Below are 57,671 nucleotides of genomic sequence, written 5' to 3' on the forward strand. Positions count from 1 at the left end.
AAATGAATTGTCGACCTTGACAGGGTGGAGGTCATTGGTTCGAGCCCAATACGGGTCATTCATAATTCAAAAGCGGAACCCCTTGTTTTACAAGGGGTTCTGCTTTTTTTGTAATTGATAAAGAGCATGAACTTTATTTACTAATGTTCACCTTGTGCACAATTTGTGCTCCTTTAGTATGATAAAGTGTTTTTGTCTGTAAAATAAGCTTTTTCAATTAGTCGATAAAATTCCCGTAAAAGGTTGCGTGGCTCTTTAGGCAATCCAAAACCTGAACAGGTAATTAATTTTTGGTCCTCATAGGCCAATCCCATTCTGCATGTCAATTCATTTTGTTTGTTTTGAAACTCCTGTACTTTTTTGATGACATAAGGTGAAATCGAAAATTGTCTTTTAGATTTTGATGTTTTCAGTTCTTTAAAAATTAACTTACCGGCTATTTTAGCGAGGCTACGTCTTATGAGTAATTTACCTTTATCAAAATCAATGTCATCTATAAGTGGAATGTTGTGTGTCGTGCTAGTTGCAAAGGGTAAAATTTCAAATGATTATTTCTGTATTGTCCAAACAGTCACATATGCTTATATTGCTTATGGATATGGACTTTGTTTTATCTCATAGTAAAAAAAACGTGACAAAGAATTATGTGTAGGTACCAAAATGAACTATGTGCCCGCTTATATTCGATTGCGCTGGCTATCTAAATTAACCTGGTAAGTACAGTACATCTAGAAGTTTAAAGTAATAACTTTATTGAAATTATTGGAAAATTGTTTAGATATTTTTTTTATGCTAAAGTATTGATAATTATTGGGTAGAGGACGGTGAAGTATGCGTTACCAATATGAGCTAATAGATTATCAAGTTGATTTACCAATTAACATTTTCACACATACAGTAGAAAGTTTCCCTTATCATTGGCACGAAGCCACTGAAATCCTTTTCGTGCTCGAAGGTGAATTGGAAATCAGGGTTAATCAAGATAACTACCAACTGAGGATGGGTGATCTTTTCCTTGTAAATGGAAATGAACTTCATTTTATCAACTCTATGACAGCTTTGGGGAAAACACAAGTGTTGGCCCTGCAATTTGACAACCGGTATTTTAAGAAACAGGGAATTGATGTTGAACAAAAAAGGTTCTATTTGAACTCAAGAGAAGTTGAAGAAGGGTCTATGTTTATCTTAGATGAAATAAAGTATATCCTAGCCAATATGATGGATCTGGTTTTGAATAGGAAAAACCTTTACCATCTTAAGATAAAGATCATGTTATTAGATCTTGTGGTTATTCTTCTGGAGCATTTTGAAGTACCGACAAAAACAAAGAAAAAGCGAATGGAAGATGATCAGAGACTTATTGAAATACTTCAATATATGAATAGACATTGTATAGAAGCACATATAGGATTACAGGATATTGCAAAAGAATTTTCATTAAATCCAAATTATCTATCCAGATATTTTAAATCAAATGTGGGGGTATCTCTAAAAAAGTATTTAGATAATATGCGCCTAAACAAATCATTGTTTACCTTACGAACAACAGATGAAACAGTTACTGAAATAGCTCTTAAATTTGGTTTCCCAGACAGTAAAGCCTATTACAGAGTCTTCAAGGACGTATTAGGGATAACGCCAATGCAGTATCGAGAACAATATCGACAAGAGCTCGAAAAAGGTATCATAAATGATTATTTGAGCATCAACAGCAAAGAATCTTTCGTAAATCTATTCAAACATCTTGAACGTAAAAATATTAGTGGGGTCCCAATAGATAAAATGGAACCAAAAACGATTGATGTTACCAAATCCTTGAACAAAATTAATCGTTCCTTCACTAAATTAATGACTTTTGGCTTTGCTCCTCATGCCCTGAGAAAGGATTTTCATGAACAATTGAAACAGATTCAGGGCGAAATCGGGTTCGATTACGTTCGATTTCATGGGGCTTTTTCAGACCAGCTCTTAGTATATAACCTGAAATCGGATGGCTCCTATTATTTTAATTTTAATCACATCGATTCCCTTTTGGATAATTTGCTTAATGTCAGTTTAAAGCCTTTTATTGAAATTAGTTTTATGCCAAAAGATTTAGCAAGTACTGCAGATAAGATATTTTGGTGGGAGGCATATGTATCGCCTCCAAAGGAAATGGATCGATGGCTGAAATTACTTGATACTTTTGTTAGACATTTGATTAATCGATATGGACTTCAAGAAGTTAGAACATGGTATTTTGAGTTCTGGAACGAACCGGAAGTCCAATACTTTTGGAGCGGCACAAGACAGGAGTTTTTTACCTTTTATGCTGAGAGTTATAGATGCATTAAATCAATTGATCCTGAAATAAAAATTGGCGGATTTGGTACTATTGACTTTACCGAGCATCAAAATTGGTTAGATGATTTTGATGCTTTTGTGAAAAATGAAAAGGTTAGCGTGGATTTCTTCTCTTTTCATGTTTATAATCTATCAAGAAACCTTATGCCTGAATCAGATCTTTTAAAAACAGTGGGTGATATTGAGGTAACAGGAGACATTATACAGAAACTAGCTGAATCTGGTGGAATCATGCTGGGGGATGAACATAACTTCACAAAATGTATTGATTATATCATTGATAAGAGCAAAGGATTGACATCACTAAATAAAGAACTATGGATAACGGAGTGGAACGCAAATAGCGAAAGCAGGGATTTGGTACACGACACATGTTATATGGGAGCCTTTATCATTAAAAATGTTATTGAAAATAGCGAAAAAGTAAAAGGGATGGGTTTTTGGACATTTACAGACATATTTGATGAGTTTCAATTGGAGCAGCCGTTATTCCATGGAGGATTTGGATTGATGACCTATAATGGAATCAAGAAGGCTGGGTATCATGCATTTTTTTTCTTAAGCAGGCTCGGTGAAAATCTAGTTTTAAAGGAAGAAGATATGATTGTCACAAAAAGAGGCGAAGATTACCAGATCCTAATATTTAATTACAGTCATCCAAATCAATTATACAGAAAATTTGATTATTCACAATTGTCCCCAACTAGCCGTTATAAGGTATTTGAAAATGAACGTATTAAGTCATTTCAACTAACTTTAGAGGGCCTAAATGGTGAGTATATAATCAAGAAGATGTATGTCAACAGGCAGCAGGGTTCTTCATATGATGCTTGGGTAGATATTGGAGCACCAAATGAAATGGACATTGATACAATCAACTATATTAAAGGAAAGGCAGAACCAGGAGTTAAAATACAGCATGAATGTGTACAAAAAAGTTATAGTCTGGAAACATCTTTACAGCCTCATGAAATACAATTGTTTGAGATAAAGCGCCGTTATTAATCAATGTTGAATAGGTTAGACAATCCTTTACATCTAAAAAATGACTAAAAAATTGACATTTCCTTATTATGGAGATGTCAATTTTTTTTAAAAAATAAAAGTCAATAATCGGAATAGCATTTCTTAAATAATGGAATGTATTCGATTGAGTAGGATTGTATATTGGAGGTAACGAGTAGGAAGTACTCTAAAAAAACAATTAATTTTTATATTTTGATAAATAAAAGATGAGAGGGGATAGAAAAGGAATAGGTATAAACTTAGGATCAAGTTTCACTAGATCTGCCAAGGTATTGTGGTGATGGAAGAGTTCATTGATGTACGAAAAAATGGAAACGTTATCTGGTCTCTCTAAATGGGAATATCATTTGATAATGAAAGTAAAAGCAAATAGTTGGAGGGTAACATCATGGTTGAGTACTTTAAAAAAAGAAAAACTAAGAAACAAGAAATAATTCAACGTGTGAGGGAAGATAAGGCTAAGCGCAAAGAAAGAAAGCAGGAAATTGCCGCCTTGCCAGAAGCAGAACGAAAGGCAGAAATTGAAAGCGATAAACTTTTGCGAAAAGAGCAGAAACAACAACGAAAAGAAGAATTGAAATTGTTAAGCCGTAAAGAAAGAAAAGTAGCGAAAAAAGAAGCTAAAATGTACAAAAAAATAAAAAATAGACCAAGACGTATCGCGGGCTGGTCTGTTGTTGCTGCATTTTTACTAACAGTTGGTGTAACTACAGGATCGACAGTTTCAAGCATGGTTGGGAATATAACGGGTAAACATATTACGATTGATACAACAAGTGCAGAAGGTATCAAAGCCAGAGAAGCTGCCGATATTATTTCAGAAGAGATTGCGAATGAAGGATTAGTATTATTAAAAAATGATAATAACTCTCTTCCATTAGTAGATAAAAAAATCAATGTATTTGGTTCTACTGCATTTACTTTTAAATATGGTGGAGGTGGTTCTGGTGCATCAGACCAAACTCGTGCTGTAAATTTATTTGATGCACTGAAAAATGCAGGCATTGAATATAATCAGGACTTATATGACTACTATGCGGGATTGCCAGAATTAGAAGCAGCGACAGGTAAGTCGGATACTGGTTTTGTTCAAGTAATCAGAGGAATGATAAGTAGTGACGAGGCATCTGGTGAACCAGATGTAACGGATGCTGCATTAGCTCAAGCGAAAGAGTTCTCTGAAAATGCGATGATTATTATTCAAAGTGAAGCTGTAGAAGCATCAGATGTAAGTATTAATCAATTAAAGTTATCAGATGAAATGCATGATTTAGTTGGAAAAGTAGCTGAGAACTTTAGTAATGTTACGATTATCGTAAATGCTGGTAATACTTTAGAGTTAGGATTTGTTGAAGAATATCCTAGTATTCAGTCCGTACTTTGGGTTGGAACACCTGGACCATTTGGAACTAATTCACTTGCTAAAGTATTATCAGGAGAATTAAATCCTTCTGGACGTATTACTGATACGTATGTCTATGATGTTGAATCTTCACCAGCAAGTGAGAATTTCGGAGATTATAAGTATGAGGATTTAGATAAAGCTTATATAAATTATGAAGAAGGAATTTATGTAGGATATAGATTCTATGAGACTTATTATCAAGGAAATGAAGAAGGTTACAATCAAACAGTTCAATTTCCTTTCGGTTCTGGTCTAAGTTATACAACATTTGATTGGAATATCGTTAATCAAGAGTTAAACAGTGATTCTATTGAATTGCAAGTAGAAGTAACGAATACAGGTGAAGTAGCTGGTAAAGACGTAGTTCAGGTTTATTATTCTGCTCCTTATACACCAGGTGGAATTGAAAAGTCTGCCATTAACTTAGCTACATTTGCAAAAACGAAATCACTAGTACCAGGAGAGTCTGAAGTATTAACGATTAAGTATGATAAAAGAGACATGGCTTCTTACGATATGGCAAATGAGAACTATATTTTAGAAAAGGGAACATACCAAATTAAACTTGGTAAGAATGTCCATGAAATTGACAGTACACTAAACTTTGAATTACCTGAAGATATTGTGTACCAAACAGATGCTGATACAGGAACAGAATATAAAAATCGTTTTACTCAATCAGAAAACGAATTAACAGTTCTTTCTCGTAACGATTGGGAAGGAACATACCCATCAGATCAAGATGATTCAAAAGTTGCGACAGATAAAGTTATTGAAAGAGTTCAAGGACATGAATTCAATGACGATGTGGAAATGCCTACAACAGGTGCTGATAATGGACTCAAATTAGAAGACTTAAAAGGGTTAGATTATGATGACCCTAAGTGGGATGAATTCTTAGACCAATTAACTGTTGATCAAATGATAGATTATGTATCAGAAGGTGCTTATCACACAGGAGCAATTGATGAACTAGGTATTCCGAAAACAGTTTTAATGGATGGACCTGCTGGTTTTAGCTTTTTCTTTAAGCAATTTGAAGCCGGTGCATACCCAACGGAAATCGTCATGGCATCCACTTGGAATAAAGATTTAGCATACGAGATGGGTGAAGTGATTGGAAAAGAAGCAAAAGCCTACGGGATTCACGGATGGTACGCTCCAGCTCTTAATATTCATCGTACGCCACAAGGTGGAAGAAACTTTGAGTATATGTCAGAAGACCCTGTATTAAACGGCATGATTGGTGCTGGTATGGCGAAAGGTGCAGGGGACCAAGGTGTTACAGTATTCATGAAACACTTTATAATGAATGAGCAAGAAACAAATGCACGCTCTGGGACTCTAGTATGGTCTAATGAACAAGCGATGCGAGAAATTCACCTACGTCCTTTCGAAATGACTGTAAAAGAGGCTGGTGTAACTGGTGCAATGTCTAGTTTCTCTTACATTGATGGAAAATGGGCAAATCCAGAATTATTAAATGGAATTCTAAGAGATGAGTGGGGCTTTGAAGGCGTAGTATCTTCTGATGCGGTGTTTGGATTTATGGAGCCACAAAAAGCTATTACATCTGGTAATGATTTAATGTTAGATGTACTATCAGTTACAAAAAACAAAAAGCGTCTAGAAGAAGCATATAATGAGCATCCAGAAGCGATTACAGTAGGACTTCGAAATAGCATGCATAACTCACTGTATGCAACACTTAAAACGTACCTTTTTAACTAAACGTATTTTGATAGATTGAGAGAAGGCGGTCTACATTCGCCTTCTTACTATTTTTTAAAAAAGAGTGGCGGTGTAGTATGAAATATAAAGATTTAATTAAACAAATGACTCTAGAAGAGAAAGCTTCCCTCATGTCTGGACAAAACTTTTGGAATACCAAGGCAATTGAACGTCTTGGTATTCCTTCCATAATGCTAACCGATGGACCACACGGACTGCGTAAACAAGGTGGGAAGGCCGACCACCTTGGATTAAACAAAAGTTTACCAGCAACTTGTTACCCAACAGCAGCAACGCTAGCAAATAGTTGGGATAAGTCACTTGTATATAACGTAGGACAAGATATTGGTAAGGAAGCTCGCGGTGAAAAAGTAAGTGTCTTACTTGGACCAGGTTTAAATATTAAACGTAATCCACTATGTGGACGTAATTTTGAATATTTCTCTGAAGACCCATACCTAACTGGTGAACTAGCTAGTGAAATGGTAAAGGGAATTCAGTCTAATGGTATTTCAGCTTGCCCTAAGCATTATGCTGTCAATAGTCAGGAACATATGCGAATGACAATTGATGAAATTGTAGATGAACGTTCGCTTCGAGAAATTTATTTAACAGGATTTGAAAAAGTTGTAAAAGAGAGTAATCCGTATACGATGATGTCTTCTTATAATAAGGTAAATGGTGAATTTGCAAATGAAAATCAACATTTAGCTAATGACATTTTGTATTCTGAGTGGGGATTTGACGGTGTTGTTGTAACTGACTGGGGAGGAAATAATGACCGTGTTGCAGGGTTAAAAGCTCATAATCAGTTAGAAATGCCATCTACCAACGGAATTACAGATAAAGAAATTGTTGATGCAATAAATGCAGGAACATTAGATGAATCAATATTAGATAAAGCAGTAAATCAATTGCTTTCTCTAATATATAAAGTACGTTTAGATGATAAAGAATCAGTACAAATAGATTATGAAGAGCATCACAACAAGGCAGTTGAAGCTGCCCGTCAGTCTATGGTAATGCTTAAGAATGAAAATCGTATTCTTCCACTTGAAGCGGGAACAAAAGTAGCGGTTATTGGTGATTTTGCAAAAAATCCAAGATATCAAGGCGCAGGGAGTTCATTAATTAATCCCTATAAATTAAGTAATCCGTTTGATAGTTTACAAAAGTCTTCTTTAAAAATAGCTGGGTACGCACAAGGATTTAAGCGTATGGGAGGAAAAAGCAGTAAACTATTGCAAGAAGCAAAAAGTCTTGCGAAATCTGCTGAAGTAGTACTTTTATTTATTGGTCTTGATGAAAGCAAAGAAGCAGAAGGTGTAGATAGAGAAGATTTAAAACTAGCTCAAAATCAGTTAGAACTTGTTGAATCTTTAGTTAAGGTAAATGAGAATGTTATCGTTGTATTATCTGGTGGTGGCGCTCTTGAATTACCATTTGCAGATAAGGTACAAGGAATTATACACACGTATCTTTCTGGACAAGGTGGGGGTGAAGCTGTCGTTGATATATTGCTTGGCAAATACAATCCAAGTGGTAAATTAAGTGAAACATTCCCAATTCGTTACACTGATGTTCCATCCTCCGTGTACTACCCTGGACATCAAGCAACAAGTGAACATAAAGAAGGACTATTCATTGGTTATAGATATTTTGAAACTGCAAATGTACCAGTGCGTTATCCATTTGGATATGGGCTATCTTATACTACATTTGAATACAATGATATTGTGATAGATGGCTTAACTGTAAGTTTTAATTTGACAAATACAGGTAAAGTTGCTGGAGTAGAAATTGCTCAATTGTATATTGAAAAGGTAGATTCGAAAATTTTCCGTTCTATTAAAGAATTGAAAGGTTTTGATAAAGTCTACTTGGAACCAGGTGAAACGAAGCAAGTGACACTAGTATTAACAAAACGAGATTTCTCTTACTATAATCCTGAAATTAAGGACTGGGAGATTGAATCGGGTAAATACAAGATTCAAATAGGCAGTTCAATTCAAGAGATTCATTTAGAGGAAACTGTTGAGATGGAGGGTGTTACTCCAACTGTATTCTTAAAAACTGAATATCCACACTACGCAATTGCTAACGTGAAGCAAATCCCTGATTCAGAATTTGAAAAAATATTAGGGAGAACACTCCCACCTAAAAATTGGGATCGATATAAAGATTTAGGAATGAATGACACGATTAATCAAGCGCAGTATAAGAACTGGTTAGGAAAATTGCTTTATCATTCTATTATGTTCTTCCACTTTTTCTTTAAAAAGATTGGAAAACCATTAACGGCAAATAACGTGTACTTTGTTATTAACATGCCATTTAGGCAAATTGACCGCTTTACAGGTGGAAAAGTGAGTAAAAAGAATGTTGAGAGATTTTTACGGTGGATTAACCGATAAGATAAAACGGAAAGACTTTACTACTTCACCAAAAGCTAATGTTTTTGGTGAAAGAAGTCTGCGATCAACATTCAATCCATGTTGACTGCTAGCATCACTAAGAAAAGCTGTACTTGTTGAGGTATTGCTTTTCTGAAAGCTTATTCTTACTGTGAGTTTTATTGCTAACATTTTGCTAACGCAATCCAATGGAAAATGGTAAATTCCCGTTGTCTAATAAGATTTGCTATAATAACAAAAAAGCGAGGAGATTATATTCTCCTCACTTCAAATTCCGACTACGTGCCGATTTTGTGCCGAGTCTGTTTGATAAAATAAAATGAACTTTGAAAAGTGAATTCACTAAACGTTGATATAGTGGTTTCTTTGAAACCACATCAAGAACTTTGATTATTAAAATTAATCTAGAAAAATGAGAAAAATTGTCCATTTAGAAGCAGCTACGCAAATTTATTATTCTTCTCAATAACTTTTTCTGTAAATTTTTTATAGTTTTTCGCGTTATAAGTTAATGACAAGACATGCATAATTTACATTTATGTATGTCTTTTTTCGTAAAAAAACAAAAGGTAAAAGTGAATCATAACATCACAACATGTTCTTAATTGTTATTATTTTATGAGGTTATTTTACTAATAAAAATACTAAATTACCATAATAGAACGGTGACGGGTGCTATCATAAAAGTGTTAACGGACTAATCTTATGTAAATAAGAATGATTAATTATTTGACTATTAAACCTGAAACGGTTAAGACTCTCTAGATTATCCCTGAATAAAAGAGAAATAAATATGGAGGTAATTACATACTCAGACTTATGAACAATTAAATCATAAATGGAGGAAAATGGTTATGACAAAACAACAAATTGGAGTAATAGGATTAGCAGTAATGGGGAAAAACCTTGCGTTAAATATTGAGAGTAGAGGTTTTTCGGTTTCTGTATTTAACCGTTCATATGAGAAGACAGAAGAGTTTTTGCAAAATGAAGCGAAGGGAAAAAACTTCATTGGTTTAAAAACGATTCAAGACTTTGTTGATTCATTACAGAAACCACGAAAAATTTTACTGATGGTAAAGGCTGGGGCAGCAACAGATGCTACCATTGATTCATTAAAACCGTTTCTTGAAGAAGGAGACATTTTAATTGATGGTGGGAACACGTTCTTCCAAGATACAATGAGACGAAATGAAGAATTAGATTCATTAGGTTTTCATTTTATTGGAACGGGTGTATCAGGTGGTGAAGAAGGTGCACTTAAAGGCCCTTCGATTATGCCAGGTGGTCAGAAAGAAGCCTACAAGCTTGTTGAACCAATTTTACATGCGATTTCTGCAAAAGTTGGAAGCGATGCGTGTGTAACGTACATTGGTCCTAATGGTGCGGGCCATTACGTAAAAATGGTTCATAACGGCATTGAATATGGTGATATGCAATTAATTTGTGAATCTTATTATATTTTGAAAAATGTGCTTGGTTTAAGTGCAGAGGAACTTCATAATGTTTTCTCTGAATGGAATCAAGGTGAGTTAAATAGCTATTTAATTGAAATTACAGCGGATATTTTTACAAAAGTAGATGAAGAAACAGGGAAGCCACTTGTCGACCTTATTCTTGATACAGCAGGACAAAAAGGAACGGGGAAATGGACGAGTCAAAATGCATTAGACTTAGGTGTCCCACTTCCGATCATTACAGAATCAGTATTTGCACGTTTCCTTTCTGCGATGAAGGAAGAGCGTGTGAAAGCAAGTAAATTATTAACAGGGCCGATACTAGAGTCATTTAAAGGCGACAAAAAAGAGTTTATTGAAGCTGTACGTAAAGCTCTATATTTAAGTAAAATTGTTTCTTATGCTCAAGGTTTTGCGCAAATGCGAGCGGCGTCTGAGGAATACAATTGGGACCTTAATTATGGAGAGATTGCGATGATATTCCGTGGTGGGTGTATTATTAGAGCTCAATTTCTCCAAAAAATTAAAATGGCCTTTGACCAAGACCCTACATTAACAAATCTTCTATTAGATTCATACTTTAAAGAAATCGTTGAAAACTACCAATCAGCGTTACGCCAAGTGACAACGACAGCTATTGTTAACGGGATTCCGGTGCCAGCTTTTACAAGTGCGATCGCTTATTATGATAGTTATCGAAGTGAAACGCTACCTGCAAATCTATTGCAAGCTCAGCGTGATTATTTTGGTGCTCATACATATCAACGTGTCGATAAAGAAGGCGTTTTTCATACAAACTGGATGGAATAGAGTTGAAGGTTGTTTAAGACCTTGAGACATCCTCTTATTTTAAAGGATAAGGACGTATATCTTTCTTTGATAGCTCGGAGAAGCAATGAACTAAAGAAAAGACGCTAATGCATTTCAGGCCTTAGACAAAACGCCATTGAAAAATTCTAGAAGGCGTTTTACGTGAATTTGTTTATTTGTGTTTGGTGCCAGGTTCAAATACATCACGGTCTCGTTAATTGTGAGACCGTGATGTTAAAAAGGAAATGGATGCCCGTTTTATCTCTAAAAAAGCGGACGGGATGGGGACCGACTCCAGCAGGAGGAAGGGCAGGTGGAAATCCACCGGCGGAGCCAGTTAGCTTCACACCCGCCTGCGGAAAGCGTGCCCCCCCACCGGTAGCGGAGTGTTAATCCTTGAGGCAATAATAAAGAAAAGTTTCAAAATAGAGGGTATGAGGGTGATTAGATGAAAACGTTTTTAAACGATGCTTTTTTATTAACTAATTCGACCGCTGAAGAACTATACCATCAAATCATGAAGGATTTACCGATTTTTGACTATCACTGTCATTTAAGTCCAAAAGAGATTTATGAAAATAAGTCTTTCGAGAATATTACACAGCTTTGGCTTACAGGAGATCATTATAAGTGGCGTGCGATGCGAATTCATGGAGTCAAAGAAGCATTAATAACAGGGAATACAAGTGATTGGGAGAAATTTGAGGCATGGGCCGAAACAGTACCGCACCTTTTTGGAAATCCATTATATCATTGGACACATATGGAACTTAGAACATACTTTGGAATCGATAAGCTTTTATCATCGGATACGGCTCTTAAGATTTGGAAAGAATGTAATGAAAAGTTGCAGATGGAGGATTTTAAGCCGCGTCGGTTTATTGAAAGATCGAATGTCTCATTGGTTGGAACAACGGATGACCCTACGGATACGCTTGAATTCCATAAGTTATTAAGAGATGAATCGTTTGATGTTGAAGTCGCACCAACATTCCGTCCTGACCAGGCACTTTATCTTGAAAGAGATAGCTTCAGAGATTGGCTAAAGAAGTTGGAGGCGGTATCCGGCATCAAGATTGATTCTCTTGATGGATTAGTCACAGCATTAAAACAAAGAGTTCATTATTTTGCTGAAAATGGATGTTATTCATCTGACCATGATATTCAACTAATGAATTATAAACGATTATCAAAAGATGAAGTTGAAACGATTTTTACGAAGCGGCTGAATAATGAAGAGCTTACCCATGAAGAGTTGATAGGCTATCGCTCTTATTTACTTGTCGAGCTAGGAAAGATGTATGCTGAAAAAGAATGGGTTATGCAGCTACTATGGGTGCAATAAGAAACAACAATACGTATATGCGTGAATTAATTGGCGCTGACGGTGGCTTTGATTCAATCGGAGACAATCAATTAGCAGAAGGACTATCACGTTTCTTAGATACATTAGACCAAGCAAGATTGTTACCTAGAACGGTGTTGTATAATTTAAATCCACAGGATAATTATGTACTTGCTACGATGGCTGGAAACTTCTTTGAAGAAGGTATACCATGAAAAGTTCAATTTGGCTCTGGATGGTGGTTTAATGACCAATATGATGGAATGCTTAAACAAATGACAGACCTGGCTAACTTAGGTGTCTTAAGTCATTTTATTGGAATGACGACCGATTCGAGAAGCTTGTTATCTTATGTTCGTCATGAGTATTTCAGAAGAATTGTCTGTAATATTATTGGTGAGTGGGTTGAAGAAGGAAAAGTTCCAAATGATAAGAAGATACTAAAGAACATGGTCGAAAATATCGGATTCAATAATGCACAAAAGTATTTTTCAGAGCGTTAAGTGAAATTATTCTAAAGGAGAAGAAACGATGGGTATTCTTCATGATTTATTAAAAGACATTCCAGTTCCAAAAATGGCAAAAGTAAAGCAGTACTTTGATGATACAAAAATAGACGATTTAGAGCAGGCATTGGATGAAAAGTTTCAAGTAGACTCGATCCGCTCAAAAGTAAAGCCGGGCATGGAGATTGCGATTGCTGTTGGCAGTCGAGGGATGGACCGTCTTGTAGAAGTTACTGCAAAAACGGTCCAGTTTCTAAAGGATATGGGGGCGACACCGTTTATTGTCCCAAGTATGGGAAGTCATGGCGGGGCAACGGCGGAAGGACAACGTGAAGTGTTGGCTCACTTAGGTGTAACAGAAGAAAGCGTAAAAGCGGAAATTCGTTCTTCTATGGAGGTCATCAAACTAGGTGAATTAGAAAACGGATTACCCGTCTATATCGACAAATATGCTTCTCTTGCAGATGGAATCGTGGTGATTAACCGGATTAAGCCACACACTGCGTTTAGAGGGCCGGTTGAAAGCGGTATTATGAAAATGATTAGCATTGGGCTTGGTAAGCAAAAAGGGGCAGAAGCAACCCATCAATTAGGATTTAAATATATGGCGGAGAATGTTCCAGCAATGGCTCGAATGATGATGGAAAAAACACCGATTTTATTCGGAGTAGCGACACTTGAAAATGCCTTTGACCGAGTAGCGAGAGTCGAGGTTCTAGCGGCTGAAGAAATCGAAGAAAAAGAGCCAGACCTTCAATCGTTAGCAAAACAGCTTCTCCCTAAACTGTTTTTTGACCAAATTGATGTTCTAGTAATTGACGAGATTGGTAAAAACATCAGTGGTGATGGCATGGACCCGAATATTACTGGCCGTTACCCTACGCCATATGCCAAAGGTGGACCGGATGTGAATAAGATGGTTGTGCTTGATTTAACTTCGCAAACAGAAGGGAACGCAAACGGAGTCGGAACGGCTGATTTTACAACACAGCGGCTTGTTGACAAGATGGATCGTGAAGTCACCTATGCAAATGGGTTAACGTCAACGGTTTGTGCGCCAACGAAAATCGCCACAACATTAGCAAATGATCAAGACGCCATAAAAGCAGCAATCAAAACATGTAATATCCTAGACTTTACAAAAGTGAAAATGGTTCGGATTAAAAATACGCTAGATATTGCCGAAATTGAAGTGTCAGAAGCATTACTCGACCATGTCAACGCACATCCTGATATGGAACAACTAACGGATGTATATGAACTTGATTTTAATGAAAATGGGAATTTAAAAGCTTAGAGATAAACTAGGAATTAACGAGGAGGATGAACGATGTCGGATTTATTTGACTTGAGTGGGAAAACAGCTGTAGCCATTGGGGGAAACAGCGTTTTAGGTTCATGTATTGCAAAAGGACTGACAGACCACGGGGCTAAGGTTGCCATTGTAGGTCGTAATCTTGAAAAGGCAAATCAAGTCGTTCAGGAAATCGAGGCAAAAGGTGGCGTAGCAAAAGCGTTCCAAGCGGATGTGAGTAATCGTGAGTCATTAGAGAATGTTGTCAAAGAAATTGAAGCATGGTCAGGTGGTTTTGACATTCTATTAAATGCATCCGGAAAAAATAGTGCAACACCATTCTTGGAGATTGAAGAAGAAGAATGGGATGATATTATGGATGTCAATTTAAAAGGAATGATGATTACGTGCCAAATCTTTGCGAAGAGAATGATTGAGCTTGGAAAACCAGGAAGCATTATTAATATCTCTTCTGTTTCTTCAACAACGCCACTTTCGAAAGTGTTTACCTATTCTGTATCAAAAGCGGGTGTCAATAACATGACTCAATTTTTAGCAAGAGAGTTTGCTCCACACGGCATTCGTGTAAATGCGATCATCCCTGGGTTCTTCCCAGCAGAGCAAAATCGAAAAATCTTAAGTGAAGAACGAGTGGCATCAATTATGAATCATACACCGATGAATCGTTTCGGAAATCCAGAAGAATTACAAGGTGCGGCAGTTTGGCTTTCATCTGAAAAAGCGTCTAGCTTTGTAACAGGGACACTCATTCGAGTAGATGGCGGCTTTGGAAGTATGACAATCTAATCATAGTGTATCGATTGATAGAGGAAGGAGAAGACAACAATGAATGATGAAAAACTTCATAGCTTAGTTTCAATTCTCCGAGAAATGAAATCAGTAGTCGTTGCTTTTTCTGGTGGAGTAGATAGTACGTTTTTATTAAAAGTAGCGGTCGACACACTAGGACCGGAACATGTATTAGCGGTCACGGCCGATTCTGAAACATATCCTTCGACAGAGCTAAAAGAGGCGATCGAATTAGCGGAACAAATCGGGGCTAAACATAAGGTGATTGAAACATCAGAATTAGCCATTCCAGGTTATACAGAGAATGATAAGAATCGCTGCTATTTTTGTAAAAACAGTTTGTTCGATCACTTGATTCCGGTCATGGAAAAAGAAGGATTCAAAAATATTGTCTATGGCGTGATTGCTGACGATTTAAATGATTTTCGACCTGGAATGAGAGCGGCAAAAGAGAAGGGAATTCGCGGTCCACTTCAGGAGGCAAACTTATTTAAAGATGAAATAAGAGAACTCTCAAGAGAATTCGATTTGCCAACGTGGAATAAGCCTTCCTTTGCCTGTCTATCTTCTCGAATTGCCTATGGTGAAAAAATCACGATTGAGAAATTAACAAAAGTCGAGCAAGCCGAAGCGTATTTAAAATCACTACATATCCGTCAAGTTCGTGTTCGGACACATGATGAAATGGCTCGAATTGAAGTTGAACCAAATGATATGAGTGTTATACTTAAACATCATGAAGAAATCGTTAATGAATTAACGAAATATGGCTATAAATATATTACGTTAGATTTAATTGGATATAAGAGCGGAAGTATGAATAAGGTTCTTTCTTAATTAAACAGACTTTGGAATTTATCCAAAGTCTTTTCTGTGGAAAGAAACGAGATTGGGGGAAATCTAAGCAATGTCAAAAGAATACGTGATGGGACTTGATCTTGGAACGACAAGTGTCAAAGCCGTTGTCTTTGATTTGAACGGGAACGTCGTTGCAGATTCAGAAGAAATGATTACATCTTACTACCCAGAACAAGGCTGGGTTGAGCAAGATGCAGCAGAAATTGAACGATTAGCCGTAACCGTCGTTCGAGGTGCTGTTGAGAAAGCGGCGATTCCAAAAGAAAAACTGATTACGATAGGGTTTTCTTCTGCTATGCATTCTCTTCTTTGTGTGGATGAAGGGGATAAGCCTCTCTCTCGTGCGATGATTTGGGCTGACGGCCGAAGTAGTGGACAAGCGGACCGATTGAATCAACAAGACGGGGCAAACATTTTTCAAAAAACAGGGGTTCCGCTTCATCCAATGGCCCCGTTATCGAAGTTATTATGGATGAAGGAAGAAGGATATGAGCCTTATCAACAGGCACGGTATTTTATATCGATTAAAGAATACCTCCTCTTAAAGTGGTTTGACCAACGTGTCGTTGACTATTCGATGGCAGCAGCGACAGGTCTTTTTAATGCGACGAGCTTAGATTGGGATGATGAATTACTAGATTTGACGGGTGTTAAAAAGGAGCAGCTATCAGACGTTGTGCCACCTACGAAGGTTTTAACAGGGTTAAAGAAAGACATTGCCGAAGAGATGGGAATTACAAGTGAACTACCATTTGTGATGGGCGCAGCAGATGGTCAATTAGCAAATCTAGGAATTGGAGCGATTTCTCCGGGTGAAGTCGCGATTACAGCAGGAACAAGTGGTGCGATTAGACAATTTACTAAGGGCTTTCATGTATCAGAAAAACGTGAAACGTTCTGTTACGCATTTACAGATGAATACTCCATTATTGGAGGTCCAACAAATAATGGTGGGATCGCATTACAATGGTTGAAGGAACTTCTCAATTACGAAGGCAGTTTCACGGATTTTACAAAAGAAGCTGAGAAAACGACTCCAGGTGCAGAGGGGCTTATTTTCCTGCCGTATATTAACGGGGAACGAGCACCTTTATGGAATCAGCACGCAAAAGGGAATTTCTTCGGGATGACAGTGACTCATAAAAAAGAACATTTCGTCCGTGCTGTTTTAGAAGGGATTACGTTTAATCTTTTTCAAATTGGTAAGAGCTTAGAACGTCTAGCAGGTGCACCTGACAAGATTTATGTCAATGGCGGATTAGCTCAGTCAACATTATGGTTACAAATGCTAGCAGATGTATTCGGGAAGAACGTCTATGTTTCTGAAAGTCATCATAGTGCGGCATGGGGCGCTGCTTGGACAGGGTTGGTCGCTCTTGGAAACGTCTCGTCTTTTGAACAAATTAAAGAACATATCCCGATGAATGCGCCAATTTTACCAAATGAGAACAACCATAAAGTATATGAAGAGATTTATCAAAAATATGAGTTGTTAGCAAAAGATATAGCAAAGCATTTTTAAATAGGACTTAAACTAAGGTGAGTGACGATGTATGCTTGAAAACATTCTAAAGCAAGTGCAAACAGGAACGTTAACGATTGAGGATGCGAAGAAACAACTTGCGACATACGAGAACCTAGGGTTTGCCAAGGTTGACCATCATCGAGAAAAACGACAAGGTTTTCCAGAAGTTGTCTATGGTGAAGGAAAAACAAGAGAGCAGATTCTCGCGATTGTCCAAGCGATCCGTTCAAATGGAAACTCCGTACTCGTGACACGGATTTCAGAAGATAAAGCATCACATATTTTAAAGGAGTTTCCGGAATTCACCTATCATGAAATAGCTCAAATTCTCTTTTGGAGAGAGGAACAGTCAACGGTGCCTAAGGAAGGGTATATCGCGATTGTTTGCGCCGGTACATCCGACTTAAAGGTCGCAGAAGAAGCTGCGATTACGGCAGAAGCATTAGGAAGCAATGTGCGACGGTTTTACGATGTAGGCGTCGCAGGAATTCATCGGTTATTTAATCATATTGAAGAAATCCAACAAGCCACGGTCTCTGTTGTCGTCGCAGGAATGGAAGGCGCTCTTCCAAGTGTAGTAGGGGGTCTGGTGAGCCACCCGATTTTGGCCGTCCCAACAAGTGTCGGATATGGGGCCAATTTCAACGGTTTGTCTGCATTATTAACGATGCTAAACTCTTGCGCATCAGGCATTAGTGTCGTCAATATCGATAATGGCTTTGGTGCAGCCTACAATGCGGTACTCATTCATCAATTAGCTCAAAAAGGAGAATGACAACAATGAAAACCTTATATTTCGATTGCTTTTCTGGAATCAGCGGAGATATGGTCATTGGCGCGCTACTTGATGTTGGCGGAGACCCTGTCCTTCTCGAACAAGAACTAAAAAAGCTTTCGATTGAAGAAGAATATGAGATTAAATGGGGCAACGTCGTTAAAAATGGCATTACGAGTACCAAGTTTGATGTCATATTAAAAGATGATGCTGCTGAGAAACATCATCATGACCACGACCACGGCCATGAGCATCATCATGAACATGACCACCACCATCATGGACATGAGCATCATCACAATCACGAACACGAACATCATACTCATTCCCATCATCACAGAGCGTATAAAGATATTGTTGAGATGATCGAGTCTTCTGAACTATCAAGTAAAGTAAAACAAATGTCATTAAGCATCTTTAAAAAAATCGGGGAGGCAGAAGGTCATATACACGGATTGCCTCTAGACAAGGTTCACTTTCACGAAGTTGGGGCCGTTGATTCAATTATCGATATCGTCGGGGCCTCGATTTTAATCGAGCAGTTAGACATTACCAAAATAAAATCATCAGCAATCCCAGTCGGATCAGGTAGAATTCGCATTGACCACGGAATCTATCCCGTTCCAGCCCCTGCAACCTTAGAAATATTAAAAGGTGTTCCGATTGAGCAAAGCGATGTGAGATTTGAACTGACAACGCCAACAGGTGCAGCGATTGTTGCCGTCTTAGCAGAAGAGTTTTCGACCTTCCCCTCAATGGAAGTAAAGGCAATTGGGTATGGCACAGGAACGAAAACATTTAAAGACCGACCCAATGTCCTTCGAGTTGTAGTCGGAATATAGTTAATTTGGAACTGAGAGGAGCAATAGTATGGTTTCTCATCCTCCAAACGAGGAACATATCGACGACCAGATGCTGAAAGTGGAAGTGAATCTTGATGATATCTCTGGGGAATGGCTCGGTTATGTCATGGATCTGCTCTTTGAATGTGGAGCGAATGATGTTTTTTATACACCGATTTATATGAAAAAAAATAGGCCTGGTGTCTTAGTTCAACTATTATGTAACCGAGATAAACTCGAAGCCATTCGCGACATTTTACTTAAAGAAACAACAACACTTGGCATCAGATACTACCCGATCACGGTGTTCAGAGCTGAAAGGGCAGTTCGGAAAGTTGAAACGAAATGGGGCCCTGTTACGGTTAAGGAAGGGTTTTATAACGGACAAGTGGTGCAAAGAGCTCCAGAGTTTGAAGAGTGTAAAAGGATTGCGACCACTTGTAATGTCCCTTTGAAGAACGTATACGAAGAGGTGTGGAGGCAATTGGAGTAGGGGATCAAGAAGAAACAAGGGGAGGTTCCCCCTTGCTATTTTTCATTTGAAAGAACCATGTTGGATTAAACTAGTTTTAAGAATGAAAATTATTTACGATTTAATCATAATATATTCAATTCTATTTTTACTGGTCGGCAGTTCGTATGTTATCGACTGGAATTATTGTGTAATGATTGATTATAAAACGTATAGAACAGGTCGTTTTACGCCAGGAATTTAAATGATATAAAAAAGGATCTTGATAATGAATTTAGACTTTTCAACAGGTGACAAATTTTAATCACGTTTTAGTCGGAACTTAAATTGTTAGCAAGACCTTTTCCACTGGTAAGGGTCTTTTGGTGTATAGGTCTCCTTTTACCGACATAGGGTGAAATTTCTTCCCCCAATCCATTGATAAAGACAGCTTTAACAGCTGTCTTTTTTATTTTCATACGGTCCGATAATGTTATTTACTTAGGATTATGAAATAAGCAAAGCCGATAACAGAAATAAACAGTCTTGCACAGAGTGAAGATATCATATTTTTTTATCTTAGTGATAAAAAACTTCTGAATAATGAAAAAGGAAGATACACAACAAAATAATAAGATAATTAGAGTTTTTACCGCTTACAACCTGTTTTTTTGGCTTAATCAGGTAAATGTTCCCGTTTTCATCAATATTGAGTGATTGACACTTGGAAGTTATAATAAATTTATAAAGAATGGAGGGGATAAAAATGAAAAAACTTATTCAAGTATTTAAAGAATCCTTTATTGAGTTCTCAAGATTGTACAACAAATTATATGAATACGGTATAAAGTTACACTAAAAAGAAGCTAAGAGATAATTTATCTAGCTTCTTTTTTGTTTAATTAAAGTTGAAGTCAGTATAAAAATTTCCCTCCTGTATCCAGAACAACTTATTCCCCAAAATACCCTGTCATCAAAGGTTATTTGCTTTCCATCAGGTGATGGCGTTCTCTATATAGTTTTGGAGTAATACCCACTATTTTTTTGAAAACTTTGGTAAAGTAGCTTTGGTCGTTAAAATTTAATAACGTACATATTTCTGAAATTGGACTTTTACTGTAAGCAAGTAATTTTTTCGATTCATTAATCTTGATTTGTTGCATGTATTCACTAACAGAAACGCCAACTTCTTTTTTAAAAAGAACAGAAAGGTATTTAGGACTAATCTCAACATAATTAGCTATGTCGTTATGACTGATGTTTTGATAGAGGTGTTTAAACATATAATCTTTGCACAATGAAATTGTTTTAGAATATCGTTCACTTTTCACCTGTTGAACTCTCCCTGCAAAAGTGTAAAGCACCTCTTTTGCTACTTTTTTAACTTCACTAAGTTGATTTACCTCTTCGATTTGTTGGATAAATTTATCGTGTAAGCCAAGCGCAACTTCATCATGTACTCCCCCTTCAATTGCAGCTCTAGATGCTAAGGTAATAAGTGTTATAATATGATTTTTTATTGAACGAGTATAGCTAGACTTAGACAGAACACTTGCAATCTCTTCTTCCTTAAGACTTGGAAGGTTTTTAAGCTCGTCTTTTCTACCTTCTTTAATTATCTCCAACATCCTTTTTTCAAATAATCTATCATGAAATGTATTTGTTTGTAAGTTATCGGAAATTACAAGGTCAATCTTTTCATTATTGTCTTTATATGCTGTTAGTTCAATGTTTTTGTTTTTTACATCAACTGGGTCTAGTAAAACACCATTGAACATTTGATATACGATAATACTTATGTTAAGGAGTTTGTCAGGTTTAATGATTGGTATTGATTTATAGTATTGAATGACTTTATCTCTATGAAAGAAAGCGTTAGCATCATTTAATATTCCGGTTATTCTATCTTCAGATAAAGTATTGGTCATTGTAGGACCTATTATAAGAGTTCCAATAAAGGACTGATGATTATTGAGAACACTTATAAGAATAAACTTTTCTAAAAAAGCTGATTTTTTTATAATTGGAAATTCGTGTTGAATCGATGCATCAAAACCTAATGGGTTAAATAGGTTTTTTTTATGATTTTCATACAGTGGATTTAATGTACGGTTTCTGAGACGCTCATACATGACTTCCCCATTAGGTGAAATAAAAAAAATAGGTAAATCAAATGTCTCTGAGACGAGATAACTTATGTCTTTATTTGTTTGTATAGGAGAAATCATATAGTACCTCCTTTTATTCTTTGAAGTAATTGTATGTCATAATCTTATTTTACTAAAAAAAGTACTTAATTACCATAATGATTTATGTAATATTGTTATTATATATATCAACTATAAACAGTAAGTGGGGAGAATTGATAAAGGCTGAGGTGAAAATCAATTAAATTTACTAAAATTGGTAGAGAGATTCTATTAAAAATTAAAATAAATATAATGCTTGGATAAGTTAATGAATGAGTAAATATATTTGAAGGAAGGGTTAATAATGAGGAAATTTAACAGTGATTTTATGATAGGAGCTGCTACAGCAGCACACCAAGTAGAAGGAAATAATGTAAATAGTGATTTTTGGACTATGGAGCATGTTCCTGATTCCATGTATAAAGAGCCATCACTTGATGCTGTTGACCATTACAACAAATTTAAAAATGATATTCAATTGTTAGTAGATGCGGGTTTAAATACGTATCGGTTTTCGATTGAATGGTCACGAGTAGAGCCAACTAAAGGAAACTTTGATAAAAATGAGATAAATCATTACAGAAAGGTTTTAGATTTTTGCCACGAAAACCACGTTACTCCAATTGTAACTTTGCATCATTTTTCTTCACCTAAGTGGTTAATTTCAGAGGGTGGATGGGAAAGTGAGTCAACGATTGAGTTCTTCGGAAATTATTGTCGTTATGTGGTTTCTGAATTGGGTGATTTAATCCCATACATTTGTACAATTAATGAAGCAAATATGGGAAAACAAATAGCGAAAATCATGAAACGAATGACAGGTGTTAAAGAAAACAATGCTTCAACTGACACAGAGAACAATGTTGAAGTACAGGTGGGTCTCAATGTTGATATGAGAGCGAAAATGGAAAAATATTATAGGGCTCTGGGAGAGGCCTTTGGAATGGATCCTAGAAATATTCAGACGTTTCTCTCTCCCCGTACCGAAAATGGTGAACGAATCGTTATGGAATGCCACAAAAAAGCGAGAAATGTTATTAAGGAAGTAGCTCCATCGATTAAGGTAGGAATTACGCTTTCTCTTTATGATCATCAAGCATTACCAGGTGGGGAACAATTTGTTGAAAAAGAACAGCACGAAGATTTCCTTAATTATCTACCTTATCTCGAAGGAGATGACTTTTTAGGGGTTCAAAATTATTCACGAAAAATCCACGGGCCAGAAGGTGTTGTTAAACCAAGTAAAAACACTAGATTAACAAAAATGGGTTACGAATTTTACCCAGAGGCACTAGGAAACGTCCTTCGATTTGTTTCTAAACATTGGGATAAACCAATGATTGTTACGGAAAATGGTATTTCAACAGATTACGATGAAGAAAGAGTGGAGTTTATTGAAATAGCATTAACTGGTGTACATCAATGTTTGGAAGAAGGCATAAATGTTATTGGTTATACGTACTGGTCGTTGCTTGACAACTTTGAATGGCAGTTGGGCTATGCACAAACCTTTGGCCTTATTGCTGTTGACCGCTCCACACAAACCAGATATCCAAAAGAGAGCTTATCTTTTTTAGGGGAAATAAAGAAATCCGGTGTTTAATGCTTCAGGGAACTCTTATGCTATGAATATTTTGGATAGCGTTAACTGGTGATGATGTGGGTAAAAAGAAAGTAGCGGTTGTAATAGGTGAAGGTTCTGGGAATGGGTAAAGCAAATAGCTAAGTTTATGAAGAAGAGGGAATAAAAGTAATAGTTTTAGATATTAATAAGGAAGCTGCTGAATTAACAGTAACAACCGTAAGTGAATTCGGTATTGGGGTTTTAAAACCAGGGAGGGCAACAAACCCGCGTTTGGGACAACCAGATGAAATAGCGAAAGTAGCTTTTATTTATAAGCTTTAATTCCTATATTTCTAAGGAATTGAGGCTTATTTTGCTTATTTTTTAATTGTGAATTAGTCTAGTGAAAAGGAGTGAGAAAATGTTAAAAGAAAGCTCACAATTAGAGGGAGATAATGTTATTATTGACCACCTGCCAATTTATAAGTATCGTATCCTATTTTGGGTTGTTTTTGTGTATATATCTACAATCGTACTACAATTTTTGGAAGAAGTTATATACATTCAAGCTATTTTATTTACCATATTTATGTTCCTTCATCTAACCTTACATTGGTTTTCTGGGATGTTTCAGCACCATTATGCTTGGCTTTACTTTTTTCTACAATGTACTCTAATTTTTATTTCAGCATTTATAATGCCACAGGGTTCTCCTCCAATCTTAATCGGTTTATTACCAATATTAATTGCGCAAAGTATCCATAGATTCAATCATTCACTCAAAGTAATCTTAGTTGTGGTTTTGTTATATTTACCTTTTTCTTTTGCAATTATCGTTAATTATGGTATTGAACAATTGCCATTTTTTGTTCCGATTTTATTTTTTATTATGGCAATAGCTGTTTTTTATTCAATTCTTTATGTGAGACAAGTTACAGCCTGGAAACGAATGGAATATTATCTATCTGAATTACAGCAAGCAAATCAAAAAATTGAAGAACTCACAATTGTTAATGAAAGAAAACGTATCGCAAGGGATTTGCATGATACGTTAGCTCAGGGGCTTGCAGGGCTAATCATGAAACTAGAGGCAATTGATATCTATCTTCAGAATGAAAATAATGAACGTGCCAAAGAAATTGTCCGAAATTCTATGAATCAAGCCAGAATGACGCTTAAAGAAGCAAGGGAAGCAATTGATGATTTAAGAGCAGATTCAATTGCTGAAGTGAACTTTTCTCATGAGGTAGATAATGAGATCAAAAAATTTACGGATGCAACATCCATTGTTGTAATAAAATCATTTGATTCGTTGCCTCCTTTATCCAGCCTCATAAAACAACATGTTTTATATGTCATTAGCGAGTGTCTAATTAATATAGCTAAACATGCAAAAGCTACTGAAGCAAAGATTTCAATTTGGTCTAAAAAGGGAAATTTGTTAGTTTTAATTGAAGATAACGGTATAGGATTTGATAGTAGTAAAAAAGGTAGCCAGGTTGGACATTATGGACTTTTAGGCTTAAATGAGCGTGTTCGATTAGTAAACGGTGAAATAAACATTAACAGTGAGAAAGGAAGTGGTACAAGAGTATTTATGAAAATTCCCCTTACTTAGACTTGCATAGTGTATTAATTGAACTATGTTTTGCTAATCGTGCATAAGTTTAATATGTCCTTTTAATGGTAAAAATTAACTAACATATATATTTATGTAGGGAAAATATATCTAGAGACATAATATTTATTAGTTTAGTAGGAACAGAAGATTAGTTAGAAAGAAATATACCTACAATAAATATTACAGTTAAATTGAATTTAGCCTATAAATAGCTATGCCCAATCGTACATTTGGTATTTACCCAATTGTACGATTTTTTAATTACTTTTAGTCCGTATAATATGGATTATAGTTAAGTCAAGAAAGTGCATTAATTCAGTTAGCACTATTAAAAATGAGGAGTGTGAATAACGAGAACAGTAGAGTTAATCAAATATTGAACTAGCAGAAGATAAGAAGAATGTGACGTGGTGCACCTCTTTATTATTAGACGTGTTCATACAATAAGGGGTTCTAATTTTAAAAGCAATCAATAGGAATTTATCCTAATCAAATAAAAACAGGGGTGGTTAAAGATGCAGAATAATGAAGTGTTTGATATTACTATTATTGGAGGAGGGCCTGTTGGGATGTTTGCTTCTTTCTATGCAGGTATCAGAAAGGCAACGGTCAAAATCATCGAAAGTCTTCCTCAGCTTGGAGGGCAACTTTCTGCATTATATCCTGAAAAATACATTTACGATATTGCGGGATTTCCAAAAGTACGCGCTCAAGAACTCATTGATAATTTACAGAAGCAAATAAATCTGTTTAAAGAACAAACGGAGCTTTGTTTTGGGGAAGAAGTTCAGCAGATTGAAAAGGTTAATGGGATTTTTGTCATTCATACAGAAACAGGAATACATCTTTCAAAATCAATCATTATTACTGGAGGAAATGGTTCGTTTCAGCCTAGAACATTACCAATTGAGGTAACGAAAACTCTAGAAGCAACGAATGTGCATTACTTTATAAAAGATCTAAATCAATTTTCTAATAGAAAAGTCGTTATTTTTGGTGGAGGAGATTCAGCAGTTGACTGGGCTTTAATGTTAGAGCCAATTGCTGAAAAAGTTACACTCGTTCATCGACGCGAAAAATTCCGTGCACATGAGCATAGTGTGTCTCTTCTTGAAAAATCAAAAGTAGAGATTCTCACACCTTTTGTACCAGTTAAGTTAGAAGGTCAGAATACTTTAGAAAAAGTTATTCTTAAAAATGCAAAAGGAGATAACAAAAAAGAGATTGAGGCAGATGATGTGGTCGTAAATTATGGATTTGTCTCATCGCTTGGACCTATCAAGGGGTGGGATCTAGATATCGAGGGAAATTCGATTGTTGTAAATTCGAAACAAGAAACAAATATTGAGGGGATATACGCTGCAGGTGATATTTGTACTTATGACGGGAAAATAAAACTCATTGCAACAGGTTTTGGAGAAGCTGCCACTGCTGTAAGTAACGCAAAGGTTTACATTGAACCAACAGCAAAAGTACAACCATTGCACAGTACAAGTATCATGGAAAAGAAATGTATTTGATGTAAGAAAATATATTTTCAATAGTAAATGGATGAGAGTTTTAGTGGAACTTCTTCTATAGAACATTTTGAGAAAGGAAGGTTTATACATGGACCATTCAAATCAAATTTCACCAGAACAAGCAATACTAGGAGTGCTAAGTGGAAAGAGTGGAGATGATCCATTTCCGATATTCAAAAAAACGAGAGCAATGGGATCAGTTATACGACTACCGTTCCCAATGGGGGAATCCGAAAAACAAGCGTGGATTGTTACACATCTTGATGAGGCGATGAAAGTACTTAAAGACCAAGAGCATTTTTGTGTTGACCCTAAATCCATTGATAAAAATAGCAACATCAAGAAATCTTTAACAGGCAATACTGATTCATCGAGTTTGTTTCTATCTAGTTCCCTGAACGCTATTGATGAGCCTGATCACAAACGACTACGTACATTAGTATCCAAAGCCTTCACACCAAGATATATGGAAAGTTTACGTCCACGTGTTCAAAAAATAGCTAATGAGTTACTTGACCAGGTTCAAGATAGAGGAGAGATGGACCTTGTTAAAGATTATGCTAATCCCTTACCAATCAATGTAATTTCAGACATGATGGGTGTTCCTAAATCCGACCATGCAAAGATACATAAGTGGTCAGAAGGGATTGCCAATGGTCTTGGACTGGGAACTGTTGACCCAAAAACTGCTCAAAGCCTACAAGATTTCGGTGACTATATTAAGCAACTCGTAGTCCACAAACGGAAACAGCCTTCTGATGATTTAATCAGTCAATTAATCTTAATAGAAGAGGCAGGAGATCGTCTTGACGAAAAAGAGCTTATATCGATGTTACAGCTATTGATTTTTGCTGGACACGAGACCACTTCAACCCTGATTTCTACCGGCACGTTAATTTTACTTGACCACCCGGAACAATTAGAAAAACTTAAGAGCGACCACAGCTTAATCCCTTCAGCAGTAGAAGAGTTATTGCGATTTAACGGCCCTTCAACAACCGCTGGACCACGCTATGCACTAAAGGATCTTGAGCTTGGTGGACAACAGATTAAGAAAGGGGATATGATTTTACCTTTATTGAAATCAGCGAATCGAGATGAGCAACATTTTTCAGACTCTGAAGATTTAGATGTGACGCGCAAAATAAAACGTCATCTTGCCTTTGGGCAGGGGGTTCATATGTGCTTAGGCGCACCTCTGGCCCGTGTGGAAGGAGATATTGCATTTACCACTTTACTCAAACGCATGCCAAATCTTCAACTAAACATCCCTAGGGAGAATGTCAATTGGCATTTTAAGCTAGCCGCCCAAGGTCTCTCCACACTTCCAGTTTCTTTTTAAGGGGAAATGATATTTAATGAGTTAACTGAGGCAAGGAGCGCATTCTGTCTATCTTGCCTCTATATAATCTAATTTTTTATAAGTATTGTTTTAGTTAAAAATGGAGGTGTGAATTTTGGGACGTTTAGATAACAAAGTTGCCATTATTACAGGTGCAGCGAGTGGAATGGGCTTAGCTGCAGTAAAATTATTTGCAAAAGAGGGAGCTAAAATAGTGGCTACTGACATTGCAATGGAAAATTTAAAAGAGGAATTTTCAAATCAACAGGAGAACGTACTTACGCTGAAGTTAGATGTTACTTCTGAGAAGCAATGGAAAGATGTCAGTGAACAAGCTCAAAAAAACTATGGGAAAATAGATATATTGGTTAATAATGCTGGAGTATCAGTTCATAAAAGTTTATTAGATGAGGATTTAGAGGGATGGAATAAAGCTCTAGCTTTAAATCTTACATCTGTTTGGCTAGGTATGAAAACAGTGATTCCTTATATGCAGAAAATGAATAAAGGTTCAATAGTGAACTGTGTTTCTTTAGCAGCAATCGTTGGAGGAGCTGACAGTGGAGCTGCAGCATACAGTGCGGCTAAAGGGGGAGTTCGCAGTCTCACTAAACATGCAGCAATTAATTTTGCTGATAGTCATATTCGAGTAAATTCCGTATATCCTGGAGCGATTTTAACAGGTGCTGCAAAGAAATATGGTGTAACTTCACAAGAACAACTTGGTCAAGCATTTGTTAATACAATACCATTACCTCCGCATGCAGGGGAGGAAAATGACATTGCCTATGCTTATTTATATCTGGCCTCTGACGAATCAAAATTTGTTACAGGAGAAGAGTTAATTGTAGACGGTGGTTGGAGTTCTCAATAAATTCAAAGGACTACTCATTCGTAAAAAAATTCAAAAATACCAAGTTATTTAATTAAAAGAAATAATCGGGAGGTAAAAATGGCTTCAAAGTATACGTTTGTAAATCAGGATACATGTATTGCCTGTGGTGCGTGTGGAGCAGCTGCACCTGATATCTATGATTTTGATGATGTGGGAATTGCTTTTGTGTCCATAGATAATAATAAAGGTATATGTGAAGTACCAGAGGAATTATGGGGAGATATGGATGACGCTCTCGAGGACTGTCCGACTGATTCCGTTAGAGTATCAGATCATCCCTTTAATCAGGTTAAGTAGGGATAGGGATTTAATCTGATGCCGAAATAGGTTGTCGATGATTGGGTACTGAAAAAATTAAAATATTCTTGAAAAAATAGTAGAAAACTTATTAAGACAGCTTAATAAATTTTAGGGTAAAAAAGTAAACTGGGAATATTAAACACTGGTGTAAGTTAAGTTCTTAAAAAGGATAATCTAAAAAGGGGACTTTTCCAAGATGATTTCTGTATATTCAGTAGTCATCTTTTTTTTATACTGTTAGACAGCTAGATTAAAAAAAGAATATTAATAAGCGTGAGCGGTTATTAAATGGTAACATTAAAATTACAAGGACCATAAATACTGGAACAAGTGATAAGGTAGAAATCCACTAGGTTAGGAAGGTGAGAAGTTTGAAAAAGAATATTCTAATTGTGGATGACCATTTAGTTGTAAGGGAAGGACTCAAATTAATTTTAGAAACAAATGAATCCTTTAAAATAATAGGTGAAGCAGAAAATGGTGAGGCAGCTATTGAACTTCTAGAAAGGAATAGAGTAGATGTTATTCTATTAGACTTAAATATGCCAATTATGAGTGGATTAGAAACAATTGAACACCTAAATCACAAACAAATTGATATCCCCATCATTATCCTCACTACTTATAATGAAGATGAATTAATGGTAAAAGCGATTCAATTAGGTGCGAAAGGATATTTATTAAAAGATACGAACAGAGATGATTTATTTCGTACAATTGAGTCCGCATTAAGAGGAGATACACTAATAAAACCTGAAATTATGATGAAAATTTTAAATGTGCGAGAAAATGACCAGCAAAAGAATGCTAATGATAGAAATGAAAAGTTAATTTTAACGGAAAAGGAATTATTTATAATACGAGCTGTTTCAAAAGGGTACCGGAATAAAGAGATTGCATTTGATATGGGAATTGCCGAACGAACAGTAAAAGCACACTTAACAAACATTTATAATAAGTTGGGCGTTGATTCCAGGTCTGAGGCTGTTTCTGTTGCAATCAAGCGAGGTTATATTACTTTATAACAAAAATATATAAATATTACTGATTTACAGATGAATCCTTTGTTAATGTTTTCATAGGAAAAAGTAAATCTAAAAAAGAGTTAACGAGACCAGGAACTGAAGATTAGTTCTATAACATTTTGAAATGAATTCATAATCTTTACAAAGGACTTTTTGGTAACCCATACTCTCAGTAGTCGATTTTGGACCAACTTCTTTTACTGACTGGTAATAAAATGAAGTATAAGAGTGGTTATAACTATTAACATGTAAATAGAATCATTCTCGTATCGCTTACATATTTGATTAAAGCTACTTTCATCATCAAAAAACGTACATATGGGGTATTCTACATGTACGTTTTTGTTAATAAATTTAAACCTGTTAGACTTCTAACTTAAATTTGTTTATTTGGGTTTTTAATTCCTTAGCCACTTCTGCTAAGTTTATAGCGGATAGATTCACTTCTTCCATAGTTGCTAACTGTTCCTCTGATGAGGCTGCTATATCGGCTGTATTCAAAGAAGCCGATTGAGCAACGGAAGCCACTTCTTTAATCGATACATGAACATCTTCCATATTCGAAGACATTCTTGTGGAAAGGGCAGATAGGACCTGGATTTCTCCGTTTACATTTTCCACCGCAATTAAAATATTACCAAAGCTTCTTCCTGTATCTTCAACCAAACTTAGTCCTTCTTTAACCTGATCTAAACTAATCTTAGTCATTTTTACCGCTTTAAAAATATCATCTCGTATGAAATTTACTATACTTGAGATTTGATTTGCCGAATTCCTAGATTGTTCCGCCAATTTTCTAACCTCATTAGCTACAACAGCAAATCCTTTACCGTGCTCCCCTGCTCTCGCAGACTCAATGGAAGCATTTAACGCTAATAAGTTTGTTTGTTCAGCAATTTCAGTAATTGCATTAATAATCTCACCAATTCTTTGAGAGTTATTATCTAGTTCAATAATTAGTTGATTCGTCTCCGCAGTAGAAGAGTTGATTGTATTCATTTGTTTTGTGACTTCCTTTAACATATCATTTCCTAAATTACATTGATTTGATGCAGTGGAAGTAGCCTCTGTTAGAGAAGATGCTGTTGAGATAATTCTGTTTACTCCCTTTGATAAATCATTTATTGCTTTTTCAGTGTCTTCTACAGCGCCCCCTTGTATTTCAGATCCGCTTGCCACCTCTTGAAGAGCTGTTGTAACCTGGCTTGAAGAGGAGGAGGTTTTTTCTGCACTTGTTATTAATTGTTCAGAGGAAGCAGCAACTTGATTTGATGTATCCTTCACGTTCGCTATTAATAATCTAAGATTATGTAGCATTTTATTAAATGAAGAAGCAAGATGACCTATTTCGTCACTATTCTTCACATTGACTTCCTTTATTAATAAATTACCATTACTAATTTCATCAGCAGCAACAGCAATTTGCTTCAAAGGCTTAGAAATAATTTTACTAATATACCAAGTCATAAATAAACCGACAAAAAATGCTAAGATACTTATAGCTGTTATCACCTTATTACTAAATTGAGTCATAAATACTAAAGCACTCTGTGTATTATCTAAATCAGATTGGTGTATATCTCTAATTTGGTTCGCAAGCTCCATTGCATCAGCTATAAGAACACTACTTTGCTCAGTTACCATCGTGTAATCCTTTTCTTGAATGACAGTCATTTCTTGAGCTATTTGATATAATTGACCTTCCAATCTAATAAATTGTTCTATTTTACTTCTAGTAGCATTATCAATCCCCAATGCCAATAATTTATTAGCATGTTTATGAAACTGTTGATTCAATTCCTCTGATTTAACGTTTAAATTAGAATCTGTTTTTACAATATACTTTGTCATTGTAAGATTTAAATCAAATAAGGCATTTTCCATTTCGTTAAATTGTTTAATTTTCTCATTTGTTTCACTGTTTATTACTAAGTACTCATCGATAGAAGAGAAAGCGGAATTAGTAAAATAGGTAATTATACCCAGAGAAATCAAGGTGGTTATAAAACTACATAATAATTTTCTTCTTATATTCATTTAAGTCCTCCTGCCTTGTGATTATTTTCTAAGTTCCTTATTGGTGTATTGATAATCTTTATTCTGAAAAATATTATCTCAGTTAAATATTATATTCCGATATTCTAAGTCCTTTTTATAGTAATTTCGTATTATTTTTATTAAAGGGAGTAATAACATCACACAGGTTTGTAGTGTGATTCTACTGGTCATTACTATCACAAATAAATAAAACAAAATTGGCTGATTTAAGTTAATAAAGGCTTATAGATCTTAAATAAAATAAAAAGTCCAGTGATGGCGCCCTCAAAAAGCTAGAATTTTATTTATGCAGCATTTGGCTGGTTTGAGTTCAATAATGTATTGAGAATAAGTTGTAGGATTGACCGATCTGTACTATTCTTTATTAGTTTAGGGTTTTTCAATATAACTATCCTTTGAAATTACTAAATAAACATCATAGATTGTTCGGGAGAGGAAGTAAAAAAGAAGAGAAGAAAAAAGTAATAACGGGGAGAAGGCTTTTGAGGTCTGACCAGTATAAGTAGTACACATGGAGAACCGTTCAGTAGCTCTTTAGGGTTTGTTCAGTAACAAAGACTTCCAGCCGTCGAGCAAACCACTCGATCTCACGGATGGTTTTGATTTTTTATCAAAAAGTGTGTCTCTCAATTATGATTATAACGCTACTTAATTACACTAAAAATATTACCAAATTACCATATTGTTTAAAGAAAGTAATGTTACGATAACTATCAAACGGATAATATTTAATTGAGTTAGCCCTTAGAAGAGGGGAAAAATGTATAAAAAAAGGTTTGGGAGAGGGTACGATGAGAAAAAACATATTAATTAATGAAAATTGGAAGTTTGTAAAAGCAAATGTTGGAGAAGAGGAAGTATTTAAGGCATCAGGAGAGAAAGTAAACATTCCTCATACATGGAATGCCATCGACGGACAAGATGGAGGTAATGATTATTACAGGGGAACTTGTTGGTATGGGAAGACGTTTTATAAGCCGGAGATAAATCCTGGTGACCAGGTATATTTGGAATTTCGAGGTGCAAACTCTACAGCTGAAGTATGGGTGAATAATACTAAACTAGCAACACATGATGGGGGTTATTCAACTTTTAGAGTAAACATCACAGAAGTCTTAAAAGAAGAGAATGAGTTGGTTGTTTCCGTTGATAATGGACCTAATGATAGGGTATATCCTCAAAAAGCTGACTTTACCTTTTACGGTGGGATATATCGTGATGTGTACATGGTAATAGTATCTGAAAATCATTTTGATATGGATTACTATGGGGGCAGAGGTCTACAAATAACTTCGGAAATAAATGATAAAACTGCAGTTGTAACTTTAAAATCATTTATTACTGGAGAAGCTGAGGGTGTTCGTTATACAATCGAGGGCGTGGGTTTAATTGAAGTACCTGTTATTGGTGGAGTTGCTGTGGGTACTATTGAAATAGCAGAAGTTCATTTATGGGATGGACTGAATGACCCATATTTATATGAAGCAAAAGCAGAGCTTATAAAAAATGGGAACGTTATCGATCAGGTAGATAGTCGTTTCGGATGTAAAACATTTTCTTTTGATAAGGATAAAGGATTTATCTTAAATGGTAGACCTTATCCACTTAGAGGTGTTTCACGTCACCAAGACAGAAGAGGTGTTGGGAACGCTATTACCAGAGAAATGATGATAGAGGATATGGATATTATAAAGGAAATAGGTGCAAATACAATTCGTCTAGCCCATTATCAGCATGATCAGTATTTTTATGATTTATGTGATGAATACGGAATGATTGTATGGGCTGAAATACCGTATATCACGGAACATATGCCTAATGGAAGAGAGAATACGATAACGCAGTTGACAGAATTAATCGTACAGAACTATAATCATCCATCAATCATTTGTTGGGGATTATCAAACGAAATAACTGTTCCGGGTGTAACGGATGATTTAATCGACAACCATAAGATCTTAAATGATTTGGCACATAGCCTGGACAGTACTAGACCAACAACTATGGCCCATGCTTTTATGCTTGAAATTGATGAACCATTAGTATTCTTACCTGATATTATGTCTTATAACGTATACTATGGTTGGTATTTAGGAGAACTAACGGATAATGATAAATTCTTTGATGACTTCCATGAAAAATATCCCGATAAAATAATCGGTTTTTCTGAATATGGTGCCGATGCTAACCCTAGATTACAAACCCCAACTCCTGAGAAAGGGGATTATACAGAACAATATCAGACAGTATATCATGAACATATGCTTAATATGTTTGAGGACCGTCCTTATCTTTGGTCAACACACGTATGGAATATGTTTGACTTCGCTGCAGACGGTCGTGATGAAGGTGGAGAGAACGGAATAAACCAGAAGGGGCTAGTCACTTTTGATAGAAAGTATAAGAAGGATGCGTTCTATCTTTACAAGGCGTATTGGAATAATGAACCTTTTGTACATGTATGTGGAAGAAATTATGTAGATCGTCACGAAGAAGAAACAGAAATTAAAGTGTACTCAAGTTATGACGCTGTTGAATTATATAATAACGGCGAACTAGTAGAAAAGCAGAGTGGTAATAAAGTATTTACATTCAAACTGAAACTTCAGGGCGAGCATAGAATTGAAGTAAAAGCAGGTAATTGTTCAGATGAAATCACGATAAGAAAAGTGGCAGAAAAGAATAAAAATTATGTATTAGTAGGACGAGATGTTATCAATTGGTTTGACAAACCAGAAATGAACCAACCTGAGGGCTATTATTCTATTAAAGACGTAATGGGGGATATTCGGAAAAGTCCTGAGGGAGCCCAAGTCCTAGACGATATGATGAATTTTGTAAAGTCTAAACGAGGAGACGTGGCAAAAAATGTGAAACAGTCTGAATCCATGGCTAGAATAATGAATGCTATGACTCTTGAAGCACTAATTAAACAAGCAGGAGGCTCTATTCCTGAGTCAATGGTTGTGGAAATCAATAAATCATTAAATAAAATTAAAAAGGTAAACGACTAGTTTAGTTTTATCATTAAAGAAATTAAGTATTTTAATCAAGTAAGCAGAAGGCATAGAGATGTTTATTTTCTATGCCTTTCGGTGTGAATTATACTTTGGATCTTATTTAGAGACAAATACAAATTTGCACACATTGCGGGTCAGAGCCTGTCGAAAGACGAAGTGATAGATTTGTATCTGGGGTCAGCCCCTTCAAATGGACAAATGTTCACGAGGAGGGTATGACCCCTATGATCATGCTAGACTTTGATGAAAATACTTTTCACGCAATTGTTCTTTCTTTTCTTTGTATGCCTTAGCTAATTGGTAACTATTTAATGGAGCAATTAGCTGTTAATGCATATGTGAATGAATAAGTTAGAAAATGAAAAGAAGAGGAAGTAGGGGAATAATGAATAAAAACTTATTAAAACTGGCCATTTTTTCAATATCTATTTTAACTATTATGGCAGGTGCTGCAATATCTCCTGCTCTAGGAGAAATATCACTAGCCTTTCCGAATGCTAGTGAAACAACGATTAAACTCTTGTTAACTTTACCTTCGGTTATGATTATACCTTTCATTTTTGTGTCTAGTTATTTAACTAGTCGTTTTTCCAAAAAAAATATTCTATTAGTTGGAATGATTATATATATAATAGGTGGAGTCGGAGGTGGGCTAGTATCTAGCATTGAAATGATGTTAATTTGCCGTGGGATTTTAGGAATTGGTGTTGGATGTATGTTACCAATATCAACGTCATTAGTCCCTGATTTTTTTGATGGTGAGGAAAGAACGAAGACCATGGGGCAAGTAATGGCTTGCACAAACCTTGGAGGTGTCATCCTGTTTACTGCATCTGGATTTTTGGCATCGCTAAACTGGAGAGTTGTCTTTGGTGTATATTTACTCGCGGTGGTTTCCATCATCCTTGTTTATTTGTTTTTACCTAAAATAAATCCACTTAAGCGTTCACCTGATGGTGTTAAACTGAGGTTACCAGGGAGCATATATCTGTATGGACTAGGAGCATTAATGGTAGTTTTGGTGATGTTCTCGATTCAATCAAACATTGCTTTATACATGGTTGAAAAAGAGATTGGTGATGCACGGTATGCTGGTTTGATTGCAGCCACTTCGACAGCAGCAGGGTTTGTTGCAGGTTTGGTCATAGCACAAGTAAAAAGACTCTTACAATACTATTTAATTGCCGCACTAGTATTTTCGGTAGCAACTGGATTTGGCATTATTAGCTTAGCACAAGACCCATTACTAATGGGTGTAGGAGTTGGTATGTGTGGTTTTGGACTTGGGATTATTCTGCCTAGTATAATGGATCAAGTTTCACGTCAAGTAGCTCCAACACAAACTGTACATGCTATGGCCATTGTTACGAGTATGATATTTGTAGGCCAGTTTTTATCACCTATCTTATTGGACTCAATAGGTGTTTTGTTTGGTAATACAACGATTCAATTTACGTATCAATTTCTGACCATAAGTATATTGATTGCAGCGGTTACTTTTTTCATTAAATCGATAAGAAAACACGTTTCTGGATTGAGACAAACAGTTGTTGAGAATAAAGTGAATGAGAGACAAAATTCTTAAATTAGGGGGTATGAACCCTGTGTTCAGCGCAAATAGTAAGATATAATGACCCAGAAATGAACAGTCCCGAGGGATATTATTCTATTAGGGATGTCATGGCTGATATACGAAAAGACCCTAAAGGAAACAAAATCTTAGATGATATGTTCGCTTATGTAAAATCTAAGCGTGGAGATGTCGCAAAAGATGTTAAACAATCTAAATCCATGACTAAAATAATAATGCGACGACTGTTGAAGCCTTGATTAAACAAGCAGGGGGGTCTATACCTAAGTCAATGATAGTTGAAATTAACAAAGCTTTAAATAAAATCAAGAAGTAAAAATTTATTTTAGAGAAGTAGTTTTGATTAGAAGCTAACTTAATTTTTTACATTAAGGTGGGGTTGGACATTTTTGATGTTCAACCTTATTTCACTATTTAGAAACTTACCTAACAAAAATCATTACAGAAGGAACTTAATCATAAATAAGTAAAAAGCAATTAAGTAATATAGTTATTAACAAAAGGTTAAAAAAACGTTACAATATTATTAGATTTAAATAATAAAATTGTATTAGTTAAATAATATGATAGATGAACACAGCATTATTTAATGTTTTAATAAATTCACTACTTGAAGTTGAAAAGTGTTTTAATAAAATCCACAGGGCTGGGTATGTAATGAGAATGTGAAGAACGGTTAGCTGATTGGCTAACCGTTTTTATTTCGATGTTATAGTAATATTATTTTTAAAAGTGTTGAGGTTTAAAATCATTTAGTTCATCGTTAGTTTCTATGTTATACCTGTTTTAATTTTTGATATTAGTTAACAGTTACTTTTGATGAGAATACTTTTCTTTCTATTATTCTTTCTTCTCCAATAATTTCAAAAGACCCTTTCAGTCGTATATCATCGGATGAAGATCCTACATAAAGTTCCATTTCACCTGGTTCTATTACTTGTTTCATATCGATATTATGGAAAGCCAGTTGGTCCATGTCAATAGTGAACGTAACTTTTTTGGATTCATTTTTATCCAAACTAATACGTTTAAATCCTACTAGTTGTTTGGAAGGGCGAGCTACTGTACTAAAACAGTCTCTAATATACAGTTGAGCAACCTCATCACCTAGATAATTACCAACATTCTTAATTGTAAACGTTACTTGTAATTTATCGTTTGTGGACACTTCTTTATCTAAACTTAAGTTACTGTATTCAAAAGATGTATAACTTAATCCAAAGCCAAAAGGGTATAAAGGTGTATTCTTATCATGATCGATGTATTCCGACCATTCGTTGATATCCACAAAGAACGGAAGCCTACTGTAATACATAGGGATTTGTCCTTTATCTTTTAGAATTGTTACTGGTAATTTGCCACTAGGGTTATTTTTACCGGTTAACGTATTAATGATAGCTTGAGCACCGCTTTGAGCTGGAAGCCATGAATAGAGAAATGCTTGACTTTTTTCACTTATGGATGGAGCTGCCAAAGGCTTACCATCAACAATGACAGAGACTACTGGCTTATTTAAGCGGAACACTTCTTCCATTAAATCCAATTGCGATTTCTCCAGATTAATGTTGACATTATCTTTATTTTCGCCAGAAGTTGCATCTGGTGCCCTCATACTCTCCTTTCCACCTAAAACGGCAATTACAATATCAGCTTGCTCAACAGCCTTCTTTACCTCTTGTAAGCCGCCCTCTATAGGTTTCTTTATATCGCAACCTTTTGCATAAAAAACATTTTCTTTTCCATACTCTTCCTCCAAAATATCTTTGACCGTACGACAGTTTGGATAATAGGTGTCAATGAATTCATCTATTGTTTTATATACCTTATTTGATTTTGATCTGTTCTTTTTTAGCATTTCAATAATCTTTGCTTTTTGTTCCGGTGAAGGTTGCTTATCAAATACAATTCCTCTAGATTTAAGCATATCCTTATGCTCTGAAATAACCGTATCGTAAGCCATTTTTATGAAATTATCATCTTCAGAACGATCAAAATCGCTTGTTGATGTATCGGCTGTTCCTACAGATGAGTAACCTCCGAAGAAATTCACTTTGCTATCAGCCGAAGGACCAATTACTGCAATTTTTAACTTTTTAGTAAGTGGGAGAATATCCTTATCATTCTTAACCAACACTAAAGATTTTTCGGCAATTTCTTGTGACAGTTGTTGACTTTCTATGTTGTTTATTTCTTCTTGGAAGTTACCTTCTTGATACGGGTTCTCAAATAGCCCTAGCTTGAACTTTGTCTCAAGTACTCTTCTAACAGAGCGATCTATATACATTACATCAAGGTCGCCAGCTTCGACTGCTTCTTCTAGAAAGCGATAGCATGTATTATTGGGTTGTTCTACATCCATTCCAGCCTTTAGTGCCATCACGGCAGTTTCTTTTTGAGACTTAGCTACTCGATATCTAACATTGGCATGACTAACACTACCGTAATCTGCAACTGTAAGGCCTGAAAAGCCAAGTTTTTCACGCAAAACATCAGTTAGTAACCATTTTGAAGTAGATACGGCTTGTTCATTTAATATACCGTAGCTATTCATGATTCCTCTCACATTGCCTTCATGTATCGCAGCTTCAAATGGGAAACAATAGGTATCATACAACTTTCGATCCGAAATTTGCTGTTCTCCTCCATTGCGGCCTCCTTCTGTGTTACCATACCCGACAAAATGTTTAGCTGTTGCCATCACTTGATTTTCGCCTTGAACCCCTTTTACATAGGATGTTCCCATTTGCGCAACGAGGTATGGATCTTCTCCGTAAGTTTCACCAATTCTTCCCCATCTTGGATCACGTCCTAAATCAAAAAGAGGTGAGTGTACAGCTCTTATACCAAATGAAATTAACTGCTTTTTAACGACTTCTCCCATCTTTCTGGCTAGTTCTGGTTCCCATGTAGAAGCAACATTCATAGATTGTGGAAAAGTGGTTGCTCCTGGTATTTGAGCACCTGCGATCCCTTCATTATGGACTAGTACTGGAATTCCTAATCGTGTTTCTTCAACAAAAAACTTCTGAACACGTTGTAGAGTTTCTATATCTTTTTTGGTGTCTCCGGTTTGTGAGCTATTCAAAAAACTCAACGTTCCAGCTCCATGTTCAAAATTATCTCGTGCATTAGTGACAGGATCTAATTGTCCTAAGGTTACCATACCGTATAATTGGGCGACTTTTTCTTTTAGTGTCATGCGTTGAAGCAAATCTTCTACTCGTTCCGTAACATTTTTACTAGCATCTTTATAGAGCATTATTTTCCTCCTAGAAGTAAAATTAATTTTCACTGTAAAATTATTATAAAAAATATAAATAGATATCATTTATACTATTGTTGTTTTTGTTATAATATTGTTACTACTTTGCTTAGTATGTGATATTTTCCTTGTATAAGGAATTTTTCTAGGAGGGAAGTAAGATGAATCGAAAAGAGCTTTTAAATAAAAATCTATCTATCCAATCAGAATATGAAACGGATTTTTCAAAAAAGAGTACACAACTAAATCAATTACTTACAACTTCTATCGTTACGGGGAATATGGAACTTTTTCATCAGGTGAAAAACGAGGCAGAGCAGATAAAAGACATACAGGTTATTTTGGATGAACAACTGGAGGTACAAAAACTCTATGTCGCTTCAACTGTGGCATCCTTTGTACGGTTAGCTATCAAACAAGGGCTGCCAAAAGATATTGCTGAAAGTGCTAAGAGAGAGTTTTTCTTAAACATTGCGCATTGTTTAAACAAAGATAAATTAGAGGAATATTACTTTAAAATTGTTGAAGAATTAATCGTTGGAATAAACAAATATTCATTAGAAAATTATTCACCAATCGTTAAAATGGCAATTGAGTACATCCATAATAATAAATTTCGTTTTATCTACGCGAAGGACGTATCTAGTGCCATTCGTGTTAATCGGAGTTATCTATCAAAAATCTTTAAGCTTGAAACAGGACAGAGCGTAACGGATTATATCCATCATGTAAAAATGGAGTTTGCAATTGAGTTAATGGAAAGTAACTTTTATAAATTCAATGAGGTCTCTGAATTATTAGGTTATGCGAATTATTCTTATTTTAGTAAAGTGTTTAAAAAAATTTATAATAAAACACCATTTGAATATATGAAAAAGTTAGATTGTTAAGTTTCTTATATTTTACCTGCTACTATTCCTCCTTAATTTATAAACAATGAGACAATGGTTTATGGATTATCTAGAATTACCAAAAACATTCCCTTTTTACCATATGGATTTTTTAGGATGATGTAAAATAAAAGTAGTGAGTAAATTGAAACTAAATTTTTCCAATATGTGTTTTAGGGAGGATAGGAAATGAAGCAATCATCAAATTCGAGCCGACCACCATATGGCGTTATTGTGGTTTTATTAATAGGGGCATTTATTGCTTTATTAAATAACACTTTATTAGGAATCGCGCTTCCTGCAATTATGACGGATTTACAATTGGAAGCAGCAACTGCGCAGTGGCTCTCAACGGGGTATATGTTAGTTGTAGGTATATTAGTCCCTGCTACTGCATACTTAATTCAAAAATACTCGGTAAGGCGCTTATTTTTAGTTGCTATGGGATTATTTACTTTTGGTACATTATTAGCAGGAGTAGCACAGGATTTTCCTTTATTGCTAGGTGGGAGGATTGTTCAGGCCTCGGGTGCAGCTGTGATGTCACCTTTATTAATGAATGTGATGTTAGTAAGCTTCCCAATTGAAAAGCGTGGTACAGCAATGGGTTTGATGGGGTTGGTTATGATGGGGGCGCCGGCAGTCGGACCACTCTTATCAGGTTGGGTTGTGCAATATTATGAATGGAGAATGCTTTTTCAAATAATTACACCAGTTGCGATACTCGTATTCATTGCCGGTGTTTTTTTGATAAAAGATAAAAAGGAAGAAGTTAGTATACGTATAGACGTTCTTTCACTCATATTCTCAAGTATTGGTTTTGGTGGTATTTTATATGGTTTTAGTTCAGCAGGTAGTGTTGGTTGGAATCATCCAGTTGTTTATGTAACGATTATTGTAGGAATCCTCTCATTGATAACGTTCATTGTTAAGCAACAGAGGAATGAAAACCCTATGTTGAACTTTAATGTTTTTAGAATTCCAATGTTTTCATTATCGATCACGATCACAATGATTGTTGCGATGGCATTATTTTCTTCGATGATTATGGTCCCTATCTATTTAATTGACCTTCGAGGAATTTCACCTATGGAAGCTGGTGTAATGATGTTACCAGGTGCATTAGCTTTAGCTATTATGTCACCATTTGTTGGGAAGTTATTCGATAAATTCGGGGGGAGAATCTTAGCATTTATTGGATTGGTCATTGTTACTATTACAAGCTTTTATTTTAGTAGGTTAACATTTGAAGCAAGTTATATCTATTTAATATTTCTAAATACTACAAGAACCGTTGGGATTTCAATGGTGATGATGCCAGTTTCCACAAATGGGTTAAACCATCTACCGGAACGTCTGTATCCCCACGGGACAGCGATGAACAATACGATGCAACAAGTATCAGGGGCAATCGGTACAGCTATTTTAGTCGCAATTATGTCAATTCGTACTCAGACACATGCTGAAACAATGACTGCAAGTATACCATTAAATACAACAACATCTGAGGAACTTGTAAAATTAAATGAGCAAATAATGGGGAAGGCAATGTTAGCTGGAATAAATGATGCTTTTTTTGTTTCGGTCTTTTTTTCAGCAGTGGCTCTTGTTTTAGCATTATTTATGAAACGAGCAAAACCAGCTAATGAACCGTTAGAAGAAGATACAATAGTGAAAAAAGCAGCCGAAAATTAGTCGGTTTTTCATTATCGAAACATAAGGATTATTTAAGTCCAAATGCTTCGTGATTTAGTTAGATTAAAGTTTTCAACACTTATAAAAACTTCTCTAAAAAAGATCTAATTAGAATTGTGGTCTAATTAGATCTTTTTGTTCAATCGTTCGTAGATATCTACATAAAAATCGATGTTTTCTTGAATAAATTTTTGAATAAATACGTTACCCATCCAACGAATGTAGCTAGATTTAGAAAGGAGACTAGCGACTTCCTCTTCTTTTAAAAATGAAAGTTCTTTTAACTCTTCAACTATTTCCTCCCTATTTAAATGATATTGATACTATAAATAATACTAAAATAAGAACCAAAATACCATAACTACTTATTCCGTAATGTTATCATACTTGTAAGTTATTAAAAAAACCGGAAAAGAGGGCTTATTAAAAATGAAGTACAAAAATCCAATAATTCCGGGTTTTCATCCGGATCCTAGTATCTGTAGAGTGGGGAAAGATTACTATTTAGTTACTAGTTCCTTTGAATACTTCCCTGGTATACCAATATATCAAAGTGAAGACCTTGTGAATTGGAAACAAATTGGTCATGTATTAACACGTGAAAGTCAGTTGCCACTTAAACGTGAGCATAATTATCTTCCATCTCAGGGGATTTTTGCTCCAACCATTCGTCATCATGATGGACGATTCTTTGTCATTACAACGAATATAACGATTCGAAAAACTTTTTATGTCTACGCGGATCATCCAGCCGGCCCATGGTCCGATCCAATCTTTATCGATGGTTATAGAGGGTATGACCCATCTTTGTTTTTTGACGATGATGGCAAAGTATATGTTACTGGCGCTGCATTTCCTGGTATAGGTCCTGAAGGGATTATACAAGCAGAGTTGGATATTGAATCCGGAAAACTGAAAAGTGAAAACAAGTTCATATGGGAAGGAACAGGTGGAAAAACACCAGAAGGTCCACATCTATATAAAATCAACGGTTTATATTACTTAGTAACTGCTGAAGGTGGAACAGAGTATGGTCATATGGTAACAATTGCGAGAAGCAGAAGTCCCTATGGCCCATTTACAAGTAATCCTGATAACCCAATCCTATCAAACAGAAGTACGGCGTTACCAATTCAAGCAACCGGTCATGCGGATCTAGTACAAGCAACCGATGGCACTTGGTGGGCGGTGTTCTTAGGTTTCAGACCAGTTAAAAGTACAAAGGTCCATCATCTAGGTCGTGAAACGAATTTATCACCAGTTAAATGGTCAAAAGAAGGATGGCCGATAATTGGTAACAATGGTCGAGCTGAAATAGAGAATGAGGCAACATCACTTCCATTAAGCAATCCGGTTCCATGGAAGGAAGTGGAGAATTTTGAATGTGAGTCACTCTCGCCGATTTGGAATTTTTACCGTAATCCACAAAAAGGTTGTTGGTCATTAACTGATAAGCCCGGATCATTAACACTGTACGGTCAAGCATGTACGTTAAATGATTATGAATCTCCAGCCTTTGTTGGCCGTAGGCAGCAACATTTTAATTGTAAAGTTTCAACGTTAATGGAGTTTTCACCTAACGAAGAGGGGGAGGAAGCAGGTTTAACAGTGTTCATGAATGAAAATTATCACTATGATATTGCAAAAACAAGAAAACAAGGGAAATCTGCTATTCTATTTCGCCGGCGTGTTGGAAGTCTGTGGAAGGTAGAAAAGGAAATTGAGTATGACGATTCAAGTGTTGTATTTATGGTAAAGGCTTCGGACACGAGCTTTATTTTCAGTTATGCAAAAGCAACAGGTGAAGAAGAAGTGATTGGTAATGGAGAGACATCTTTACTTTCCACTCAAGTTGCAGGTGGATTTACAGGGATATATTTCGGCCTGTATGCAACAGGTAATGGTAAACCATCGACAACACCTGCACATTTCGATTATTTCCAATATGTTTTTGGAGATGAAAGAGAAAATGAACAAAACCAGCTTTAAGATTACCCAAGTGGATAAAATCCAGGCGCTAATCGTTTATATAATCTAATAATATTATATTTATAAACGTCGATATACTGCTTCTCGAACTGATAATTGTGAGCGTATCATAATAATTGGATAAACCAATAATCATTACGGAAAATGACTTTTCGACAGATGACGATGAGGAAAGAGTAGAATTTATAGAACTAGCATTGAATGCTTTCCAACAAGGTCTAGAGGAAGGGATAAACGTAATTGATTAAACCTACTGGTGATTATTAGATAACTTTGAGTGGTAGTTGGGATATGTATGACCAAACATTTGGTTTATTGCGGTTGGCCGTTCAACACAAACTGGATACCAAAAGCTCTTAGGTGATATAAAGAGAAGGCTCTTTAATAATAGATAAGGAGTCATCATAAAGCGAATACGGGAGGGTATTAAAATGAAAGTTAGAGGTAAAGTTGTAGTTGTCACAGGTGCTGGTGGGGGGATTGGGCGTGAATTAGTACTTAATCTCCTTTCTAAGGGTGCAAGTGTTGCGGCTGTTGATATAAACAAGGAAGCACTAGAGGAAACGGTAAAGCAAGTTAGAGAAAAATCAGAAAAGCTATCCATACACATCGTAAATCTAACAGACAGAGAGGCCGTAGAAGCGCTCCCTGAGAAAGTAATTACACAACACGGTGCTGTTGATGGAATCATCAACAATGCGGGAATTATCCAACCTTTTGTTAATATACATGAGCTTGATTACGAAAAGATTAAACTAGTCATGGACATTAATTTTTATGGAACACTTTACATGACAAAAACATTTCTTCCTTATTTATTTGATAGACCTGTGGGACACATCACTAACGTATCCAGTATGGGAGGTTTCTTACCTGTACCTGGTCAATCTATTTATGGTGCTTCTAAAGCAGCTGTTAAATTAATGACAGAAGGTCTACATGCCGAGTTGAAAGATACAAACGTTAATGTGACAGTAGTTTTTCCTGGAGGGGTTGGCACGGATATTATGAAAAATTCCGGAGCAGAAGGTTCTAGGAACACAGATACTAGAGAACAAGACATGTCTAAGCTACTAACCCCTAAAGAAGCAGCTGAAATTATTGTCAATGGCATGGAAAACGATGAATACCGTGTTCTTGCTGGAAAGGACTCGAAGATTATGGATAGACTGTACCGATTAACACCTAAACGGGCAGCAGAAATGATTGCAAAAAAGATGAGTAATAGATAGTAGAGCGTTGTTAGTTAGTTTTATTAAGGAAGACTAAACAGTGGAACCAACATCTGTTACCGTTGAAATAGAAGTACTTGATCTGGTTGCTAAATAAACTATTTCTAGTTAACGTGAATAAGAAAGGGTTAGCCTATGTTACGAAAAAATATTAATAAAGAGTGGGAATTTATTAATGGAAAGCCTTCTATCATACCTGGGTATAACGAGCAAGGCAAAATTGTTCATCTCCCACATGATTTCACTATTGAGACAGACACGTTTCCTGAATCACCAGGTGGCCAATTAACGGGGTATTTTGGTGGAGGCGTTGGAACTTATACTAAAATATTAGAAATTCCTGAAAACTATAAAGATAAGAAAGTATTAGTTGAATTTGATGGTGTTTACATGAATGCAACTGTTATATTAAATGGCCATGTTGTGACTAGACAGCATTATGGGTACACACCGTTTCATGCTGATCTTACTCCTTATATTAAAATAGGGGAAAAGAATCGTTTAGCAGTGATAGTTAACAATGATGCACAACCTAACTCACGCTGGTATTCTGGGTCAGGTATTTATCGCCATGTTGACTTACTTACTGCACAACTGACACATATAGCACCATGGGGGATTTGTGCTTATACCTCGCATATAGTAAACGGCACGGCTTTTGTAAATGTGGAAACAACCATTAACAACGAAACAGGGAACGACAAGAATTTATGGGTAGACATTAAAATTGTAAAAGAGGTTGATGGTAGTGAAGCTGGTAAAGGTAGGGTAAAAGTACATGTGCCGGCATGGGAAAAAGCAGTCGGGTATGTCAAAATTGCTGTTGAAAATGCGGAAATCTGGGATATAGACTCACCGAATTTATATAGAATTAAAGCCGAACTTTCTGACAATGCTGCCATTCTTGATAAGGAAACCACGACATTTGGAATTAGAACAATTTCAGTTGATACGAAGAACGGTTTTATGCTTAATGGGAGAACTGTAAAATTAAAAGGAGGTTGTGTTCACCATGACAATGGCATCTTAGGGGCAGCCTCATTCAAGGACAGCGAATTTCGCAGGATGAAAATACACAAGGATAACGGCTTTAATGCCATTCGTTTTTCCCATAATCCAATGTCTAGGGATATGTTGGATGCATGTGACCGTTTAGGTTTACTTGTTATTAATGAAGCTTTTGATGTTTGGACGATGGAGAAAAACCTACATGATTATAGTCAATACTTTGAGCAAGACTGGAAGAAAGATCTGAAAGCGTTTATTTTACGTGACCGTAATAGTCCAAGTGTCATAATGTGGTCAACCGGTAATGAAGTTCCTGAACGAGGCGGATTGTCCGATGGATATAAATGGGCAGCTAAACTTGCTGCCTATGTACGTGAGTTAGATCCTACTCGTTTTATTATCAATTCCTTACCGTCTTTTTTTAATGGACTTGATGATGAGGACCAGAAGAAATTCTTCCAAGATATGATGAATAACGCCCGGAAATCTGGCGGAGGTGGTATCATCAATTTAGATGGAGATTTTGGTAAACAAATTTGGGGAGATTACACAGAAGCCTTTGCTGCTCCACTTGATGTGGTTGGGTATAATTACCTCAATTATCACTACGAAAATGCTCTTAAAGAATATCCAAATCGAGTGATTTGCTCAACGGAAAGCAAACCATTAGAAATGTTTGAGTATTGGAAAGACGTGGAGCGTTTTCCTCATGTTATAGGAGATTTTGTTTGGACTAGTTATGACTATATTGGCGAAGCAGCCCTTGGAAGACAAGACTATTATAATAGTCAAGAAGAGGCCCAAGCTCTCTCACGGACGAATCATGTTGCCAAATTTCCTTGGCGCTTAGCAGCAGCTGCTGATATTGACCTTTGTGGCTTTGAGCGACCACAGCTAGCATATCGAAGAATTTTATGGGGGTCAAAGGAGACCTTTATTGCATCACATAATCCTAAAAATAATGGAAAGATTGAGGTGTTAGGTAGATGGGGCTGGCCAGACTGTGAAAATTCCTGGAGTTGGCCTGGATTTGAAGGGAAGCCAGTACGAGTAGATGTCTATTCTTCAGCTGAAGAAGTAGAATTAGTTTTAAATGGAGAAAGCTTAGGTCGAAAAGCTGCCGGGGAAGCTAACCGTTTAATTGCAACATTTGAAATTGTTTTTGAACCTGGTACATTAGAAGCTATCAGTTATACAAACGGTCAAAAGGTTTCTTCTGACATTTTGGTATCCGTAGGAAATCCAGTTGGTATCCGTATCATTCCTGATAAGAAGGAGCTTTCCGCAGATGGCCAGTCATTAGTTCATGCAGTGATTGAAGTGGTTGACGCAGAGAACCGATTGGTGCCAACAGCAGAGTTAAAAGCAACAGCTAAAGTTGAAGGGGCAGCAACACTTGCAGCGTTTGGTACGGGTAAACCAGAAACGACAGAAAATTATACCAAAGGTCAGTTTACATCCTATAAAGGTAGAATGCTTGCCATTGTTCGTTCCGGTTATAATTCAGGTTTGTCTAAGCTAACGGTTAATGTTGATGGACTTAATGCAGTTACACTTGAAATACCAGTGAATTAACTCTAAAAGAATACAAATTGAAAATATCATTAACAAATAAATAGTAAAAAACAGGGATAAATAAATCCCTGTTTTTTACTACTAGTATATAAATACTCGTTCATTTTTAATTATTCGTGTTATGTTAACTTTTCAGATTAGTCGATAACAGTACCTAATGCGTAGCATTTACCATAAGTTACATTTTATATTGAAACTATTCGAATCCTTTTAAGTAACTAAAAAAAAATTTCCTGAATTTTAATATTTAATACTAAAAAAAATACTATTTTACCATAAATGATTCCTTGTAACCCATATACTAAATTTAAAGGTTTACCTTTCATGAATTTTTTTTAAGGAGGCATAGAGTTAGATTCGAATACTAAATGTATTTAACCGCTATAACTAACTTTTTTAGAGTGGAAATTTAGTCTAAGGTTTATTTACTGGAGTTAGTTTGAATCATTTCGATCAACATTGTGGGGGATAATTAAGGTAAACAGTAAGAGAGTAAGGGAATCACTTTTATTAACTATGAAAGCGCTTAAGAGCAGGTGTTAAAAGGTAGGAGTTGTGCATGTATCAACTACTTCAACGGAGATGTGAAGTTGTTCTTCTCTTTAATGGTTAGCAAAAATCCTCTATTAAGGTGTATAACATTTGTAAGCGGTTACAAGTAATGTATTATCCAATGAAATCTAGGTGTGGTTTAAGAAAGTTAATATTTGTTTTGGAGGGGGAAAAAAGATGGATAAAAAAGAAGCTAAAAGGTTGGCAAAGGAACAACTGAAAATAGAAAAAGCTGAAAGAGAGAAGAAGTACAATCGAGCTAAAGTATGGCAAATGGCACTGTTTCCATTTTTTAGCATGTCCCACAATGCGTTTATGTTCCTAATGTCAATCGTTTCTTATTATGCAGCAGGGATAGTAGGACTTGGTACGGTTATTGCTTCATTTGTAATTACAGGATCTAGAATTTTAGATGGAGTCACGGATCCCATTATTGCTTATTTCTATGACAAAACGAAAGGGAAGTTTGGTAAGATTAGGCCATTTATGGTCATAGCCTATTTGACGATGTCTGTGTCTACTGCATTATTATATTTCACAAGTCATCTTGTTCCTGAAAATATGAAACTAATATATTTTATTGTATTATATGTAGTCTTCATTATCGGGTATACGTTTTCAGGTGTTAACAATGCCGCATCCTATGCAGTTATATCAAATGATCCTAAGCAGCGTCCCGTTCTTGGTGGTCTTCAAATGATTTTTACGATGTTTTTTTATACTGCTGCCACAGTCTATCTATCTATGTATTTAACTCCAAAACATGGTGGATTTACTAACCCGGATTTATTCAAGGAATTTACCATTGCTACCATTATATTTGCAGGAATTGGATATGGGTTATTTATCCTAGCGATTTGGAAAAAGGATCGGTATGGAAATATTGGTACTATACAGAATTCTAGTTTGAAGTTTAAAGATTTATGGCCATTATTAAAAGGTAACCGTCCTTTACAAATGTTTATTGTGGCAGCTACAACAGATAAGTTGGGATTACAGATTTCGGGCAATGCAATTATCTCAGTTATGTTATTTGGTATTGTAATGGGGAACTATGCTATGGCAGGTGCGATGCAAAGTATGGCATTATTACCGAATATTTTAATCCTTATATTCGGAACTGCTATTATACGAAAGGTTGGTTTGAAAAAAGGTCTAGTTCTTTCTACGTGGGGTTGTCTGATTACTTATGCATTAATGTTTTTAATTTTATGGCTAGGAGACCCAACACAAATTCGCCTGGATAATATGGGATTTATGACCATTGCATTTATTGCATTATATGTTAGTAGCGGAGCCATTCGTTATGTAACAAATGCGGTAGTTCCCCCTATGCTAGCTGATATTGTCGATTATGAGTCGTATAAATCAGGACGTTTTGTACCAGGACTTGTTGGTGGAGTCTTTCAATTTATCGACAAAGCTGTTTCATCACTTGCGCAAACTTTTGTTGGGTTAGCACTTGCAATGATTGGTTTTAAATCAGCTTTCCCAGACGTTGATACACCTTATACTCAAAGTATTTTTTGGATGACCATGTTCTTGTTTGTTGGTGTAAAGATGGCTGCATGGATTAGTACCTTAGTAGCTATGAAATTCTATGATTTAGACAAAGAACGAATGGATGAAATTCAAAAAGTATTAGAAGAGCGTCGTGATGATACTCAAAATAATCCAGCCTTTAAAGCTAAATAAGTATAGAATTAGAACCCGACGTGTTCCAAGCGTTGGGTTCTTTAGATTTAAAGGATAAGGATATTTTCAAACCCTCTAGTGATAAAAAGGATACCATTTCATAAGTGGATGTAGTATCTGATAAACAAAGAAGTATATTCAATAAAAATAGTCAGGAGCATATGTGAATGACTATTGATGAAGTCGTTGATGAGCGCGCTCTACGTGAGCTTTACTTAGAAGGTTTTCGTCTCGCTATAGAAGAAGGAAAGTCGAGAACATTAATGACCTTTTATAATAAGGTGAACAGTGAATATGCCAACGAAAACACACACTTAATGCAAGATATCTTTTACGGCGAGCTGGATTATAAAGGAGTGGTTGTCACCGATTGGGACGGAATAACGGCGGGTGAAAGGACTAAAGGAACATTTCTTACTGAAAAATGAAGAACTAAAGTTATTTGAAATCGATGAGATGAATGGAATAATTGATATTCCTATTATAAAAAGAACAGCTCGAACAAGAAGGAAAGTTGCAATCTTGACGTTAGGGATGGACCATACAAACGAAATCCCTAGTGAACTGATAAAAAGTTTTACTAGTCCGAAGGTGAAAAAACAACTAACATTATCAGATCAAACATTTGACTGGATTCGTCACGGTTGGGTCATTAGGGAATACCGGCTTGAGAAAGATGAGCGTACGGTTATGAGTGAACAGTATCGAATGGGCTATGTATTATTCCAACATATAAAGCGAATAGAAAATCAAAGGAGCATGGAAAATAAAGAGCTTCTCCTTGATTGGTATACAAATTGGAGGAATCTCAATCCATCTATAAAGAGTACAGACATGTTACGCTCTAATCTACTTCAAATTCTAGCAAATAAATTAGAAGGGATTGCGGATGAGAGTCAACAATTCGTCAAAGACAACATCGATCGATTCGAACGTGTAAATTCTACTTGGAGATTTAAAAAACAACTTCTATTCCTTCATTTTCTCCTCGCTTTGTATGAGATCGCTTTATGTGAAAACCCTTTTGATTGGAAGCAAATTGGGGCCCGTTATTATCGTAAAATAGGGGGCTCTAAACAATTGCGTATAAAAAAGAGTTCATTGAGGAGACAGAGCGACTAATTGAACACCCATTGCCCTTAATTGGCCTTACTAGTTTAGGTACGATTACACCTATCTTTTTCACGGGATCAATGAAGGGGAAAAAATCGTCATACGACTACGGCAGTGTCCACGCTACGACAGACTTAGCTGTATTTTCGGATGAATTCGAAACGACTGCGAGCGTGCTATGGCTAGTAGAAAATCGGGGCGTTCTTACTAGAATGGCCTATGAACATGATTTTTTGGTTGAAACGAATAGTTTTGTATTAGGAATTGATGGCCAAGTACGGTCAGCTCATCGTCACCTAGTTGAAAATCTTTCTTCCTGTGTAAAGCAAGTTATTATTTGGAGTGACGTCGATGAAGCTGGTTTGACAATAGAAATGGCGCGGTTGGCTTACACACATATTGAAGCAAGACATCGTCAATCTTTCTATTCATTTACGGACAAAAAAGGAAATGAGTAAAGTGGATGCTCACTGGGAGCTGATTCCGGAGATAAAAAAACTTCGTGATGAGGTGGCCCCCGATACGCTTCTAACGATTAATGGGGATATTCTAGACCGTCAAATGGGCTTGGAACTCGCTCAACAATACGGGGTTGATGGGGTGATGATTGGACGTGGGATTTTCAAAAATCCATTCGCCTTTGAAAAGGAGTCAAAAGAACATAGTAGTAAGGAATTGCTGGATCTCTTGAGGTTGCATCTTGACCTGTATGACCACTATTCAAAGGAATTGATCACATGTCCATTCAAATCGCTTCATCGCTTTTTTAAGATTTATGTTAGTGGCTTTCGAGGTGCGAGTGAATTACGAAATCAATTGATGAACACAGAGTCGACAGATGAGGTACGTGCATTGCTTGATCACTTTGAGTTAAAGAATGACTGATGTAAAGGTTTCTGTCCCCCGATGCTTTAAAGTACGGGGACGGGAACCTTTTTATTTGGAGTACAGCGTTTTTCCAAACGAAGAAATCGCAAGAACTCCCATAATTCTGGATAACACGATAATCATTATATTAGATATATATAAAATCGAGACATTGCCTATAATTTCGACAAAAGTCTCCGTTTGAATAACAACGTTTTCATGCTAAACTTTCATTTGAAACCGCTTACTAAAAAGGGGTGATGAATATCTTTAAGGGGAGGGTGTGACTCGTTTACTAAATCATTGTTCTTTTTTAAAAACGTGAGGAGGTAATTATTTTGAGGAAGCTTAAACGTAGTTTTACTTTATTTATGGTTTTTCTTTTATTAATTCCTAATTTTAGTTTACCTGCATTTGCAGAGGATTCTGATGGAATGATTAACATTTCAAGTGACTGGCAAGGCAGTATTATGGGGAATCTTGGTGGAACACCGAATTCCGATAACTTTGGCATTACTGAAAACGGAGATGGAACCGTCACCCTTAAAAGTATAAACGACAAGGGGAAAGTTGAAAGCGTTTCAGAAGGGATTGCCTATTACTATAAAGATGTTCCTGCTGATGCTGACTATACATTATCAGCAACTGCCCATGTAGATACATGGACAGCTAATGGACAAGTAGGCTTTGGCTTAATGCTTCGCAGTAATGTGTTGGAAAACGAAAATGATGGTAGCTTTACCGGCGATTATGTTGCCTTAGGCGCTATCGACCAACAAATGAAAGGCTTTTACAAGTACGAGGAATCAACTGTACAAAAAAATGACTATACATTCCCAAGTACGGTTCCTGCCCCAGCAGAAGGACAAGAGTACGACTTAGAAATCACGAAATCTGGTAATATGTTTATGCTTAGCATCAACGGTGAAATCAAGGTGATGGAAGAGTATACTGGGGAACTAAACTACGCTGGACTATTCACTTCCAGAAATACCGAAGTGACGTTTCGTAACGTATCTTTAGAAATGGAAGAGCCAGTTGAGGTGCCTGCCGATTGGGCGTTTAGTGCATTTGGTTCTAACACTAGCATTTCTGAAAGAAATCCAGACCCAACGGTTCATGAAGATGGAAGCGTAACCATCAATGCGCAAGGTGGAAAAATTTCTAGTACTGTCGATGGAATCTCTTATTATTTTAAGCAGCTTCCTAGTGATGTTAACTTTGAAATTACTACGACTGCCAAGGTTCATAGTTTCAATGCAGACAATCAAGTATCGTTTGGTTTAATGCTTAGAGATGAAGTAGGGGTACACGGGGATAGCAGTGGCCATGAGTCTAAATTCGTTGCTGTTGGCGCATTAGATCAAGTGATGAAAGCATTTTATGATAATGGCTCGTTATCTAAGGTGAATGAATTTGGATCTATTAGTGGCCCAGCACCTGGCGAAATCTATGATTTATCTATTAAAAAATCAGGTAGTCAGTATGTTGTAGCTATCAATGACGTAGAGACTACAATAGAAGCCGATGCTCTGTTTACTGATGAGGTTTTTGCAGGAATTTATACTGCAAGAGGTACAGAAGTTACATTCAGTGACTTTGACATTGAAATTGATACAAGTCTTGTTACTGGCCTACAAGTGGATAGCTCAAATATGAAAACAATCTACAATGTAGGGGAATCACTGGATGTAAGTGGCTTAAAAGTAACGGCATTATTTAAAAATGGGGAAGAACAAGTTCTCTCTGAAGGCGATTATGATGTAACGGGCTTTGACAGCAGTACAGCAGGTCAAAATCAAATGACGATTACTTATTTAGGAAAATCTGCAAAAGTAAATCTAGTAATTGAAAACGCTGATACTCCCCCACCTGCAACGGAGCCAGGAGAAGGTAGTTCAGAAGGAATTTATGAGGCAGAAGAGGCAGAATACTCTAATGGAAAAGTTGATAACAAGCATGCAGGCTTCACAGGTACAGGGTTTGTAGATACAGATAACGCTCCTGGTGAATGGATTGAATGGAAAGTTAATGTACCTGCGGATGGAGAGTATAACTTAGATTTCCGTTATGCACATGGCGGAGCAGATCAACGTCCTGCTCAAATTAGCGTAAACGGCGAAGTGGTTGTAGAAGAACTAGCCTTTGACGCGTCGGGAACTTGGACAAATTGGGTTAATGCTTCCACGAAAGCTCAATTAACGGCTGGGGAAAATACAATTCGAGCAACAGCAACAGCTGCAGGTGGTTTGACGAATATGGACCACTTAAGAGTGTATTTTGAGTTTGATGAAATCTTCGAAGCAGAGGATGCTGAAAGAGACGAAGCGGGAGTGATTATTGATAACAAGCATCCAGGTTTCACAGGAACAGGATTTATTGATTACAGTCCAAATCAACCTGGCAGCTGGGTAAAATGGACAGTACATGTTCCAGTAGACGGAGAGTATAACTTAGATTTCCGTTATGCCCATGGTGGTACCGACGCTAGACCAGCTGAAATTAAAGTAAATGGTGAAGTTGTAGAAGAAGAATTAGCCTTTGACCCTTCAGGTGGCTGGGCAACTTGGGTGTATACATCCACGAAAGCACAATTAACGGCTGGTGAGAATGTGATTATTGCTACCGGTGTTGGTGCAAGTGGTGGAGCGAACATTGACCATCTCCGTATCCATAACAAATCAGATACAACAGATGGTGGACAAATTGATATCGAGGATAGTGATTTGTCAGAAGTCGTTAGCGGTTTCTATTTGAAAAAGCTGAAGGAAGTTGGAATTTTAGTTGATGAGCTTCCTGCGGATGATGAACCAATGACAAGAATTGAGTTTATGTCTTTCATTAACGATGCCTTTGGATTTGTATATGAGGAGAAGTACAAAGGTCTTAGCGGCAAAACAAATGTATGGGAAGTATCTCTTGATGAGTGGTATTCCTACGTACTAGAAGCGGCCGAAGAGGCTGGATATATGGATGGTCTATTGGTGAATGGACAGATTAACCCAAATCAAGAAATAACAAAGCAAGAAGCAGAACAAATACTCGCCAATGTACAAGGAACAACTGCTAGCTCTAAAGATAAGCAAGTGTTAACTTGGGGTGAAGCAAAGGCATTGGTGGATCCTTTACGTACTGAAAATATGAATGAAGATGTAAGCATTGTTGGTGTTCATGCGGTTACGAATAATCTTGTTGCCGTAACATTAAACAGCACATATGAAGAGTTCGACTTTTCTGATATTGAAGTCGTTATCCCAACAAGAGATTGGTCTTTATTATCACCAGGATTTAAAAAGCTTGCCGTTGATAAAGGGGCAGTAGGTACGAATAAATTCGGCCAAACCGTATTAATGCTCCACAGCCAAGACGAATGGGATGAACATGCTTCCATCAAAACGGAAATTAAGGAAGTAAGATTCTCAGGAAACCTTGATACAGCGATTACAGAAGCGAATAACCTCCTTACATGGCAAATGGATCATGGCGGTTGGACGAAGAACTGGCCATATATTTACACTCGTGAGTGGAATGGAACAGAGTCAAAATCTGAATGGGTGGCAAATGGTGTTGAATTAGGAACGATCGACAATGATGCAACGATTTCAGAAATGTTGTATTTAGCGCAAGTGTATCAAGAAACACAGGATGATAGATATAAAGAAAGCATTGAAAAAGGATTTGACTTCCTGTTTGACTTACAATACGATTCAGGCGGCTTTGCGCAAGTGTATCCTAGAAGAGGAAACTACTCTGATTATGTTACATTTAATGACGAAGCGATGATTAATGTGATGGAAGTATTAGATTTAGCGTTAGAAAGAAAATATCCATTTGATTCAGATTTAATTAGTGATGAGTACTTTGCAAAAATTCGAGAATCAAAAGAGCTGGCGATTGATTATATTTTAAAATCACAAATTGAAGCAGACGGCGTCTTAACAGCTTGGGGTCAACAGCATGATCCAGTAACGTATGAGCCGAAAGAAGCACGTTCCTACGAGCATCCTTCTATTTCTGGTTCAGAATCTGTTGGGATTATCCGCTATTTAATGTCGCAGCCACAAACGGAAGAGATTAGACAGTCTGCATTAGCCGCTCTAGAATGGTTGGATGAAGTAAAGTTAGAAAATACACGCTATGCGAGTGGAGATCCTAATAATATTTACTTCTATGAAGATTCTAATTCTACTGCTTGGTACAGATTCTATGAAATTGGAACGAACAAAGGGATTTTCTCAGGTCGAGATGGTGTAATCAAATACAACATCTTAGAAATTGAGGAAGAAAGACGTAATGGTTATTCATGGGGAGGACACTGGGGAACTCAGTTACTTGCTATTGCTGAACAAACAGGAAACTATATGGACAAAGTATTTGTTCGAGTTGCTAATACAAATTCAACAGACATATACGAAAGAACATTAGTAGATGGGTCTGTGAAGCAAGTAGAGCCTCAGCAAGAACAGCTAGGAGACATTGATTATATGCTTACAGTTGCTAAAGATGGAAGCGGAGATTATCACACGGTTCAAGCGGCAATTGATGCGGTACCAGCGAATAACTCCATTCCTGTTACGATCTACGTAAAAGATGGGACGTACAAAGAGGTTGTGGAAGTTCCTGCTAATAAGCCATTTATTACATTAATTGGTGAAAGCCAAGAAGGTACCGTTATCACGTATGATAATTACGCTGGTAGAGACAATGGTGTTGGTGGAACTCTAGGTACGAGCGGAAGTGCGAGCGTTTACCTTCGTGCGAATGACTTTAGAGCAGAAAACCTCACGTTTGAAAACTCCTTTGACGAGTCTATGGATGTAAACGGAAAACAAGCAGTTGCTGTGTATGCGAGCGGAAGCCGTCAGTACTTCAAGAATGTAAGCTTCATAGGCAACCAAGATACGCTCTATACTCATTCTGGTACTCAATACTATTACCAGGTGTATGTTGAAGGAGATGTAGATTTTATCTTCGGTGGAGCAAGTGCCGTATTTGAAGAAGCCGTGATTCACTCGTTAGATAGAGGATCAGACTCAAATAACGGGTATATTACCGCCGCAAGCACGTTGCTTTCTG

Annotated in this window: 35 protein-coding genes and 2 pseudogenes (1 of these 37 only partly in view); 34 read left to right on the forward strand and 3 right to left on the reverse strand. The window is 36.3% G+C overall.

The window, feature by feature from the left end; genetic code table 11:
- Positions 1 to 831 precede the first annotated feature (831 nt).
- From B1R93_RS15005 to larC2, 13 genes and pseudogenes are all read left to right on the forward strand, one after another.
- Complete coding sequence (locus tag B1R93_RS15005; protein WP_088104786.1) at positions 832 to 3,348, forward strand: GH39 family glycosyl hydrolase; 2,517 nt, start codon at positions 832 to 834, stop codon at positions 3,346 to 3,348.
- Positions 3,349 to 3,757: 409 nt separating this feature from the next.
- A complete protein-coding gene (locus B1R93_RS15010) occupies positions 3,758 to 6,505 on the forward strand; it encodes a glycoside hydrolase family 3 protein (protein WP_088104787.1) in 2,748 nt (915 codons plus the stop codon).
- 77 nt (positions 6,506 to 6,582) lie between these two features.
- Positions 6,583 to 8,919 (forward strand): glycoside hydrolase family 3 C-terminal domain-containing protein, encoded by a 2,337-nt coding sequence (locus B1R93_RS15015; protein WP_088104788.1) that lies wholly within the window; start codon positions 6,583 to 6,585, stop codon positions 8,917 to 8,919.
- A gap of 854 nt (positions 8,920 to 9,773) precedes the next feature.
- Positions 9,774 to 11,186: an NADP-dependent phosphogluconate dehydrogenase gene (gene gndA / locus B1R93_RS15020; RefSeq protein ID WP_088104789.1), complete on the forward strand. Its 1,413-nt coding sequence runs from the start codon at positions 9,774 to 9,776 to the stop codon at positions 11,184 to 11,186.
- Between the two features lie 162 nt (positions 11,187 to 11,348).
- Entirely contained in the window at positions 11,349 to 11,579 is a 231-nt protein-coding gene (locus tag B1R93_RS15025; RefSeq protein ID WP_088104790.1) for a hypothetical protein, read from the forward strand.
- Between the two features lie 55 nt (positions 11,580 to 11,634).
- Positions 11,635 to 13,034: pseudogene (gene uxaC / locus B1R93_RS15030) on the forward strand (glucuronate isomerase).
- A gap of 28 nt (positions 13,035 to 13,062) precedes the next feature.
- Positions 13,063 to 14,334 carry a nickel pincer cofactor-dependent isomerase, group 22 gene (locus B1R93_RS15035; protein ID WP_088104791.1) on the forward strand — a complete coding sequence of 424 codons (1,272 nt, stop codon included), beginning with the start codon at positions 13,063 to 13,065 and terminating at the stop codon, positions 14,332 to 14,334.
- A gap of 33 nt (positions 14,335 to 14,367) precedes the next feature.
- Entirely contained in the window at positions 14,368 to 15,138 is a 771-nt protein-coding gene (locus B1R93_RS15040; protein WP_088104792.1) for an SDR family oxidoreductase, read from the forward strand.
- 39 nt (positions 15,139 to 15,177) lie between these two features.
- A complete protein-coding gene (larE, locus tag B1R93_RS15045) occupies positions 15,178 to 15,978 on the forward strand; it encodes an ATP-dependent sacrificial sulfur transferase LarE (RefSeq protein ID WP_088104793.1) in 801 nt (266 codons plus the stop codon).
- Positions 15,979 to 16,048: 70 nt separating this feature from the next.
- Positions 16,049 to 17,521: a gluconokinase gene (locus B1R93_RS15050; RefSeq protein ID WP_088104794.1), complete on the forward strand. Its 1,473-nt coding sequence runs from the start codon at positions 16,049 to 16,051 to the stop codon at positions 17,519 to 17,521.
- 31 nt (positions 17,522 to 17,552) lie between these two features.
- On the forward strand, positions 17,553 to 18,299 hold the full coding sequence (gene larB, locus B1R93_RS15055; RefSeq protein ID WP_088104795.1) for a nickel pincer cofactor biosynthesis protein LarB: 747 nt from the start codon (positions 17,553 to 17,555) through the stop codon (positions 18,297 to 18,299).
- Between the two features lie 5 nt (positions 18,300 to 18,304).
- Complete coding sequence (gene larC / locus B1R93_RS23705; RefSeq protein WP_088104796.1) at positions 18,305 to 19,141, forward strand: nickel pincer cofactor biosynthesis protein LarC; 837 nt, start codon at positions 18,305 to 18,307, stop codon at positions 19,139 to 19,141.
- A 28-nt stretch (positions 19,142 to 19,169) separates the two neighbouring features.
- Entirely contained in the window at positions 19,170 to 19,634 is a 465-nt protein-coding gene (gene larC2, locus B1R93_RS23710; protein ID WP_088104797.1) for a nickel pincer cofactor biosynthesis protein LarC2, read from the forward strand.
- 938 nt (positions 19,635 to 20,572) lie between these two features.
- Here larC2 and B1R93_RS15070 read toward each other — a convergent pair.
- A complete protein-coding gene (locus B1R93_RS15070; protein ID WP_088104798.1) occupies positions 20,573 to 21,820 on the reverse strand; it encodes a helix-turn-helix domain-containing protein in 1,248 nt (415 codons plus the stop codon).
- Positions 21,821 to 22,085: 265 nt separating this feature from the next.
- On the opposite strand from B1R93_RS15070, the gene B1R93_RS15075 reads away from it, so the two are divergent.
- The 7 genes from B1R93_RS15075 to B1R93_RS15105 all read left to right on the forward strand — a co-directional run bounded on the left by B1R93_RS15075 (position 22,086) and on the right by B1R93_RS15105 (position 30,048).
- Entirely contained in the window at positions 22,086 to 23,384 is a 1,299-nt protein-coding gene (locus B1R93_RS15075; protein ID WP_088104799.1) for a glycoside hydrolase family 1 protein, read from the forward strand.
- 382 nt (positions 23,385 to 23,766) lie between these two features.
- Positions 23,767 to 24,963, forward strand: coding sequence for a sensor histidine kinase (locus B1R93_RS15080; RefSeq protein WP_088104800.1), 1,197 nt, complete (start codon positions 23,767 to 23,769; stop codon positions 24,961 to 24,963).
- Positions 24,964 to 25,481: 518 nt separating this feature from the next.
- On the forward strand, positions 25,482 to 26,486 hold the full coding sequence (locus B1R93_RS15085; RefSeq protein ID WP_088104801.1) for an NAD(P)/FAD-dependent oxidoreductase: 1,005 nt from the start codon (positions 25,482 to 25,484) through the stop codon (positions 26,484 to 26,486).
- An 88-nt stretch (positions 26,487 to 26,574) separates the two neighbouring features.
- Positions 26,575 to 27,828 carry a cytochrome P450 family protein gene (locus tag B1R93_RS15090; RefSeq protein ID WP_088104802.1) on the forward strand — a complete coding sequence of 418 codons (1,254 nt, stop codon included), beginning with the start codon at positions 26,575 to 26,577 and terminating at the stop codon, positions 27,826 to 27,828.
- A gap of 115 nt (positions 27,829 to 27,943) precedes the next feature.
- Positions 27,944 to 28,702, forward strand: a complete 759-nt coding sequence (locus B1R93_RS15095; protein WP_088104803.1) for an SDR family NAD(P)-dependent oxidoreductase — start codon at positions 27,944 to 27,946, stop codon at positions 28,700 to 28,702.
- 78 nt (positions 28,703 to 28,780) lie between these two features.
- On the forward strand, positions 28,781 to 29,020 hold the full coding sequence (locus B1R93_RS15100) for a ferredoxin (RefSeq protein WP_088104804.1): 240 nt from the start codon (positions 28,781 to 28,783) through the stop codon (positions 29,018 to 29,020).
- Between the two features lie 374 nt (positions 29,021 to 29,394).
- A complete protein-coding gene (locus B1R93_RS15105; RefSeq protein WP_088104805.1) occupies positions 29,395 to 30,048 on the forward strand; it encodes a response regulator in 654 nt (217 codons plus the stop codon).
- A 363-nt stretch (positions 30,049 to 30,411) separates the two neighbouring features.
- Here the strand turns inward: B1R93_RS15105 and B1R93_RS15110 are convergent, their stop codons facing one another.
- Entirely contained in the window at positions 30,412 to 32,085 is a 1,674-nt protein-coding gene (locus tag B1R93_RS15110; RefSeq protein ID WP_088104806.1) for a methyl-accepting chemotaxis protein, read from the reverse strand.
- Between the two features lie 812 nt (positions 32,086 to 32,897).
- Here B1R93_RS15110 and B1R93_RS15115 point away from each other — a divergent pair.
- The gene (locus B1R93_RS15115) at positions 32,898 to 35,120 is read left to right on the forward strand and encodes a glycoside hydrolase family 2 protein (protein WP_088104807.1); all 2,223 of its coding nucleotides are present in this window, start codon (positions 32,898 to 32,900) and stop codon (positions 35,118 to 35,120) included.
- A gap of 391 nt (positions 35,121 to 35,511) precedes the next feature.
- The gene (locus tag B1R93_RS15120) at positions 35,512 to 36,711 is read left to right on the forward strand and encodes an MFS transporter (RefSeq protein ID WP_165763837.1); all 1,200 of its coding nucleotides are present in this window, start codon (positions 35,512 to 35,514) and stop codon (positions 36,709 to 36,711) included.
- 805 nt (positions 36,712 to 37,516) lie between these two features.
- Here B1R93_RS15120 and B1R93_RS15125 read toward each other — a convergent pair.
- Positions 37,517 to 39,976, reverse strand: a complete 2,460-nt coding sequence (locus B1R93_RS15125; protein ID WP_165763838.1) for a glycoside hydrolase family 3 N-terminal domain-containing protein — start codon at positions 39,974 to 39,976, stop codon at positions 37,517 to 37,519.
- Between the two features lie 164 nt (positions 39,977 to 40,140).
- Here B1R93_RS15125 and B1R93_RS15130 point away from each other — a divergent pair, with 164 nt between their 5' ends.
- The 12 genes and pseudogenes from B1R93_RS15130 to pelA all read left to right on the forward strand — a co-directional run.
- Entirely contained in the window at positions 40,141 to 40,869 is a 729-nt protein-coding gene (locus B1R93_RS15130) for a helix-turn-helix domain-containing protein (RefSeq protein WP_088104810.1), read from the forward strand.
- A 189-nt stretch (positions 40,870 to 41,058) separates the two neighbouring features.
- Positions 41,059 to 42,564, forward strand: a complete 1,506-nt coding sequence (locus tag B1R93_RS15135) for a DHA2 family efflux MFS transporter permease subunit (protein WP_088104811.1) — start codon at positions 41,059 to 41,061, stop codon at positions 42,562 to 42,564.
- Between the two features lie 429 nt (positions 42,565 to 42,993).
- Positions 42,994 to 44,553, forward strand: coding sequence for a glycoside hydrolase family 43 protein (locus B1R93_RS15140; protein WP_088104812.1), 1,560 nt, complete (start codon positions 42,994 to 42,996; stop codon positions 44,551 to 44,553).
- 116 nt (positions 44,554 to 44,669) lie between these two features.
- Positions 44,670 to 44,801 carry a hypothetical protein gene (locus B1R93_RS23715; protein WP_280949488.1) on the forward strand — a complete coding sequence of 44 codons (132 nt, stop codon included), beginning with the start codon at positions 44,670 to 44,672 and terminating at the stop codon, positions 44,799 to 44,801.
- 183 nt (positions 44,802 to 44,984) lie between these two features.
- Complete coding sequence (locus B1R93_RS15145; protein WP_088104813.1) at positions 44,985 to 45,785, forward strand: SDR family NAD(P)-dependent oxidoreductase; 801 nt, start codon at positions 44,985 to 44,987, stop codon at positions 45,783 to 45,785.
- A gap of 135 nt (positions 45,786 to 45,920) precedes the next feature.
- Positions 45,921 to 48,368, forward strand: coding sequence for a glycoside hydrolase family 2 TIM barrel-domain containing protein (locus B1R93_RS15150; RefSeq protein ID WP_088104814.1), 2,448 nt, complete (start codon positions 45,921 to 45,923; stop codon positions 48,366 to 48,368).
- 729 nt (positions 48,369 to 49,097) lie between these two features.
- A complete protein-coding gene (locus tag B1R93_RS15155) occupies positions 49,098 to 50,615 on the forward strand; it encodes an MFS transporter (RefSeq protein WP_088104815.1) in 1,518 nt (505 codons plus the stop codon).
- A gap of 167 nt (positions 50,616 to 50,782) precedes the next feature.
- On the forward strand, positions 50,783 to 51,043 hold the full coding sequence (locus tag B1R93_RS15160; RefSeq protein WP_088104816.1) for a glycoside hydrolase family 3 N-terminal domain-containing protein: 261 nt from the start codon (positions 50,783 to 50,785) through the stop codon (positions 51,041 to 51,043).
- Positions 51,006 to 51,737 carry a hypothetical protein gene (locus B1R93_RS15165; RefSeq protein ID WP_088104817.1) on the forward strand — a complete coding sequence of 244 codons (732 nt, stop codon included), beginning with the start codon at positions 51,006 to 51,008 and terminating at the stop codon, positions 51,735 to 51,737. Before B1R93_RS15160 ends, B1R93_RS15165 begins: the two co-directional genes overlap by 38 nt.
- A gap of 11 nt (positions 51,738 to 51,748) precedes the next feature.
- On the forward strand, positions 51,749 to 52,186 hold the full coding sequence (locus B1R93_RS15170; RefSeq protein ID WP_088104818.1) for a DUF2399 domain-containing protein: 438 nt from the start codon (positions 51,749 to 51,751) through the stop codon (positions 52,184 to 52,186).
- A pseudogene (locus B1R93_RS15175) lies at positions 52,101 to 52,613 on the forward strand (tRNA-dihydrouridine synthase); the annotation flags it as partial. The gene B1R93_RS15170 and the pseudogene B1R93_RS15175, both read left to right, overlap by 86 nt.
- A gap of 320 nt (positions 52,614 to 52,933) precedes the next feature.
- A protein-coding gene (pelA, locus tag B1R93_RS23235; RefSeq protein ID WP_207634171.1) for a pectate lyase crosses the window boundary here: on the forward strand, positions 52,934 to 57,671 show its 5' portion. It continues 419 nt past the right edge of the window; 4,738 of the gene's 5,157 nt are visible here — the first part of the coding sequence; it begins with the start codon at positions 52,934 to 52,936; the stop codon falls past the right edge of the window.

This window comes from Halalkalibacter urbisdiaboli, from assembly GCF_002156385.1.
GTDB lineage: Bacteria > Bacillota > Bacilli > Bacillales > Bacillaceae_D > Halalkalibacter_A > Halalkalibacter_A urbisdiaboli.

Excerpts from the sequence above, each read along its gene's own strand:
- B1R93_RS15010 (WP_088104787.1), top strand. The coding sequence starts at position 3,758 with ATGGTTGAGTACTTTAAAAAAAGAAAAACTAAGAAACAAGAAATAATT.
- B1R93_RS15155 (WP_088104815.1), top strand. The coding sequence starts at position 49,098 with ATGGATAAAAAAGAAGCTAAAAGGTTGGCAAAGGAACAACTGAAAATA.
- B1R93_RS15050 (WP_088104794.1), top strand. The coding sequence starts at position 16,049 with ATGTCAAAAGAATACGTGATGGGACTTGATCTTGGAACGACAAGTGTC.
- B1R93_RS15100 (WP_088104804.1), top strand. The coding sequence starts at position 28,781 with ATGGCTTCAAAGTATACGTTTGTAAATCAGGATACATGTATTGCCTGT.
- larE (WP_088104793.1), top strand. The coding sequence starts at position 15,178 with ATGAATGATGAAAAACTTCATAGCTTAGTTTCAATTCTCCGAGAAATG.
- B1R93_RS15005 (WP_088104786.1), top strand. The coding sequence starts at position 832 with ATGCGTTACCAATATGAGCTAATAGATTATCAAGTTGATTTACCAATT.
- B1R93_RS15090 (WP_088104802.1), top strand. The coding sequence starts at position 26,575 with ATGGACCATTCAAATCAAATTTCACCAGAACAAGCAATACTAGGAGTG.
- B1R93_RS15015 (WP_088104788.1), top strand. The coding sequence starts at position 6,583 with ATGAAATATAAAGATTTAATTAAACAAATGACTCTAGAAGAGAAAGCT.
- B1R93_RS15085 (WP_088104801.1), top strand. The coding sequence starts at position 25,482 with ATGCAGAATAATGAAGTGTTTGATATTACTATTATTGGAGGAGGGCCT.
- B1R93_RS15150 (WP_088104814.1), top strand. The coding sequence starts at position 45,921 with ATGTTACGAAAAAATATTAATAAAGAGTGGGAATTTATTAATGGAAAG.
- B1R93_RS15080 (WP_088104800.1), top strand. The coding sequence starts at position 23,767 with ATGTTAAAAGAAAGCTCACAATTAGAGGGAGATAATGTTATTATTGAC.
- B1R93_RS15110 (WP_088104806.1), bottom strand. The coding sequence starts at position 32,085 with ATGAATATAAGAAGAAAATTATTATGTAGTTTTATAACCACCTTGATT.
- larC2 (WP_088104797.1), top strand. The coding sequence starts at position 19,170 with ATGGTTTCTCATCCTCCAAACGAGGAACATATCGACGACCAGATGCTG.
- B1R93_RS15130 (WP_088104810.1), top strand. The coding sequence starts at position 40,141 with ATGAATCGAAAAGAGCTTTTAAATAAAAATCTATCTATCCAATCAGAA.
- B1R93_RS15120 (WP_165763837.1), top strand. The coding sequence starts at position 35,512 with ATGAATAAAAACTTATTAAAACTGGCCATTTTTTCAATATCTATTTTA.
- B1R93_RS15160 (WP_088104816.1), top strand. The coding sequence starts at position 50,783 with ATGACTATTGATGAAGTCGTTGATGAGCGCGCTCTACGTGAGCTTTAC.
- B1R93_RS15140 (WP_088104812.1), top strand. The coding sequence starts at position 42,994 with ATGAAGTACAAAAATCCAATAATTCCGGGTTTTCATCCGGATCCTAGT.
- larC (WP_088104796.1), top strand. The coding sequence starts at position 18,305 with ATGAAAACCTTATATTTCGATTGCTTTTCTGGAATCAGCGGAGATATG.
- B1R93_RS15145 (WP_088104813.1), top strand. The coding sequence starts at position 44,985 with ATGAAAGTTAGAGGTAAAGTTGTAGTTGTCACAGGTGCTGGTGGGGGG.
- B1R93_RS15135 (WP_088104811.1), top strand. The coding sequence starts at position 41,059 with ATGAAGCAATCATCAAATTCGAGCCGACCACCATATGGCGTTATTGTG.
- larB (WP_088104795.1), top strand. The coding sequence starts at position 17,553 with ATGCTTGAAAACATTCTAAAGCAAGTGCAAACAGGAACGTTAACGATT.
- B1R93_RS15070 (WP_088104798.1), bottom strand. The coding sequence starts at position 21,820 with ATGATTTCTCCTATACAAACAAATAAAGACATAAGTTATCTCGTCTCA.
- gndA (WP_088104789.1), top strand. The coding sequence starts at position 9,774 with ATGACAAAACAACAAATTGGAGTAATAGGATTAGCAGTAATGGGGAAA.
- B1R93_RS15035 (WP_088104791.1), top strand. The coding sequence starts at position 13,063 with ATGGGTATTCTTCATGATTTATTAAAAGACATTCCAGTTCCAAAAATG.
- B1R93_RS15115 (WP_088104807.1), top strand. The coding sequence starts at position 32,898 with ATGAGAAAAAACATATTAATTAATGAAAATTGGAAGTTTGTAAAAGCA.
- B1R93_RS15075 (WP_088104799.1), top strand. The coding sequence starts at position 22,086 with ATGAGGAAATTTAACAGTGATTTTATGATAGGAGCTGCTACAGCAGCA.
- B1R93_RS15040 (WP_088104792.1), top strand. The coding sequence starts at position 14,368 with ATGTCGGATTTATTTGACTTGAGTGGGAAAACAGCTGTAGCCATTGGG.
- B1R93_RS15125 (WP_165763838.1), bottom strand. The coding sequence starts at position 39,976 with ATGCTCTATAAAGATGCTAGTAAAAATGTTACGGAACGAGTAGAAGAT.